The sequence below is a fragment of the Compostimonas suwonensis genome (assembly GCF_002797855.1).
GTDB classification, from domain to species: Bacteria; Actinomycetota; Actinomycetes; order Actinomycetales; family Microbacteriaceae; genus Compostimonas; species Compostimonas suwonensis.
The window spans coordinates 624,390-681,779 of record NZ_PGFB01000002.1; the positions used below are offsets into that span (position 1 = coordinate 624,390).

A 57,390-nucleotide genomic window follows, 5' to 3' on the forward strand; every position below is an offset into this window, starting at 1 on the left:
ACGACGGGCTGGTCGCCGCCCTGTCCGATCTGGGACGACTGCGCCCCGATATCATCGAGCTGCACGTCCACGCCGGCGAACTTCCCGACGAGATCGCCACGACCGCCTACTACGTCGCGAGCGAGGCGATCACCAACGCGCTCAAGCACGCCGACGCGACACGCATCCGCGTCGACGTTCGACAGACATCGCACGAGTTGGCCGTGCAGATCGGCGACGATGGACGCGGCGGCGCCGACATCCGCCCCGCCACCGGGCTCGCGGGGCTCCAGGACCGCGTCGCGGGGATCGGCGGGCGACTAACCGTCACCTCGCCGCCGGCCGGCGGCACGATCGTGGAAGCCCTGTTGCCATGCCCGTCATGACCGCGCTGCGGATCGTCATCGGCGAGGACTCCGCGTTGTTCCGCGAGGGCCTCGCCGCCCTCCTCGCCACCGCCGGACACGAGATCGTAGGCCGCGCGAACAGCGCGACGACCGCCGTCGCGCAGACCAGGGCCCACCGCCCGGATGTCGTCGTGCTCGACATCCGGATGCCCGCGGCCGCCGAAGGCATCGACGCGGCGCTCGAGATCCGCGCGTGGGATCCGCCGACACCGGTGCTGCTGCTCTCTCAGCACATCGAGGGTCGCCGCTCTGTCGAGCTCGTGACCGGCGGCGGCTTCGGCTACCTGCTCAAGGACCGGGTGCTCGATGTCGATGACTTCCTCGTGTCCCTGGAGCGCGTCGCCCGAGGCGGCACCGCCCTCGACCCGGAGGTCGTCGCGCGCCTGCTCGGCGCCGCCCGCGCCGTCACCGCCCTCGACGCACTCACCCAGCGCGAACTGGACGTCCTCCAGCTCATGGCCGAGGGCCGCTCGAACGCGGCGATCGGGACTCGACTCTTCCTCTCCGAGCGCACCGTCGAGAGCCACGTGCGCAGCATCCTCGCGAAGCTCATGATCCCGGACTCCGCCGACGACCACCGACGCGTCCTCGCGATCCTCGCCTACCTCGACACCAGGAGCGGATAGCCGGTGCGAGTTCTCTTCCTGCCCGCCGCCCTCGGTGGGAACGTTCCGCCGACGATCGCGATGACGCGTCGGGAGCCGTCCGATGACGATCTGAACAGCGTTGCCACGGCGCTCCACCCGGCCAGGATGCGAGGGGGATGGGAACCCGCGTTACCGCCGTGAGAGGGGGTTCGACTCCCGCGGAACTGCGTTGCGGGCCTCTCGCTGGCCTGTGTTTCCGGGGTTTTCGAGTGTGTCCAGTGCGTCCGACAAGTTCCTGTCGTCAGCGTTCGTTGCCAAGATGTTGCCACGTTGCCGCCGTCGCGAGGCGGCTGTCCGAGGGCGAACTGTGCGTGCCTGGCACGAGGCCGGACCATGCGGCGACTCCCTCGTGCTCCTACCCTAGCGCCCGGCGCGCATGGCCCTCCTAGTCTGTGAGCATGGCCCGCCCGACCGCTGATCGCCTCCGCATCGTGATCCTGGTCGTCTGGATCGCGGGCTTCCTCATCGGCATGGCCAGCCACGTCCTCGACCTGATCGCCGGTGGAGCCGACACCTACGCAGGGTTCCCGCCTGCGCTGCGCGTGTTCTGGCTCTCGCTGACCGTCCTCGATCCGCTGACGGTGCTGCTCCTCCTGCTTCGGAAGCGAGCGGGCATCATCCTGGGCCTCGTCGTCATCCTCGCCGACATCGCCGTGAACTGGACCGTCTACTTCAGCATCGGCGGCAACCCCCTGTTCGGCGTAGTGAACCAGACCGTGTTCGCCATCTTCCTGCTCGCCACCGCTCCCGCGCTGTGGCGGTGGTTCCGCTCCGCTCAGGAGCAGAGGCGCCGGCCGCCACAGGCGTAGGCCGCATCCGATCCAGTCCTCAGCGGGGTATCCATGCGACCTTGCGACCCTGGATGCCATGACAGTATCGTTTTACGATAGTTGAGTATCGAAAAACGATAGGAGCTGGGATGCAGCAGGCAGCGGTAGTCGGAGCGAAAGTAGTGATCGCCATCATCCTGGCCGTCTCGCTCGCGGGTCAGGTGTTCGTCGTCCCGTTCATGGCCGACGAGATGGTGAGGATGTACCCGGAGTTCGAGGGGTTGCGGATACCGGGGATCGTTGGGTGCATCGCGCTCGTCGTCTGCGCACAGGTCGCCCTGCTGTGCGTCTGGCGGCTGCTGTCGATGGTCGCGGGTGCGAGCATCTTCAGCATCACGGCCTTCAGGTGGGTGAAGGTGCTGATCGGCTGCTGCGCCGCGTTCACTGGACTGATCGCTGCCGCTTTCATCGTCCTGTACGCGGCGAACGCGATGCAGGGCGGTGTCATGGTGATGCTGCTCGCCGCCTTCATCGGCGGCATCGGGGCGACGCTACTGCTGGTCGTGATGAAGGGGCTGCTGCGCAAGGCGAGCCAGTTGGAGCAGGACATGGCGGAGGTCGTGTGATGCCGATCGTCATCAACCTCGATGTCGAGCTGGCGAAGAAGAAGATGAGCGTCGCCGACCTCGCCGCCGCGATCGGCATCACCCCGGCCAACGTGTTCGTGCTCAAGAGCGGCCGAGCCAAAGCGGTGCGGTTCACCACGCTCGACGCGATCTGCCGGGTGCTCGGCTGTCAGCCGGGCGATGTTCTCGCATATGAGGAGGCGCACGCCGATCACACCACGGAGGGCGCATCGTGAGCCGGGCGACCGAGTCATCTACACCGTCAGCCGGAAACCGGGTCGAGCGTCCGCGAGGACATGAAGAAGCCGACGACGGCGGGAATACTGATGCCATGCGTGTGCTCTTTGACGGCCTGGTGTTCACGTCGTATGCGCAGATGACGCTGACGACCGGGATGGTCGAGCCGCCGATCCCAGATGTCGCGTTCATCGGTCAGGAGAACGGGCTGTGCGGGGCGACGGTCAGCGGGGCGCTGTTCCTCATCACCGGGACGCACACCGGCTGGGTTCCCGTGCGGGTCAGCCTGTGGGACGAGGCGCCGGGCCTCGGCGAGTGGGAGGAGGTGGTCGAGGCGAGCCTTGTTCCTGCGGGCGAGGCCGGGTTCGCTGGCTGGGCGGACGACCCGGTGGTGCGCTTCGATCTGCCCGCCCCCAGCTACCGGGCGCGGTGGAACGCGAGGGGCATGGACGTCGGCCACGCGCAGTCCAACGCCGATGCCGAGCATCCCGCGCCCGACTCCTACGAGCTGATGCTGTGGCCGGCGCCGCACTCCGCCGACGCGATCCTGCGGCGCACCGCGGCGCAGGCCGCGTACTGGCACGACGAGGGATTCACCCGCCGCTGACGGACCCCGCCCGCTGCGGGGTCAGAGGCTCGGGGCGTCGCGCTCCGGCCCGGTCCTGCCGTGGTCGGTGGACGGCCGGTAGCGGCCGAGCTGGGCGGCGCGCTTCTCGCGTGCGGCTTGGACGCGCTCGGCCTCGGCTCGGGCGGCGAGGTCGCGGACGTACTGTGCGGCCTCGGTGACGGGCAGCGCCTCGATCTGCGCGAGGTCGAGCCGTGCCTGCTCCGCCCGAGCGCGCCACCCGCTCGCGCGGGTGATCGCGGCGCTCGGGGCCGCGGACCCGAGCACCTTCCGGCGCAGGCCAGTCGACTCCCGCAGGTGCCGCTCGGCGAGGCGGCTCTGCTCGCGGTGGGCCTGCTCCGCCTCCTGCCGTGTCTCGGTCACGCGCGGGTCGGCGTCGGCCTGAGCCCCGGCGACCCTCTCGGCCCACGGCTCCAGGCCGCCCGCGCCGGTTGGTAGGCCGCCCCAGCGTCGCCGCACCGCGTCCTCCGTCGCGCGGTGCGTGTCCGCGGCCTCCGTCGCCGCGCGGCCGGCAGTGCGCCTCCGCAGCCGCCCGGCCCGGCCGTGCGCGGTCTGTGCCTCCCACATGCGCTCTCGGCCGGTGAGGTAGGCGGTGCCGTCGATGGTGGCCTGCTCGATCAGCGGGGCCGCGGCCTCGGCGCGCACCTCGGCTGCTCGGGCGTCCGCGGCGGCGGCAACCTCCCGCTGTTCGTCGGACTCGGCCCGGTGCGCCTCGCGCTGCCTGGTGAGGGCTGCGACGACCTGCTCCCACTTGCTCGCCTCGCGGTCGGCGCGCTCGATCCGCTGGGCGAGTCGGGCGCGCTCGGCGTTCACGAGGCGCACCGGCCCATCGGCGGCGAGTCCGGCGACGGCTTCGCGTGCGGCCTGGGTCGCGGCGACCAGGCCGCGGTCGGCGCGGTCGCGCTCGAGCGCGGCCACGAACTGCTCCCGTGCATTCTCCACGTCGGCGGCGACGACGTGGAGCCGGTTCGTCTCCTGGCCGCGGGTCATGCCGACGTAGACGCCCGAGGCGTCGAGCGCGTCGGACAGGACCGTGTGCGAGCCGGGCACGGTCGCGCCCTGCACGCCGTAGGCGGTCGAGGCGTAGGCGAGGTGCGTGTGCTCGGCGACGTACTCGGGCAGCAGGCGCACGGTGCGCTGCCGCTTCCGGCCGGTGCCGTTCTCCTTCGCCCACACGGTCCCGTCCTGCCCGACCGCTTGCACGGTCCAGGTCTGACGGTTCGCCACTTGCACATCGGAGTCGTTCTGGCGGGTCTGGATCACGTCACCCGCGCCGATGCTCAGACCGTCACTACCCGAGGCTGTGCGGGCGTCGTCGACCAGGCCGGCACACACGCGCGTCTCTCGGATGCGCTCGTTCAGCTCGCGCGCCTCGTCGTTGGTCGCCGTGGTGATCGCGTCGCCGTCACGCGCGTCGCGGGCGATCGCCTCCCGCACCGCCTCGGAGTCCTCGTGCAGCACCACGAGCCCGAGGGCGTGCAGCCGGTCGAACAGCAGCGCCGGATGCTCACCGCGACGCATCTGCACGGTCAGCTCCGCGTACTCCGGGTCCGCGAAGCGATGCACGGTCGTCATGTCGTAGGTGCGTCCTGCAAGTTGCGCCGCCATGTCGAGCACACCGCCGCGACCGACGGCGGGGAGCTGCGCCCGGTCGCCCACGAGCGCGAGGGTTGCGCCGTGCTCGTCCGCAACCGTCAGCAGCGCGAGGGCGGTGTCCTGGTCGAGCATCCCCGCCTCATCGACCACGATCCGCTCGCCCCGGACGAGCTGCGCGGCCGCCGAGGGGCCGGTGTAGCTCGCGCCCGTCTCCGGGTCCGAGTCGCCCACGGCCAGGCGGGTCCATACGCCGTCGCGGTTCCATCGCCAGCCGTGCTCGTGGACGAGCTTCGCCACGCTGTCGGTCGGCACGCCGAGTTCCTGCGCGGCCACGTCTGCCGCCTTCTTCGTCGGCGTCACCACGCGGGTCGCGCGGCGCTGGCCGGTGGCCGCTTCGATCGCCGCGCCGAGCATGGTGGTCTTGCCCGCGCCAGCCGCGCCCTCGACCACCACGAGCGGATCGGTCCCGGCGACCGCGGCGGCGGCCTGCGCCTGCTCCGGGTCCAGCCCCGCCGCGTCCGCCAGGTGCGCCATGTCAGGCACCTGGCGCGCGCCGGGGGTTGCGCGGGCGGTCAGCCGGTCGCGCAGGTTCGTCTCGACCGCGACGACGTGCAGCGTCGTGAGGTGCGCGACGTGCTCAGGCTGCACACTGTCGGGCGGCAGCACGGACAGGCAATCCTCCACGGCCAGTCGGGTCGTGATCGCAACGATGTCGCGCAGCGCCTCCGGGGTTGCACGCACGCCGGCCTCGGTGATGATGCGCGTGACGTGCTCCTGAACGTCATGCACCGTCCACGTCGATGCAGCGGCCGCGCAACGGTCCAGCGCCCGCGATGCGACCTGTTGCACGCTCAGGTCGTCCAGCGCCACCGGCGCGCGCCGGCGCACCCTCGGGAGGTCCGGCATGTAGCCGGCCGCGTCGAGCTCGATGCGCCAGGCCGCCTCGTCCTTGAGGGTGGCCGGCTTCTTGGCCGGCCGCTCGTGATCCCAGGCCATCGCCTCCAGCCGGCCACGCACGACCGGGCCGGGCTCCTCGCCGGGATGCGCCGCCTCCCATTCCGCGCGGAAGCGGTCGAGGTTGCGCTGCACCTGCGCCGACCGCTTCGACATGAGCGCGTTGTAGGGCTCCAGCTCCGCAACCTCCCCAGTCACCGGATCGAGCGTGAGGCCGTGCGCGTCGAGCACGGCCGCGAGGTGCGGGTGCGCAGCGATGACGGCCGTTCCGAGCGCGCGGATCGCGCCCTGCTGCCGGAACAGCGCCGCCGTGTCCAGACCGCGCCAGCCGCCAGCCGCCCACACGCGGGCGCCGATCTGGAAGTGGACGTGCCGGTGCGGGTCACCGGCGCGCGAGGTGTGATGCACGATGGAGACGGTTTCGAGCTGCTGGACCGGCACCACCTCCTGGCGCCCGCGTGGGCCGATCCGGGTGACGCTGTGCTCCCCGAGCCAGCGCCGGATCTCGGCCACCGCGTCCTGCTGCGCCACATCCAACGCCGCCGACACCTCCGGGTGCAGGGCGGCCGCGATCGACAGGGACTTCGGCGCGTTCACCACCATCTCCAGGAACCGCGGGCTGCCCTGCCTGCCCTCGCCCGCCTGCCGGGGCTTTCCCATCGACTCGCCGGTGAGCGGGTTGATCCAGTCCACCCAGGCGGCGTACTCCTCCGGGTTCAGCGCGCCCTCCCCGATCACGGTCCCCGTGCCGTCGACCACGGCGAACTCCGCGATCGCCGTGCCGCCCTCCAGGTAGTAGTCGTCAGCGCGGGAGCGGTCGGACTCCAGATAGCGCAGCGCGGCCGCGCCGGTGCCCCGGAACGGGATCACACCGCCCTTCATGGCCGCCTCACTCTCATCTAAGATTCTTGCAACTACCTACGGTAGCATCCGTGCATTCCTGTTGGGCTGGAGAATCCTGTGAAGTCGAGAGAGGTAGGCGGCTGCGTGGTCGGAGAGCGGATCAGATGGACGGTGAGTGCGAAGGCGAGCACGAAGGTGAGGACGACGGGGTAGACGGCTGGGCGCGGTTCGTAGACTGGCTTCATGAACACGTACACGTCGCTCGGCGCATCTTCGCGCCGAGCGCGCGCGTGGCGTTGGCTGAAGTACGGCAACACGATTCGCGGCGGGGCCACCTACCTGGAGGCGTCCAAACCACGGCCCTGGGCCGTGCCCTGGCGGGCTTGGCGCGCGCTGGCCCGCCATCGCCGGATCATCCCGTCGCCGCTGCTGTATCTCGTCGTCGCCGGCATCGGCCTCGCGATCGGTGTCGTCGTGCAGCTCACGCTCGGCCTCTGGTGGTGGCTGCCGCCCGTCGTGTTGCTGGTCGTCGCGTGGCTGGTGGCGTTCACCTCGATCTGGTGGCCTCCCCGAATCCGAACCGGGAGTGTACGCGCGGCGATCCTGTCCGCAACTAACCCACAGCGGGTGTTCGAGGAGCGCCGTCGTGAACAGCACGCGCGGCTGCTGGCCTCTGAGCTGCCGCTGTTCGAGCTCGAGTCCTGGTCGGGCACCGTGCGACTCGCCGGCTGGGGCGGTTCCTCGGGCAAGATCACGCACGTCAGCGTCGGCTTCTGCGATGCGCCTGACCTCACGCCGGTCGTCTCGGTCACGACCGTCGCGGACCAGGCCGGGAACGAGGAACGGATGCGGGAGCGGCTGCTGAACGAACTTAGCGGCCGCGACCTGGGCGAACTCATTGGCGCGTCCGCATCACCCGAGGCGATCCGCAATGCCTTCGATCAGGCGCGTGACGACCTACGGGGCCTGAGTTGGGCGCCCACCACAATCCGCATCAACGGCCTCGACCATGAAGGGGCCGCATTCCGGGGACCGCAGGGTTCAGCAGCCTACTGCGCAATGGGCGACCTGTGGGTGACGATCGAGGGGTCGTCCGACGTGGACTACCGGCTACGCACGGTCGCTGATCGCGCCCGACTGATCCCCGCGGCCTGACGCGCTCGCACCGCCACCACGACAAGGCGTGACGCCGACCTCAGCGCCCCAGGGCGGGCGGGTCATGGCGCGGCGGATCGGTAGAGGCCGGCCGGAAGGGTCGGATTCGGGTCGCGCGGTCGCGCAGGCTTCGGAGGATGCCCTGTCGCGGCGGCGGGGCGAGCGTGTCGAGGGTCACCTGGCGGCGCCGTTGCTCGTCGGCCAGCGCCGTCGCGTCGGCGCTCGGATGATCGGCGGCGACCTCGATCATGCGGGCCGCGTCGTCCTGCAAGCGCCGGTAGCCGGGAGCCGTGGCTGGGCCGAGATAGCCGGGCCGGGCGCGCGCCGCGTCGAACGCGGCCAGGTAGCGGGCGAGCCATTCGACGGCCTCAGCTGCATCCAGCGGTCGGGTCTGCTCGGCGCGCAGCGTCTCGGCGGCGGCCGGCTCGTGCCGCCAGGTGCCGTCCGGGGTCCGGTCGTTGTCGTAGAGGAGTCGGTCGCGGGAGTAGACGCGGACACGGCCGATCGTGGGGAGGGCTTCGAGGGCGGCGACGACCTCGGGCGATCCGGCCAGGGCTGTCTCGTGCGCCTCGGGTGGGGTCCAGCGGGCCGACAGTGGGTTCTTCGCGGCGAGGAAGCGTTGCTCGGCGGCCAGCCGCGACACCGGCGCGGGCGTGGCGACGGTGACGACCTCGACCCGGTAGCCGGCCTCGGCGAACCGGGTTGCGGTGCCGGTGACCATCGCCGGGTCGCGGAAGGTGCCCTCCAGCAGCACCGGGTAGCGGTGCTCGATCGCGTGGTCGAGGGCGAGGCGGATCAGCCCTGCCGAGGTGGGCGCGGTCGCCGCGGGCATCCTCAGCGGGTCGTCAGCGACCAGGCTCCGGTAGCCGGGATGGTAGCGGCGCAGGTCGTCGCCGGTGATCGAGACGAGTTCGGGGTGCTCGGCGCGGATCGCGGCCTGCGCGCGGGTCTTGCCCGCCGCCGGCTGCCCGCCCAGGAGCACCAGCAACGGTGCGCCGGTCGGGATGGGCGGGAAGATCGCCGCGCGCACGGCGAGGTCGAACACCTGCCGCAGCCGCGCTTCGGACGCGGCTTCCGGCTCGGTCACGCGATCCGGGCTTCGTCCTGCCCGGTAAGGACGTGCGCCTCGTCCAGCCATGCCTGCTGCTGCGCGATCAGGCCGGCGCGGTCATCGGGGTTCAGGGCGGCCTGCTGCTGGTCGACCAGGCGGACCCGCGCGGCCCAATGCTCGCGCTCGGCCTCGTCCGTGGCGGCGAGCTGGCGTTCGATCAGGACGGCCGACAGGCTCGTGGCGGTCTGTGCGGTGATGTCGTACAGCACCACGTCATCGACGTGCCGCTCGTCGTACCAGGCGCGCAGGGACTCGGCCGGGATGGTTCCGGGGACCGTCACGCTCATCAGGTCACCTCCGCTTCGTCTTGTCTCATCCTACCGTGGACCCCCTCGCCCGGACCCGCTCCCTGCGGTTTGCGGGGTCGGGACGGAGGCCGCAATGCCCGAGCGCAGCGAGCGGCTTGCGGCAGCCGGCACGACCCCGCACGCTGAAAGAGCGGGTGTGGGCTGTGCGTCGTCACCGCGAGCTGAGGCTGGGGTCGGCGGATAGAGACGTTTGTGCCGGAGTCTTGCCAGAACCGAATGCAGCCTGCTATTTTGGTATTTACCGAAATAAGGAATGAGTGATGGCTGGCGATGGTGTGTTCCACGCTCTCGCGCATCCGACGCGACGGGACATCCTGCGGGTGCTGCGCGAGAACGAGTCACTGCTGGCCGGGGAGCTGGCCGAGCGGTTGGGCGTTCCCGCGCCGACGCTCTCGGGACACCTGAACATCCTCAAAAACGCCGACCTGATCGCCGGCGAGCGTCGGGGCACGAGCATCCGCTACCGGGTGAACACGACCGTCGTGGAGGACGCGCTGACCTCGTTCCTGACCATGCTGAACCTCGGAACCGGCGGGGACGAGAAGGGAGAACGATCATGAGCACGCAAGAATCGGCGGGACGCGGGAGCGTGCCGTGGCTGGGCGGGGCCGTCGCGCTGGTGTCGGTGCTGCTCATGGTCGCCGCGAGCGTGTGGGCGTGGCCGCTGCTGGCCGAAGGTGTGGGAGCGACCCAGCGTGACGGCTCCACGCTCGTCGTACCCGGCTGGCCGTTCGCGGTGTTCATGCCCGCCCTGCTGACACTCCTGACCGTGATCGTGCTGGTGGCCCAGCCGATCCGCCGGCGGGTGGCGAGCGCGGCGAGCGTCCCGCTGTGGAAGACGGATCAGACCAACAGGTGGGCCTCCACGATGTCGCTGATCGGCGTCTCGGTCACGTTCGTCGGGCTGCACGCCCTGGGGCTGTCTCTCGCCGCGGACATCGGGCTCACGCTCGGGATCGGCGTGCTCGCATTCTGCCTGGGCCTGCTGCTGATCGTGCTCGGCAACTACCTGGGCAAGTTCGCGCCGCTGACCGACGAACAGCGGTCGTTCTTCCCCGCGAGCACCCGCGGGTTCATCGACGGCTACCGCGAGGGGTTCCGCCGCTCCGCTCGCAAGCTCGTGTGGCCGTTCATCGGCGTGGGCGTACTTACCTGCGTCCTGGCGTTCTTCGCCCCCTGGGTCGCGCTCTTCACGCCGCTGCTGGCCCCCTTCGCCATGTTCATCCCGATCGGCTACGGACTCGCCACAGGCATCGCCCACCGCGGCGACACCGAGGCCAACTGAGGACCGATCCAGCACGGGTGTCCGCGCGCGCCCTTCACCGTCCACACCGCACCGACTACTGAACCGGAAGGAATCTCACCATGACCACTACCGCACCCGCTCGCCGGTCCCGCACCGGAAGCATCGTGCTTCTCGTCCTCGGCGCGGTGCTCGTCCTCGCCGGCCCCGTCCTCGGCGTCATCGCCGGAACCCTCTCCATGATCCCCACCAGTCTCAGCGTCGCCGGAAGCGCCGCCGACGTGCGGCCCGAGGCGACCATCGCGCTCGATGCCGGGAAGAAGGTCTATCTCGTCGCCCCCGTGCCCCAGCTCGGGCAGATCAGCCACGAGGACTGCACCGCCACCGCGCCCGATGCCGAAGCAGCCGTCGTGTTCGAACCGGCCAGCGCCCTGAACACCCTTGTGAACGGCACCACCTACGAGTCCTTCGCCAGCATCACCCCGACCGCTGCGGGCGACTACACCATCGCGTGCGACACCACCGTCCCGGTCGTCACCGCGCCCGCGTTCGATCTGGCAGGGCTCTTCGGCCCCTTCCTCTGGCTCACCGTCGCCGGAATCCTCGTCGGCATCGCCGGGCTCGTCATGGTCATCGTCGGAATCGTGCGCGTCGCGCGAGCCTAAGCACACCGCGCGCCCGACAGGAGCACATCTCTCGGCCCCATCCGATAGGCGCACAGTCTCGAACCGGATGCGCTGGCCACCCACGAGGCGATGGCTATCCGGCTCTGCCCTGTCGTCCGGGAGGGAGCAGCCCACGGGCGCGGGCTCGGGTGACCCAACCCTGCACGGTCTTGAGCGGAACGCCGCTGATCTCGGCTATCGTCGCCGAGGGGTTTGGGTCACCCTGGCCGGCCAGCCGGCCGTGCTGGAGAGCGACCAGTTCGTAGAAGTCCGGGGTCCGCTTCGGATCGCCCAACGGCTTGAGTAGGTCGCGCTCGGATACCTTGCGGCCGGAGGGCAGGACGATCTTGCCGCCGGTGATCGTCTCGGTGCGTGTCATGGCGAACAGCCGCTTGTTGATCGCCGCCTCGATCCTCGCCGTCGGCAACTCGCGCAAGAGTTGGCTGGTGATCGGGTCGCCCGGTCGCCACGGCAGGTAGATGACGCCGGTGATCCGGACCTCCTCCGGGACGGCGAAGGTCTGCCGCTGGAGGCGGATCAGCACGCGGGTCGCCGTGGCGGTGTGTTCGATGTAGCGCCAGCGCCCGTCGATCGTCTCGTTCGCCTCCGAGTCGAGTTGCGCCTGCCGCTGGCCTTCGGTCACCGCCTGGTCGTTGTAGCCCAGGATCGCGTCGATCTGCTCGCTCGCGTCGTCGTCCCGCTCACCGGGAAACCGGGACGGCAGGTACCAACCGTCGGGCAGATCGGCCGAGATGATCAGGCCGTCGTAGGACTGATCGCCGGGGCGTCGAGGTGATGCGGGCATATCCCGAGTGTAGCGAGTCTGGGAGTTATCTAAGGTACTTGCCGTTATCCCTGTTTTGTGGTCTAATCTGAGACACTAGCGATTATCTCAGTGAGTGTTGCGTCGGAAGGAGGTCGCGATGGGCGAGGATGCCGAGGCCGCCGTGCGAACCGGGCCGACGCCGCTGTTCTACTCCGAGGAGGAGACGGCCGCGCTGCTCGGCATCCACCGCACGACCCTTCGCACCCTCGCCCTGGACGGCCGTGCCCCGGTGGAGCCGATTCGGCTCACCCAGCACAAGCGCGTCTACCGCCGCGTCGACGTCGAGCGCCTTGCCGGGCTGCGGCAGTAGGACGGGGCGGACATGGGAAGCATCGAGTCCTACGAGACGGCCAAGGGCCGCCGCTATCGGGCGCTGTACCGGCGGCCCGACAAGAAGCAGACGCAGAAGCGCGGGTTCACCACGAAGAAGGCGGCAGAGCTGTTCTTGGCGACCACGGAGGTCGACATCGCCCAGGGCCGCTACCTCGACCCGTCGCTGGCGCGGGTGACCGTGGCCGACTGGCTCCAGACCTGGCTGGCGGCGCGCGGCGATCTGCGGGCGACGACCCGCAGCCGCGTCGAGAACATCATCGAGAAGCACATCGTCCCCGAACTCGGCACCATCCCGATCGGCAACCTCGCGCGGCTCCGCGTGCAGGAGTGGGCCTCGGCGCTGCCCGGCGCGCCGGCGACGGTGCGCAAGATCGTGAACGTGCTGTCGGGTGCGCTGCGGTTCGCGGTCGAGGACGGGCGGCTGCCGTCCAACCCGGCTCAGCGGCTCAAGCTCCCGAAGCCAACGAAGTCGCGCAAGCGATACCTGTCCCACGATCAGGTCGCCGCGCTCGCCAAGGCCATTGACGAGAAGAAGGATGGCCGCGAGCACGGCTACGGCCTCGTCGTCCTCGTGCTCGCTTACTGCGGCCTCCGCTGGGGCGAGCTGTCCGGGCTCCGCATCCGCGACCTCGACCTCGACGCGAAGAACCCGCGGCTGACGGTCGAGCAGACCGTCGTGGCCGACAAGGGCTATCAGCGGATCGAGCCGCCGAAGGACTACGAGCACCGGAGCATCCCGATCCCGGCCTTCCTCGTCGGGCTGCTCCGCGCGCAGATCGCCGGTCGCCCGGCCGACGCCCCGGTGTTCTACGGCATCCGCACGGGCACCTGGCTTCGGAACCACGTCTTCCGGGTCGGCTGGTTCGATGACGCGGCGGCGACGGTCGGGATCAAGGGCCTCACGCCGCACGAGCTGCGGCACACGGCCGCGTCGCTGGCGGTGAGCGCGGGGGCGAACGTCAAGGCAGTGCAGCGGATGCTGGGGCACGCCTCGGCCGCAGTGACGCTCGACGTGTACGCCGACCTGTTCGATGACGACCTGGACGGTGTTGCCACGGCGCTCAACGCGGCCGCGATGCAATCAGATGTTGCCAATCTGTTGCCAAAGGCCGCGTAGGGCTTCCGCGAAGCACTCCGACAGGAACGCAAAAACCCCCGGATGACCGGGGGTTTTCTTGTTGGTGACCCCAGCGGGATTCGAACCCGCGTTACCGCCGTGAGAGGGCGACGTCCTAGGCCGCTAAACGATGGGGCCGTTTTTGCAACTCATCGAGTATGCCACACTCCCGAGGGTCATCCAAACCACGGCGGCGTCTCGCGCGCGTGCGACGTCAGGCGAGCACGCGCAGCGCCCCAGCGACGACCTCGATCGTCACCGGCAGGGGGCCGATCCGTTCCCCGTCGGCGTAGGCGACGACCCCGGGCGCGTCGAGGGCGACCGATCGGACCCGCTCGAGCGAGACCTGCGGAAGGCTCGTGTGAGTACCGCGGAAGACCCGGGGGAAGACCCGCATGAGACCGATCCGCGAGAGCGGTGCGACGACGAAGAGATCGAGCGCCCCGTCGTCGAGGCGCGCGTCGGGCGCGATCCTCATGCCGCCCCCGATCGATCCGTTGTTCGCGACCGAGATCAGCAGCGCGTCGAGCTCGCGGGCCTGCCCGTCGACGACGAGCGAATAGCGGATGGCGCGCAGCCCGATCAGCTCGCGCACCATGGCGATCGTGTAGCGGCTCGCGCCCCGCGGCCTCCGCATGCCGTTGGCGCGCTCGTTCACCCGGGCGTCGAACCCCGCCGACACCACGGAGGCGAACCAGGTCGTGCCGTCGGCGTGGTGCACCCGGCCGGCGTCGATCGTGCGGGTGATGATCGGCCCCGGGACCACGACGGGGCTGCCCGGGATGCCGCAACCGAGCGCCCGCGTGAGCACGGCGATCGCGGCATCCGTGTCGTCGAGGGGTATCCCGAGCCCGCGGGCCATGTCGTTGCCCGTGCCCGAGGGCACGATGCCGAGCGGGATGCCCGTCTGCGCGACCAGGTTGGCGCCGAGGCTCACCATGCCGTCTCCGCCGACGACCACGAGGGCGTCTGCGCAGCCGCCGTCGGGCCGGGCGAGGGCGGAGGCCGCCGCGCTCCGCAACGTCGCGTAGTCGGGCTCCAGGAGCGCCGTGACCCCGTATCCCCCACCCCGCAGGGCGGCGACGACACGGGGCCCGACGTCGCGGTGCCGCCCGAACGCCGCACGGGGGTTGACGGCCACGACGACGTGGCCCGTTCGAGCTCGGGTCATTGCTCGATTATGGCCTGTCTGGGAGTGCGCAATGCACGGGCCGAGAACCCTCGCGTCGTGTTGCACGGAGGCTCGATTGGGTATTTGCTGAGAGGATGCGCATCACGAAACTGGAGCACGCCTGCCTCGTGCTCGAAGAGTCAGGCAAGAAGCTCATCATCGACCCGGGTATGTTCACCACGGCGATCACGGAGGCCGCGAACACGGTCGCGATCGTCATCACGCACGAGCATGCCGACCATTGGACCCCCGAGCAGCTCAAACGCATCGTCGACAAGAACCCGGATGCCCGGATCTTCGCCCCGGCGGGCGTCGCCGCGGTCGTCGAGGGCTTCGACGTCACGGTCGTCTCGGCGGGCGAGACGGTCGAGGTCGAGCCCTACACGCTGCGCTTCTTCGGCGGCCAGCACGCCGTCATCCACTCCTCGATCCCCCTCGTGCAGAACCTCGGGGTGCTCGTCAACGACACGCTCTACTACGCCGGCGACTCGTTCACGATCCCGGAGGGCGTCGAGGTCGACACGCTCGCCGTGCCGGCCGGCGCCCCGTGGCTCAAGATCGGCGAGGTCATCGACTTCGTGACCGCCGTGAAGCCGCGCCACAGCTTCCCGACCCACGAGATGGTGCTCTCGGTCGCCGGCAAGCAGATGGCGAACGACCGCATCGCGGCCGCGACCGAGCAGGGCGGCGGAGAGTTCCACGCGCTCGCGCCGAACGAGTCGCTCGACGTCTGACACCCTCCCCTGCCCGTCCCCACTCAAAACGACGGAGATTCGGCATCCTGACGGCCTTTTCGGGCACTCAGGGCACTTTTCGGCCAGAATCTCCGTCGTTTTGAGCACGCAGAGAAGAAAGGCGAGGAAGACGGCCCTCAGTGGGTGAAGCCGGGATGCTGGCCCTCGACGGGCATGGGGCTCTCGAGCTTGTCGAGGTAGGCCGTCTCCTCCTGGATCGCGTCGAGCAGCTTGCTGGCGAGGTCGAGGCTGAGGCCGTTGCGCACGACGATGCGCTGCACGATCACGTCGGACATGTCGTCGGGCATCGGGTACGCGGGAACGAGCCAGCCTCGCGAGCGCAGCCGGTCGGAGAGGTGGAAGAGGTTCCAGTTGTCGGTGTGGCCGTCTTTCAGCCGCCAGGCGAACACGGGGATGTCGGAGCCGTCGCCGAGCAGCTCGAACGGCCCGATCTCCTCGATGCCGTGGGCGAGGTAGTGCGCGACATCCTGCGACGCCTGCTGCACGGCGCGGTAGCCGTCGTGGCCTAGGCGCAGGAACAGGTAGTACTGCAGCAGCACCTGCGCGCCGGGCCGCGAGAAGTTGAGCGCGAGGGTCGGCATGCTGCCGCCGAGGTAGCTGACGGTGAAGATCAGGTCTTCCGGCAGCATCTGCGGGCTGCGCCAGACCACCCATCCGAGCCCCGGGTAGACGAGGCCGTACTTGTGCGCCGAGGTGCTGATCGAGTGCACCCGCTCGACGCGGAAGTCCCACGCGAGGTCGGGCTGCAGGAACGGCGCGACCATTCCGCCCGAGGCCGCGTCGACGTGGATCGGGATGTCGTATCCGCTCGCCTCCTGGATCGCGTCGAGCGCAGCGGCGATCTCGGCGACCGGCTCGTAGGCTCCCGTGTACGTGACGCCCATGATCGCGACGACGCCGATCGTGTTCTCGTCGACGTACTTCCCGAGCTCGTGGCCGTCGAAGAAGGGGTGCTCCTCGGTCACGGGCACGTAGCGCGGCTCGACCTCCCAGTAGTTGCAGAACTTCTCCCAGCACACCTGCACGGCCGAGCTCATGACGAGATTCGGCTTCTCGGTGGAGAGACCAGCGGCACGGCGCGCATGCTGCCACCGCCGCTTGAACGCGAGGCCTCCGAGCATGCAGGCCTCCGACGAGCCGATCGTCGACGTGCCGATCGTCGTCTCCGGTGAGGGCGCGTGCCAGAGGTCGGCGATGATCTTCCAGCAGTACTCTTCGATGGCCGCGGTCTGCGGGTACTCGTCCTTGTCGATCATGTTCTTGTCGAACGACTCGCTGTAGAGCCTCGACGCCTGGTCGTCCATCCAGGTGCCGACGAAGGTCGCGAGGTTGAGCCGTGCGTTGCCGTCGAGCATGGTCTCGTCGTGCACGACCTGGTAGGCGGTCTCGGGCAGCATCTGGCCCGCCCCGAGCGTGTACCGGGGCGCCAGGGTGTCCTCCCCCGGGCGGGCGAAGAGCGGGTTGACGTGGATGAACTCTGACTTCTTCGGCATGGCCCTGGTCCCCTCGGTTCGGTGCTTGCAGCACAGCGTAGCGGCCTGCGGTGTACCGGGCGGGACCGGCTGAGAAAGCGGATGCCGCACGCCCTCCTCGAACGTGCGGCATCCTGTGGGCGAGGGGCTACCTCAGAGTCGAGCCTCCGTCACCCGTGCTGTCCTCGCGTACGCGTCGTCGGCGAACCACCAAGACCGCGACTCCCGCTACGAGGATCAGCAACGCCAGGCTCAGGCCGGTCGTGAGGTCGACGCCGGTGGCCGCGATCGCGCTGCCGCCGCCCGTTCCCGGGTTCGCCGTGCCGTCCGTGAGCGTTATCCATTTCCATCCGATGACCGCGCCGTCGGCGTCGAGGACGACGAGACGGTGCGCTCCGGTCACATCGAGCGGCAGGGTGACGCCGATGTAGCCGTTGGCGTCGACCTGGTGCCAGCCCAGGTGCGCCGGGTCCGAGTGCAGCCAGACCGAGACCCACTGGCCGGCGCGCTCGGCTCCGACCACGACGACGATCTGGGAGCCCGCCGGCGCGTTGTCGGGTGCGTCGATGCCGCCTTCCGTCGCACTCGTCAGCTCGTCGTCACCGACGGGGCTTCCCGGCTCGCTCGGCTGACCGGGGTCGGTCGGGTCCGTGGGATCCGTCGGGTCCGTGGGATCCGTCGGGTCCGTGGGATCCGTCGGGTCGGTCGGGTCGGTCGGATCCGTCGGGTCCGCCTCGTAGAGGAACGAGACGGGCTCCGAGTCGCCCTCCGGGTGCAGCACCACGAGTTCCACCTGCCCGGCGGCGTGCGCGGGGCTCGCCACCGTGATCCGGGTGTCGCTCACGACAGTGAACGCCGTGCCGGCCGTTCCGTCGAACTCGACGCCCGTGGCGCCCTCGAAGCCCGTGCCCGTGACGGTGACGACCGTGCCGCCGTCGACCGAGCCCTTCTCGGGCGCGATGCCCGAGACGACCGCCGGTACGAGCGGGTTCGCCTCGTAGGTGTACGAGACGGGCTCGGAGTCGCCCTCCGGGTGGTGCACGACGAACTCGACTTCGCCTGCGGCGTGCGCGGGGCTCGTCACCGTGATCCGGGTGTCGCTCACGACCGTGAACGCGGTGCCGGTCGCGGTTCCGAAGCTCGCGGTCGTCGCGCCCTCGAAGCCGGTGCCCGTGACCGTCACGACAGTACCGCCGTCGACCGTGCCCGTCGCGGGCTCGATGCCCGAGACGACCGCGGGCTCCGGCTCCACCGGGTTGGCCTCGTAGTTGTACGAGACCGGGTCGGAGTCGCCCTCGGGGTGCAGCACCACGAGCTCGACGTCGCCCACCGCGTGCGGCGGGCTCGCGACGGTGATCTGCGTGTCGCTCACGACCGTGAAGGACGTGCCCGGAGCGGTTCCGAACAGCGCGCCGGTCGCGCCCTCGAAGCCGGTGCCCGTGATCGTGACGGCCGTGCCGCCGTCGACCGTGCCGCTGTCGGGCGTGATGCTCGTGACCTCGGCCGGCTGGGGCTCCGGCTCCTCGCCGAACGCCAGGGTCTGCCAGTCGGCGGCCTGTTCGGCGGTGAGCGCCGTCGGGAAGATGGCGATGCGGTCGACCGCGCCGCGCTGGCGCTGGTTGCCGCCCTGGTCTGCCGCGAAGCGGATCGGACGCTCGTTGCAGCCGTCGATCGCCTCGTAGTCCGGGATCGTGCCCGCCTCGTGGGCGACGCCGTCGACGTAGGCGGTCATCGCACCGGTCTCGGCGATCACGAGCACGAGGTCGACCCAGGTGTCGGTCGGCAGGATGACGCCCGTGTGCACGGGCTCCGCGCCGGCCGTGATGACCCGCAGCTCGTTGTTCGGCCGCGTGTCGATCAGGATGCCGTCCCAGTTCGTCGAATCCGGCTGGAAGTCGAAGAGCCGTCGGTGCGAGTCCTGACCCGAGGCGATCGTGACCTCGGCCGCGAAGGACGCGGAGGGCAGCAGCCCCAGATGCGTGACCGGGCTCGAGATGTACGTCGAGCCGTCGAGCGCCTGCGAGGAGCCGGTCGGCCCCTCGGCGAGCACTGCGCCCGCACCCGTCACCGTGGGCGTGAGGTCACGACCCGATGCATCCGTGAGGGGGCTCTCTCCGAGATCCCAGGCGAGAAGCGTTCCCTCGGGGGCCGGGGTCTCGCAGCGGGGCGTCTCGCCGAAGGCGATGCCCTGCCAGTCGGCGATCTCCTGTGCGCTGAGCGCCTTCGGGAAGACGGCGACCCGGTCGACGAGTCCCTTCTGGCGTTCTCCGCCACCACGATTCGCACCGACGTGGAAGGTGCGCTCGGCGCAGGCGTTGATCGCCTTGTAGCTCGAGATCGTGTTGCCCGCGTTCGCGACGCCGTTGACGTAGACCGTGATGAGCCCTGCCGTGTCGATGGTCACCGCGAGGTTCACCCACTGCCCGGTCGGCAGCACGACGTTGGTCGTCGTGCCGACGCCCGAGGTGATGATGCGCACGTTGTTCGACGGTGTGAGGTCGATCAGGATGCCCTCGGAGTCGTTGCCCACCGGTTGCGTGTCGAAGAGACGACGGTAGCTGTTCTGCCCCGCGTCGATCGTGAACTCGCCGGCGAAGGTCGCCTCCTCGAGGTAGCCGAGCGCCTCGGGGTCGGTGCTCGTGACGTATCCGCTGTCGCCGAGCTGCTGCGCGGAGCCGGTCGGCCCCTCGGCCACGACGCCCGCCGTGCCCTGCACCCGCGGGATGACGCCGTTGCCGGAGGCGTCCGTCAGCGGGTCCTCGCCGAGATCCCAGGCCAGCAGTGTGCCGTCGGGGTCGGGGACGGCGCAGGGGGTCGGCGGCTTGACGCTGACGACCGCCGTGCTGCTCACGCTCGCCTCACCCGCGGTGAGGGTCGCCGTGATGGGCGATTGCCGTGCCTCGTTGCCGGCGCCGACGTGGATCGAGATCGTCTCGGTGCGCGATTGCCCGGCCGCGATGGTGGGCAGGTCGATGGTCGCCGGGGTGGCGCTCCAGCCTTCGACGCCGGGTGCGACATCCGTGGGAAGGGTGATCGCGAGCTCACCGCCCTCGATCGCGCTCGTGCCGATGGCCGACACCTGCACCTGGGCCTCGATCGTGTCGCCGGATGTCGCGGCAGCGGGTGCCGTGATGCTCACCGCGAGCTCGGCCGTGGCCGAATAGGTCTCGCCGGCCGTGGCCTCGAAGGTCACGACGTTGTCGTCGAGCGTGTACTCGACGGACTCGCCGTCGCCGTCGACCAGGTCGAAGAAGCCGGGCGTGAAGATCGCGCTGCTGACCTTGAGCTCACCGTCGGAGGCCGGGGTGATCGAGATCTCGCGGGCGGAGCCGCCCTGCCAGGTCGCACCGACCTCGACGTCGCCACGGGCCTTGAGCCCCTGGTACGAGCCGTCGGGCCAGGCCGAGGGCAGTGCGGGCAGCACGTCGATCGTGCCAGCGTGGCTCTGCAGCAGCATCTCGGCGATGCCGGAGGTGGCGCCGAAGTTGCCGTCGATCTGGAACGGCGGGTGGTCGTCCCACAGATTGTCGAGCGTGGAGCCCTTGAGCTGCTCGCTCAGCATCTTGTGCGAGCGGTCGCCGTCGAGCAGGCGCGCCCAGAAGTTGATCTTCCAGGCCTTGCTCCAGCCTGTTCCGCCGTCGCCGCGGTCGTTGAGCGAGATCTCGGCCGCAGCCGCGAACTCGGGCGTCTCGGCGGGCGAGATCTGGTTGCCCGGGAAGAGGCCCACGAGGTGGCTGACGTGGCGGTGCTGGTTGCCCTGCTGGTCCCAGTCCTCTTTCCACTCCTGCAGCTGGCCCCACTCGCCGATGCGCAGGCCCGGGTCGAGGTCGTCGAAGGTCGACGACAGCTCGTCGAGGAACTCCTCGTCGTCCTCCCCGAGGATCTGCGCAGCCTCAGTGGTCTGGTTCAGCAGCATCCAGACGATCTCCTGGGAGATGGATGCCCCGGCCGAGAACTCTCCCTGCTCGGGCGAGTAGCTCGGCGAGACGACGAGCTTGCCGTCGCGCGGGTCGACGACGAGGAAGTCGAACCAGAACTGGGCGATCGACTTCATCATCGGGTAGGCGCGCTCACGCAGGAACTCCTCGTCCTGGGTGAAGAGGTAGTGCTCGTAGTAGTGCTGCGCCAGCCAGGCGGCGGCGTCCGGCTGCCAGAACGACTGCGGGTACTCGTGCAGGCCGGTGAAGCCGTAGGGGTTGGTCTCGTTGCCGGTGACCCAGCCGCGGGCGCCGTACATCTCGCTCGCGGTCACGGTTCCGGGGTCGACCATCGAGTCGACGTAGTCGAAGTACGGCGCCGTCGTCTCACTGAGGTTGGTGGTCTCGGCCGGCCAGTAGTTCATCTGGAGGTTGATGTTGACGTGGTAGTCGGCATCCCACGGCGGGTTGTTGACGCGGTTCCAGACGCCCTGGAGGTTGGCGGGAAGCGAGCCGTCGCGCGAGGAGGAGATGAGCAGGTAGCGGCCGTACTGGAAATAGAGGGACTCGAGGGCGCGTGCGCTCACCGGGTCGATCGTTCCGCGGTACTGCGCGAGCAGCTCGTCGGTGGGGATGTTCGGCAGCTCGGCGCCGCCGAGGTCGAGCGATGCGCGGTCGAAGAGGCCCTTGTAGTCGGCCTCGTGGCGCTCCAGCAGGCTCGTGTAGCCCTTCGCCGCCGCGCCGTCCACCGCCGCGGTCACGGGGGTGTGCGGGTCGATGCCGTTGCGGTAGCCATTGTCGTAGTCCATCGCGAAGTCGGTCGCGGCGCTGAAGATCACGACTGCGGAGTCGGCGTTCGCGACGCTCACCCGGCCCTGCGGGCCCTGTTCGGTGCGGGTGCCGCCCTGGTTGAGCACCTGCACCTGCGATTCGAAGCGCAGGCCGTTGTTGAGCGTGCCCTTCGTCGTGATGCGGCCGGCCGCCGAGGTGTTGCTGACGCCGTTGCGGCCGTTCGGCAGGTCGAGGCGGGCGGTGAAGCCGACCTTGCCCGGCTGGTCGGCGGTGATGCGCATGACGATGACGTCGTCGGCCGCGCTCGCGAAGTACTCGCGGGTGTAGTGCACGCCGTCGCTCGTGAAGCTCGTCGTGACGAGCGACTCGCCGATGTCGAGGCCGCGGCGGTAGTCGGTGGCCGTGCCGAGGCCCGCCATGTCGACGTTGAGCTCGCCGAAGGTCTGGTACGAGCCGAAGTTGAGCTTGGGCGAGCCGAGCTTGTCGGCGACGACCTCCGCCGGGATGCCTTGAGTCGGGGAGCTGTTGATGAGGTCGCGGACCTCCTGCATGTCCTCCGGGCCGCGGTCGTCGGTCCAGTTGCCGTAGTTGTAGCCGCCGGGAGAGCCCGGGCCGCCCGTCCAGAGCGTCTTCTCGTTGAGCTGCAGCTTCTCGTTGACGACTCCGCCGTAGACGACGGCGCCGAGTGCGCCGTTGCCGATCGGCAGCGCACGCTTCTCCCACTCGCGCTGGGCGTCGCCCGCGGTGGTGAGCGGCTCGTCGAACCACACCGTGTCGGGCTGGCCGGGGATGCGCTCGATGGCGTCGGCGGGTGCCGGCTCAGCGGCGGATGCCGTCTGCTGAACGACGATCGCGGGGAAGAGCATTGCGAGGCTCACCCCCACGGCCACTGCGGCGCGTCGGGCGCCGGCGAGCCGGCGACGCGGTGGAGCCGGCGGAGAGAGTCTATGAAAAGCATTGCGCTGCTCGGGACGGGTCATCGTTGGCCTCCAGGGCATCAGGACGTCGTTGTTACCTGACTTCCGAGGTCGGAGCGGATGAGCGCAGACCTCGGATGTTTGAAGCCATGTAATCATCAATTGTTTCGCTAGTCAACATATCGACCGAATCGTCCCGCAGCGAGGTCGAGGCCAGGTCGACGGCGGGCCCGACGCGAGAGGGCGGACGCCGTCGGAATCCTCCGAGGGGTGCGGAACGTCAGGACGAGTGCGTGACGAGCGTGACGAGACGCAGGGGGTCGCCGCCCCAGTAGCACGTCTGCAGGATGACGTCGGCGACGAGGCCGGCGGTCGCCGTGTCCGCCCGGTCGCCCGCGTGGGCGTCGCGGCTGCCCGTGACGAGGTACTCGCCGTCGAGGTCCGTGCCCGCGAGGTGCACCAGATCGCCCGGCTGCATGTCGAGCACGATCGCCCCGTCGCAATAGTTGTGCGCGCCGACGATCGGCGCGACCGCTCCGACGTCCATCCGCACCCACTGGCAGCGGTCGAGCTCGGTCTGATAGCCGCGGGTCGCGATCCGGATGTTCCACTCCCCCGTGCGCGGAAGCTGGTTCGGCGCCGTCGCGGGTGGCGTGGCCGGCGCCTGGGGGTCCTGGCCGGCGAAGACCTGCGCGGGGTCGTGCGCGGGATCCTGCGCCTGGCCCTGCCCTTCGTCGGGTGCTGCCGGGGCCTGATCCGAGGGGGCCGGCGCGTCGGCGGGTGGTGCGGCGGGGTCGGCCGGCGCGGCGGGTGCCGCCGCGGCATCCTGGGCCGGAACCGGCAGCGGTGGTTGCGAGATGAGAGGAAGGGCTGCGGCCGCTTCGGGCTGCGGCGCGGTGACGGCCGACCAGACGATGCCGGTCACGGCGAGGATCACGAGGAGGCTCAGCGAGACCCGTCGCGCCAGCCGGCCAGCACGACCTTGGCGGTGGTATGCGGCGAAGACATCCGTTGTCTCTGGGGTACGGCGCACGATCGTCACCCCCTCCGGGCGGGATTCAGTCGACGAGGCGCAGGTGCGGAGGCGGCGGGCGTCGTCGTCGCGGACTCGGCGGGGAGTCGAGCTGCCACATGATCTCGAGCGGCGTCACGAACGATCCGAAGATCGCGCTCGTCTCCGTCTTGCGCTCCGCTATCCGACGGAACAGGCCGCTCACCCTCGAGCGTCTCACGTACGGTATGCGCTTGGACGGCCTGCCGTCCGAACGCCTGTCTCTTCGCATGACCATGGTGCGCCCGCCCCCGCGTTCTCGTGTTCGTCATGAAATGTCATCCCTGAGCGAGCCGTGCGTACTCGTTCGCCATGGCGGCGATCGAGTCCACATAGCTGTCGAGGTGGTTGTAGCTGAAGACGGCCCCCCGCCATCCGTCAGCCGTGGACATGTCTCCGCCGTGACAGAGGTAACGCCCGGCGGCGAGCGCCGCGTCGTCGATCTGGTGCGGGTCGTCGACCCCGTCGCCGTTGCCGTCGGCGCCCCATTGCGCCCACGTCGACGGGATGAACTGCAGGGGGCCGACCGCGCGATCCCAAGCGGTGTCGCCGTCCCAGCTGCCGCCGTCGCTGTCGGCGATCGCCGCCGTGTCGCCGCCGTCGAGCACGGGGCCGAGGATCTCCGGCACCGCGCGCCCCGAGGCGTCGATGCTCGCGCCGTCGTGGGTCCCGTGCCCCGACTCGATGTCGCCGATGCCCGCGAGCGTCGTCCAGCCGATCCGGCAGTCCGGCTGCTCTGTGGCGAGCTGCAGCGACGCCCCCGCGTAGGCCTGCACGGCGCGCTGCGGGATGCCGGTCGCCGCGGACACTCGGGCGACCCACTCGGGCGCGGCGAGCTGTGCGATCGCGGGGCCGAGAGTGCGCACGCCGCCTTCGGCCGCGGCCGCGGCATCCGATGCCGGCTGGAGTTGCGGCTGCAGCAGGGGCTGCTGGAGGCCCACGCTGCCGTCCGGGTTCGGCACGCTCTGCGCCGCGCCGGGCACCATGAAGCCCGGGGCGTCTCGGCCGGAGTCGAGCCAGAGATTCCCGAGCCAGACGAGCAGGCCCGCGCCGAGCACGAACGCGGCGATCACGAGGCTGCGACGGGTGGCGCTCACCGGGCTCCTCCGCCGCCGCCGTCGTCCGGATCGGGCGCGTCCGATGGGCCCGTCGTGGGCACCGGGGTCGGCGTCGAGGTGCTCGGAAGCGGCTCGACGAGCACGGCGTAGACCGTCGTGCCGAGTCGCAGCACCGCTCCGGCGCTCGGCTGGGTGTTCGAGACCGCCGGGCTCGTCGCATCCGCCCGCTTCCAGACCTCGAAGCTCGCCGTGAAGCCCTCCGACTCGAGCAGCGCGGTCGCCGCCGCCCGATCGAGGCCGACGACGTCGGGCACGGCATTGGCTCCGGATGCGACGGTGAGGTGCACAAAAGCCCCCGGCTCGAGCGAGGCGCCCGCTGCCGGCTCGCTCCACAGGATCGTGTCGGCGGGCTGCGGGGATTCGAGACGGTCGATCGAGCCGACCGTGAACCCCGCATCGCTCAGGGCGCGACGCGCTTCGTCGAGTGTGCTGCCGAGCTCGGGAACCGTCGCGACGGCCGGTGCGGGTGGGGCGGTCGGGGTGGGCGTCGCGGTCGGCTGCGGAGTGGGCGGCGAGCTGTCGACGACGGGCTCGACGATCGGCGCGCTCGTGGCGGGCGGATCGGCGACGGCGGGATTCTGGGAGGCGCCCCAGCCCCACAGCAGTGCCGCTCCGACTCCGATCGCGAGCACGAAGACGAGAACGGCGACCCCGGCCTGCCGCGGCGCCGCGCTCGCCGCCGGAACCTCGGCGGGTGCCTGCGGCACGAGATAGTCGGGAGGCCGAGTGCTCGCGCGGCCCGACATCACCTGGGTGCGCGACTCGCTCGACGGTGAGTAGATGGCGGTGCCCGCCTCGCGCAGCCCGGCGTCATCCGCCTCGGCATCCCGTTCGAGGTCTCTCTCGATGAAGGCCTCCGGCAGCGCCTGGTGCAGCGCCGTGCGGAACGATTCGGCATGGGGATACCGTGCGGCGGGTTCTTTGCGCATCGCCCGGGTGACGACGCGGTCGAGCGACCGCGGGAGGCCGATACGGCGGGCGGAGGGCACGGGCGGCGGGGCCGAGACGTGCGCCTGCATGACCTGGCGGGTGGTCTCCCGCAGGTAGGGCGTGCGAGCGGTGAGCAGGAAGTAGAGCAGCGCACCGACCTGGTAGATGTCTCCGCGTTCGTCCACGGTGTCGCCCATGGCCTGCTCGGGCGACATGTAGTGCGCGTTGCCGATGACCCCTGCGGCCGGCGCTGCGCCGTCGGCAGGGGTCGCGGTGCCGGAGAGCAGCACGTCGGATCCGAGTGTGCTGCGGCCCGCGGCATCCGCGAGACCGAAGTCGACGAGTCGCACGTTCGCGACGGCGACGCCGCTCTCCACCCCGTCGAGCAGCACGTTGCTCGGCGACACGTCGCGGTGCACGATGCCGAGCGCGTGGGCCGCCGACAGCGCTCGCAGCACCCCGTCGATGACGACCACTGCGTCGTTCGGCGAGAACGCCCCGCGTTCGTCGACGATCTCGGAGAGGCTCGACCCCCGGGCGAGGTCGAAGGCGATCCAGGCCATCGTCATGCCGCCGCCGTCGTGCACCCCCATACCCCGCACGGCGGCCACGTTCTCGTGATGCAGCGGTTGCGCGGCACGAGCCTCGCGGAAGAACGCCTCACGCGCCGCCTCGTCGAGCGAGAGGTGCGGGTGCAGCACTTTCACGGCGACCGCGCGATCGTGCTCCGCCTCCGCCTTCAGATCGTCGGCCACGAACACCGATGCCGAACCGCCGACGCCCAGAAGGTCGCCCAGGCGGTATCGCCCACCCAGCAGGTCTGCCGGGGGTTCGGGGTTCGGGGTGTCTGACATGGGCTGTGGTTATCCGAAGCGGCCGTTGACGTAGTCGAAGGTGCGCTCGTCCTGTGGCTCGCTGAACATCGCCTCGGTCTCGCCGTGCTCGACGATGACTCCGGGGGTGCCTTGCGAGGCGAGGAAGAACGCGCAGTTCTGAGAGACCCGCTGGGCCTGCTGCATGTTGTGGGTGACGATGACGATCGTCACCTCCTTCTGCAGTTCGATCATGGTCTCTTCGATGACACGAGTGGAGGTCGGGTCGAGTGCCGAACAGGGCTCGTCCATCAATAGCACCCGCGGTTGTACAGCAAGCGAACGGGCGATGCACAAACGTTGCTGCTGCCCGCCGGAGAGGCCGCCGCCGGGGTTGCGCAGACGGTCCTTGACCTCTTTCCAGAGCCCGGCTCGAATGAGGCTCGACTCGACGAGCATGTCCTTCTCATCGCGTGACGCGCGGATGCCGGTGAGCTTGAGCCCCGCGATGACGTTGTCGTAGATCGACATCGCCGGGAAGGGGTTGGGCTTCTGGAAGACCATGCCGATGGCGCGTCGGGCGTCGGTGAGCTTCTTGCTCGCGTCGTAGATGTCCTGCCCGTCGATGAGCACCTCTCCGGCGAGGGAGGCGGTGGGCACGAGCTCGTGCATGCGGTTGAGGATGCGCAGGAAGGTCGACTTGCCGCAGCCGGAGGGCCCGATGAGGGCCGTGACCTGCCCGGCCTCCATGGTGAGGGAGACGTGGTCGAGCACCTTGTGGTCGCCGAACCACGCCGAGATGTTATGGGCTTCGAGCATGGCGAGCTGCCCGGCCGCGGCGACCGCTGCGGGAGCGGCGACCCGTGCGGCGGCGATCTCGGCCTCGGCGTCGGCCGAGCTCGTGGCGTCGGGTTTCTCGGCCCCCTCGGCCTTCTCCGAGGCGGCGATGGGAGCCTCGACGGTCGTGATGTCGCTGCCGGCGGGTGTCTCGACGGCTGACGGTTCGGCCTCGATGGGCGTCTCCACCGTCGTGATGTCGCTCGCGTCGACGGGTGTCTCGGCGGGTGTCTCGACAGTCGTGATGTCGGCGGGGAACGCGGCCGGACCGTGCACGATCGTGATGTCGCTGTCTCGCGCCGTGGCGTCGGATGTCGTTGTCATGGGTTCCGTTCGGTCTGTGCTGGAAGTGCGGAGGCGTCCGTGGGGCGGGCGCGGGTCAGAGGAGGTTGGGCAGTGCGTTCATCACGGCGTCTGCGCTGGTCACACCGAGCACGAGCATCAGGGGGATGCCGACGAGCCAGGTCTGCCATCGACCCCATGCGGTCCACAGCCACCAGAGCGTGATTCCGGCGGCGATGAACAGCAGCAGGGCGAAGAACGCGGCGAGCCAGGCATCCGAGTCCTGGCCCATGGCTTTCTCATCGGGGGGAAGGGCTTGGTAGGCCATGACCGAGCTCGGCGTCTGCTGCACCGTGCTGATGAGCTCTGCGTCGACGTGCAGCGCGCCGTCGGGGAAGAGCGCGAGGCCTGCGGCGGTCACGAGCTCGAGGCGGCCCGACCCGGAGCGCAGCGGCTCGGGCAGGGGGTCCCCCGCACGGCGCAGGCCGAAGACCGCGTAGGTCTGCTGGCCTTGGCCGGTGACGACGGTGATCTGGTCGCCGGGTTGGAGTTTGGTGAGGTCGCCGAAGGGGCCGCCGTATGTGGTCTGCCGCCCGAAGATGACGCTCGTCCCTGCCTGGCCGGGCATAACGCTGTCGCGTCGGTGGCCCGGTCCCGATCGAAGGGCGCTCGCCGTCGTTCCCTGCGAGACGACCTCGTCGAGCCCGATCGCCGGGATGCTCAGCAGCGCGACGGGGGTGCCGATGGGCACCATCTCCTCGTCGACGTTGAGCTGGCCGACGGGCGCTTCGGCTTTGGCGAGCGCGGTGCGCAGCTCCTGGTAGGCGAGGTCTTGCGCGCGGTGGTGCTGGAACGCGCTCAGCACGGCCACGTGCGCGACGAAGCCGAGCAGCAACAGCGAGACGGTGAGGATGCCGGCACCGATCCACCACCGGGCATCCCGGGGTGCGAGCTGCCTGGGCGCCGTCGGCAGCACGGGCAGCGAGGGAACGCGCGGCGTCTTCGGCGGCCGAGCGCCACCGGCGGGCGGAGTGCCGTTCGGGGCTCCGCCCGGCCTGCCGGGCGCCTTGGGGCGTTTGGGTGCCTTCGGAAGAACCTCGGTCACGCCGTCGGGCGCCGATTGCGGGCGCTTCGGCAACCCGAATCGGCGTGTCGTGCCGGGCGTCTCGGGTTGCGCGGGCGTGCCCGTCTGCTCGATCTCGGGGGCCTCGGGGGTGACGGTCGTGTTCACAGGCATCACACTCCCGCTGCCTGGGCCGCGGGTTCGCCGCTGCGCACGAGTCGCACCACGACGTAGGTCACGAGACCGGCGACGACGAGAACGGCGAGGATGCCGAGTGCCCAGAAGAACCACGACGGCAGCGAGCCGCCCGGGCCGGCGGAGGCATCGACGGGTCCTCCCGCGATGAGGAAGTTCTTGACGGAAATCGTGTCGCTCGCCCATCCAGTGAACTGCACGGTGTGCGTGCCGGGGAGCAGTTCTTGGGGCAGGGCGAAGGTCGTCGAGACGGCTCCGCTCGCGTCGGCGGTGAAGTTGCCGATGAGGATCGGATCGCTGTAGAGCACGACCTGCACCTGCTCCCCCGGCGTGTAGCCGGTGGCGCTCGCCGTCATGTTCTCGCCGACGGTGTAGATGTCCTTGTCTGTGACGGCGAGTGCGCCCGTGCCCGGCTTGGGTGTGATGGTCGGCTCGGTCGGCGGGATGACCGTGCCGCTGCCGCCACCGCCGGCATTCCCTCCGCCGCCGGCGCCTCCTCCGCTGCCCGATCCTCCTCCGGATCCACCTCCGCCTGCTGGGGGTGGCACCTGGTCGTCCGGCGCATCGGTGGGCTCATCAGTTGGCTCGTCTGTCGGAACGGGGGTGTCTGACGGGATGGGCGAGCTCGAGGGAATCGTGACCGTGATGCCGGCATCCTGTGGTGGGATCTCGTCGGCGGCCTGCGCAGTGAGGGCGGGCACGACGGCGAGGGCCAGCGCGACGAGGGCGGCCGCAAGGGCGTTCACGGTGTAGGGACGATTCATGGTGATGGCGGTTCTCATCTCTGGCTGAGGGTGACGGGTTCGTGGTCGGCATCGGGGGCGTCGCCTGCTGAGTCGAGAGCTTCTCGACGCACTTGCTCGGCGTAGACACCGATGGCGACGGCGAGCCGTTCGCGGGTTCGTCGGCGATACCAGACGATCCCGACGATGATGGCGGCGATGAGCGCGAGCAGCCCGACGAGAGCCCAGGGCACGGCCCAGGCTGTGGTGTTGCCGGCGACGGCGGCCGGCAGGGGGTCGCCGCTCGCCTTTCCGTCGCTCGGCACGGGAGCGACGGTGACGTCGGCGAACAGCAGGAGCAACGGTGGGATGCCGGATGCCTCGGCGACGACGTGCGCGGCTTGCCCGGGCAGCAGGTTCCGCACCTCCGGCGCTGTCAGCGTGCCGAGGGGAATGCCGAACGGGCCGGTGAGGGTCGCTGTCGGTGTCGCGCTCAGCCGGGTGTTGCCGGAGTTGGTGAGGTCGAATCCGACGCTTGCGGTGCCGGCCCCGAAAGGATTCCAGCCGCTGTCATAGCCCGACACGAGGCCTGCGACGGTGAGGCCCGGTTCGAGCGGTCCGTCGACCCGGAGGTAGATCCGAGTGCCGACGCGCTGCGAGACGTTGACGGCCGAGCCGTCGGTTGCGGCATCCGTCTTCTGGTAGGCCGCGACGATGCCGGCGGAATGGTCCCCAGGGGTCGCGTCGGCCGGCACGGTGATGGTGAACGGCAGGTCGGCTCTGCTGTTGGGCTCCAGGGTCACGGAGACGCCGAGGCCTGCGGCGCAGGCTGCTTCGAGCTGTTCGGTGCTCGTGTCTGCGCAGCTCGCGGCGCCGTTGTCGATGCTCGTCCACGAGCCCGTGTCGCTGGATGCCTGGTCGGCGCCGATGAGCGTGAACGAGCCCGTGTCGTAGTCGGTGATCGCATCGGCCGCATACACCCGGAAGGTGATGGGGGTTGCGCTGAAGTTTGTGACGGACACGTAGTCCGTGATGGTGGAACCCGGGGCAACGGTGTAGTCGAATTCGTTGCGCCCGTCGGGGCCGGTCGGGCTGGAGGGCTGCACACTCCAGGTGATCTCGCCGTCGGCCGCCAGGGCGGGGGTGGCCGCGAGTCCGCTGAGGGCCGCAGCCAGGGCTGCGACTGCGGTCATACGGCCGATCATGCTTCGCTGTGTCATCTCGTCTTTCGGGTGACTGGTGCGGTACTGGTCATGGAGGTCGATGCCCGGATGCCGAGAGCTGGTGCGTCTCGGCACCCGGGCGTTCGTGGTGCGACTTCTAGATGAGGGTGAGCGTCAGCGTCGCCTTGTACGCGCCCGCGGCGGTGCCGCCGGGAGCCTTGAGGCTGATGCCGGCCTTCACCGTGGTGTCGACGACACTCGCGCCGGCCGGAGCCGATGCGAGGGGGCTCGACGTCTTCAGACCGTTGCCCGCACCCGCCACGACGGCTGCACCGGCGGTGCCGCCGTTGCTCGCGCCGACGAGGGCCGGAGCCCAGCCCAGGTACTTGCCGTCGATCGTCTTCGTGGCGTCGGTGGTGTTCTCGAAGTCGCTCGAGACGCCCGCGAGGGTCCAGGCGGTCTTGACGTCACGATTGTCCGAGACCTTGACCTGGCCGAGCTCACCGGCGGCGACATACGAGCCGGCGTCGAGCGTTGCAGCGCTGAGCGCCACATCACCTTCGGTGATCGTGAACTTGAGCCCCGTCTGCACGGCCTCCGGGATCACGACGGTCACGTCGGTATCCTGCGGCAGTGCCGGCTCCGCTACGGTGGTGACGGTTACCGGAGCCGAGAGAGCCGATTCGAGATACTTGGTCTCACCGACCCCAGGCACGTACTTGGCGGTGAAGTTGTATACCTGACCGGCAACAAGTCTTCCCGACGTCCACGCTGCAGAACCGTCGGCGCCCACCGCAGTTTCTCCGCTAACGTCCGTGGCAGCGAAGACGACCTTGCCCGTCGCATCGCTTACGGCCGCGCTGTCCGCCGTGACTGACGCCGACAAGGTCACCGTTCCGTCGTTGTTCGCAGTCGCGCTAGCAATCGCGACAGTCGGTGCCACAGCTTCCTCGGGCTCCTCGCTGGCCGGAAGGCTCAAATTGCCTGCAGCATCCACATGGATGACAGCTCTGAAATACGCGGATTGCACGCCTGCCGGGGCGCCACACACATAGATCACGTCGTAGTCACCTGCTGTGAGCGGATCATCCCACGACGCTGTGATGGGACTCGAGCTCAGGTGGAGACGATCAGTGATCACCACCGGTCCGGGCTCATCTGTGAACGTGGTCCTGGCACGTCCCCCCATCCCGACGAAAGTCGTGGTGCTGCCGTAACGGTTGAATTGAAGGAGGGCAGACGTGCGATTGGTCGCAGGGCACTCGGACGGAAGTGTGATCGACTGCGCCCAAGGCGCCGTCGTGTCTTTCGCCGCTAAGCCGTTGATCGTGAAATCGCCCAGGTATGTACGCCCCGGATATCCGGGGTCTGCAGCCTGCGCGGGAACCGCGGTCATGATGCTGCCCACGACGAGCGCAAGCGCGCCCGCCGCGATCCATCGGGTTCTTCTCATTGTGTTGCCTCTCTGCCGGTTTTTCGGCGGGTTGTTTGGGTGGGGGAACCGATGCGACAGACCTGGCTGGCTGAGGCTCCGGACGATTAGTTGCGGCTCAGTGGACACGAGTCGACGGCTGCTGTCATACGAGAGCTTTTCCACGACGGTCCTTTCCGGGAGAGATGCGTAGTGAGCAGTGGGAGCCGGGGTGCCGGCAGAGCCGACACCCCGGCGAATTACTTTTTTTGAGGAGGGTTCAGCACCTACGGGAGCGTCGGAAGCGCAGCCGTACCAGCGATGACACCGCAGTTGACACCGATCGGGATGAAGCCGTACTGCACGATCGTCGGGGTCTGCTGGCAGACGCTCGGCGGCGTGGTGGAGGTGCGTACGAAGATCGACGTAAGGGTCGCGTCGTACTTCACGTTGCCGGGCGTGATGCGCGCCGACTCAACCACGTTGTAGACATCGCGCGTCACCGGGAAGTCCGCGTTCGTGGTGAGATCCGGAACCACTCCCTCGGTCGGCTCGACTCCATCGATCTCCTTGACGACCGCGGCACCCAGACGGCTCGCAACGACACCGTTGGACTGGGCGACGTACTGAGCGATCGAGAACGGAACGATGTTGGCGTTCTTGGTGAGCGCCGTGCCATCGTGCTCCTGAACTCCGTTGCTGCGCGAGGACACGCAAGCGCCGAGCGTCGCTTCAGTCAGGCCGATCTGACCGATGAAGTAGGACCGGGTACCCGAACCACTCTGCGGGATGAGCGGCTGGATCGCAGCCGTGTTCACCGAGTCGGATCCGACCGAGTACGAGATCGACGTGGCAGCGTCCAGAAGCGGAGTCCGGCAGCTGTAGATGTTCTCGAGCGTAAGTGACGAGGTGTCACTCGGGCTGCTGTTGCGAAGCGGGATGTTGTCTGGAATCGTGCTCAGCGTGCGCGTCGCATACGTCACGGCATCCTTCGCGAACGGCAGGTACGTGAGCGCGGCGCCGTTGTTGGCGGGGCCGCTCGACGAACGAGCGAAGTCCACCTGACCAGCGATGTTGCCCGTTGTAGGCACTCCGCCGACCAGCACCGAGTTGTACGAGTTGCCGCCGACGATCGATGCTGCGAGCGCCTTCACGCCATTGCCCGAACCGTTCGGACGTGTGAACTCCGGACCACCCGAGCGGGTCTGGATGTACGGGGTTCCCGTGGCGTTGTACGAGCCGACGAGCGGCGCGAGTACATCCGAGATGCCGTTCATGACGTCCTGCGTGGTGTCGCTGCCGACGCCCACGTAGGTCGGGAAGGGCAGCGGGTCAGCAACAGCAGCCTGGCCGCCGAAGGCGAGAACGCCGACAGTGCCCATCGCTGCCGCAGCGACTGCGACCTTACGGAATACGTTGTTCATGACATATTCTCCTTTGATCTTTTTTCAACTGCGCGGAGTGACGATCGCCACTCCGGCCGCCGTTCGGCACTGGCATGCTCAAACGGTGGTTTCGTGTCGGCTCATGGGCCGAGGCTTCTTCGTCTCAGAAGAAGAGGGGCCACAGCGAGGCCGAAGACTCCGGCGATGAGCGACCCTCCGAGGGCGACCGCTCCTGTCACGCTCGCTGTAGCTTGGGCTGTTGCCTCCGGAGTGACACTGACTACGGGGGTATTTGGACTCACCGGGCCGAGCGATAGAGGCGAGTCGGCCATCGATAGGGGGGCCCCATTCCCGCTGGTCCCGTCTGCACCGCCGCTACCGCCGGCGAGGGGCGGCGAGTCGGCGACTGGGGGACGAGCTGCTTCGCTGTCAGCTGCGGCACGGAGCTCCAACACGGCTTCGTGCGCCTCGGCTGTTTGCTCCGCATCGAGAGGGAGATACCCACGTGGAAGCTGACCCGGCCCGCTGCCTGGCTCTTGCCCGGCAGTGGTCGCCCATTCGATGAACTTCGCATAGTCACGGAGAATCGCTGGGTCAGCGCCATCCAATCGCACGGCTGCATACGTCGTGACCGTCAACGGGTATGCCTCCGCAGACAGCGACGCGGGATCGACTTGTCTCACGACTGTTCCAGAGAGCGGGGCCGCCTCGTCCCGAGCATGAGAGAGGCTCTCATCACTGGGCTCGACGAATACAACAGGGTCGGATTCTGAGGCGCGAGGCACCTGCAAGCGTGCGAGTACCAATCCGAAAAGATCGGCCGAGGCGGTGTCGGTCACTCCCGCGATGAAACGCCCAGTGGGCAGCATGCGCCCACCCGAAACCCAATCCCCACTGTCCCCACGCGGATTCGCCTTGTACGGATCCCACACCGTGGCGCTACCGGTGTCGGCACGGAATACCTGGCGCGCGACACGCTCCGGGGTGTCCTGATACGGAGACCACTGCTGAGAGTCGGCTCGTGATGTCGGGTTGACGTTTGCAACCCCTCCAACCGAGGGATACACCTTCAGAGGCCTGAGCGATTCGTCTGCCTTCGGAAAGGTGTCGATCGCTTCGGTTGCAAGAGACTGGGGCGAACCATCTTCATGGGCCAGACCCACGGGTCGGTAGATCACCTCGCCAGACGGGTCCGTCTTGACGACCGCAGCTTCATAGTCGATGTCAGGAACCTTCGCGTCGGGATGGCCTTTCGGAAGGTAGTAGGGATTAACCGTCATGCCCCATGGATCAGCCTGACCGTTTAGGAATGCGCGCGCGTCCACATCGGCCTGGATCCACTGCCACAAGAGACGGTTGGCGTCGACACCCGCCGGCCCACTCACAACCAGCCGGAAGGCTCTGGTGGACACTCCCGACGGAGGATTCCCCGCGAGCGCGAAGTCAGGGTCGTCGAGCATCGAGATATACGACCGGGCTACCGTTGAGAGGTGACTCAGATCTTCGCCAGGAGACAAATCTGCATAGCTTTGAGTCAGCATCTTCGCCATGATCCGCGGCGTGAGACTATATGTGTCACGTCGACCGAATCCATCGATGAGCTGCATTCCAACCGTCAAGCCCGAAACCGCAAGCGGCGCGTAGACAATGCGCATGCTGTCGAGTTGCTCACTGATATCCTCGCCAGGGAATTCCTCAGGGGTCAGCGGGCGGGAAGTGAATGCCAGACCTGCTTGCCCCGAAACAAGCTGCTCACGCGCCACACCATCTGGATTCGCGGAGAAGGTATAAGTGGTTCCGAGAGTCGGGCAGAGCACGCGTTGCCAACTGGACATCGCACCGACGAGTAGTGGAGATCCCACAACTCGACGCTCTTCCTCCCCCGCTTCGCATCGGGTACCCACTGGAGAGAAGTCGAGCGGTACAACAATTCGGTTGTCCCAGAAACCGCAGCTCGGATTGATCGGCGAGCCGACCTGCACACGGGGGTCAATGCCCGCTCGATCATACGAGCCCCCGACAATACTCCCTACGCAGTCAGCAAGACGGAGGTCAGGATCACGATGTGACCCCCTGGGTACGACGACGAGCCAACAACGTGTGCCGTCCGCACGCTCCGGATTTCCGCAATCGAGTTGCGGTGCCGCCGCAGATGATTGAGTTTCGATATCGAACCATCCACTCCCATCCTGGCCGACGCGTGCGACGGATACCTCGTTCGAGGTGTTCGAGTCGAACATCGGCTGAAGTGGGTTGCCATCACCAATGGGAATGCTCGAAAAGAGGTTGTCTTGCGCTGAGCGGAAGGGCACGTCGAGGTCAAAGGATCCGCCGCGCCAGAGAGTTGCGCCACCTGCTTTCCCGGGCATCTCCGAGTACGCCGGCGTCCGCGGCCACGCTCCAACAGACCAGCCGCCCCACTGACACGTCTCGTAGAACGCAGGGTCGTTTGGATTGCCCCAGCATTGCATCGCCTGAAGGTAGTTGTATCCAAAATCGCTTGTCTCGTTGAGAACGCTCGCCCTTTCGGTTCCCGCAAAGTTCTTCACCGATACGCGAACGGTCTGATCACCAAGGTCCTTGGTCTGCGAGACAGTCAGTTCCAGATTCTTGAAGTCCTCGAAATGCACACTGCTCGAATCCCGTTCGGGCTGGAACTGCGCTGCCGGTCCAGCATCACCATTCCATTTCACGGTCATCTCCGACGCTGTGCCTCCGTCTGCTGCGGAGGCGCTGGGTGCAGCGCTCAACGGTTGAAGAGCAATGAGACCCGCGAGCGACGCCACGACGATGGACGCGCTGGCAACGCGTACACGGCGAACTCGGTTTCGGAAGCTCGGGGTTCTACTCACGGTGTTCGTTTCCATTCAAGTTGCTCAACTGCGCGGCGAACCACGAGTTGGTAAGGACAAAGCGAGTTTGCGACGACGCTTTCCCAAGACGGGAGGCAGCACCGCGAAAGCGATCAGGATTAGGCCCGCGAGAACCATGCCGATAGTGGGCAACACACCATTGACGGCCTGCGGAATCAACTGAGGAGAAGCATTCACTAAGACGGGCGCGGCGTCGCTGTCGATGATCGAGGTATCTCCCGACCCGCCACCACCAGCGCCTCCCGCACCACCAGCAGACCCAGCGCCTCCAGAGTTTCCTCCACCGCCGGCACCGGCGTTGTCAGAACCCGAGCCCTTTTCCGCTCCATCGCCGCCATCACCCGTTCCACCGCCGCCAGAGTTCTGCGTCTCTTCATCCCTTGCACCACCTGTGCCGCGTGTGCACTGCGTGGGGCCGACCTTGTCGCAGTCCTGCGGGTACGGTGCCTCGTTGGCGAGCTTGTTCGAGCCGTCGGGAGAGAATGTCGGGTTGTTACAGGCCTCGATGCCGCCGATCTGCGGATTACCGCCGGGAATCTTCTTGACCTGAGATTGACCGGCCTGCACGAGGTTGATCGGGAGCGGCGAGTATCCGAGCACTTCGGCCTGCTGCTGTCCTTCGCACAGGAAGTAGGAGGCGAAGTCAGCGAGCGTCAGTCCCTTGTCCTCTGTAAAACCGCTCTCGAGCGCTGTCGGGATGATCATGTAGGAATAGCTCGACAACGGATAGCTACGCGTATCGGTTGAGTTGTAGACACCCACGAGATCCTGCGTGAGGTAGTCGGGTGATGCTTGGTCCTCATTGATTCGAGCCCCGAGGAGCGCTACTGCGACATTTGACGCAGTGGGCTCGGTGTAATAGCCACCCTCATTGAGCAGCTTGGCTACCGGGAAACGTGAATTGAGCGCGTAGGAGTACTCGACATAGGTGATCGCGCCGACAGCGTGCGACTGGGCCACATAGCCCGCGACGGAGTTCGATCCCGAACGCGCCACGAACCGAGAACCAGGAATCGACGGGTAGTTGGAGGTGATTCCGCAAGTGCTTCCACGACCGACAGCAGCGCAATATCCATTCCACAGATCGGGAAACTCACTCCTCATCCACGACGAGAACTGGGCGCTCGTTCCGGATCCATCGGAGCGGACCACCGGTACGATCGGGATCGCTGGAAGATCGAGTCCGGGGTTATCGGCTTTGATCGCCGGGTCGTCCCATGTGGTGATGACGTTCGTGAAGATCTTGGTGACGTTCTCACCCGAAAGCCGCAGGTTCGTTACCCGCTTGCCGCCGATCACGAGGTTGTACATAAAAGCGGTTCCGCCAGCGACGATCGGCATGTAAGCCAGCTGCCGCGCGGGCCGCGGGTCGACCGCGTCACCGCCCGAGAGGTTGTAGGGGATCTCCGAGACACCGAAGTCCACAGTTCCTTGCGCGAAGAGCTGACGGCCAGCGGATGAGCCGGAAGGATCGAAGGTCACCCTCCACTGGTAGTTCGACCAGACGTTGCGGATCCATTGCTCGAGGGCGTTCGACGACCAGGTCGAGCCTGCGCCGGAGATCGGCCAGTGGGTCGTGCCGACAGCCTCCGCTTTGGGCGCGGGTGCGACGTTGAGGATGCTCGCGACGATGATCAGGACGCCGAGGAGGCCGACGGCCGGCCGGAAGGAACGACGCGTCATGCGCTCTGCCCCTTTCCGGCGGCAGCCGCTCCGGTCTTCTGGAACCCCATACCCGCGTAGCCGCTGGTCTCCACGAGGTTCGCGCGATCGAGGGCCTCGAAGCGCGCGGCATCCGAACGGCTCTGCGCGAGACGTGCTTGCTGCTGACGCCGGGTCAACTGCCCGGGACCTCGCCCGCCGATGACACGCGCGACGAGGAAGAGCACGAGAACCAGGAGCATGAGCACCGCTGCGGCGCCGAACCCACGGGCGATCTGTGAGGGCTCCGGCGACTTCACGAGGTTGAAGGTCGCAAGCGGAAGGGACACCATCGGGCCCGAGAACGGGTTCAACGACAGATAGGTCGTGTAGCCGGCGGTCAGCAGCACAGGGCTCGTCTCGCCGATGCCGCGGGCGGTGCCGAGGATGATCGCCGTGGTCAGCCCCGACCGGGTCGTGGGCAGGACCACGTGCCAAACCGTGCGCCACTGACCGGCACCGAGTGCGAGTGACGCCTCTTTGAGATTGCCGGGCACGAGCCGCAGCACCACATCGGCGGCTCGGATGATGATGGGCAGCATCATGACCGTGATGGCGAGAGCCGCGGCGAATCCCGAGCGGTCGAAGCCGAGGAAGACGATGACCGTCGCGTAGATGAAGAGGCCGGCGACGATCGAGGGCAGAGCCGTCATCGCCTCGACGATCGTGCGCACGAAGCTCGAGAAACGACCCGGGATCTCGCTCAAGAAGACCGCGCACAGGATGCCCAGGGGAATCGAGATCACCAGGGCGATCGAGATCATGATGAGTGTGCCGACCGCCGCGTGGAAGATGCCGCCGACGTCGAGCGGGTCGAGCGGGCCGGCGTTCGAGAAGTCCTGCACGAAGAAGTTCCAGTGCACGAGCGCTTCGGCGCCGCGGGCGAAGGTGAAGAACACGACGACCGCGAGAGCGAGGATCAGCAGGATCGCGATCGAGTGGGCGAAGACGGTGGAGAGCCGATCTTTCACGGCGACACGGGAGTCGTCAAAGCTGATCAGCACGGTGTAGAAGCCGAGGAAGAGCACGTAGCTCAGGGCGACGAAGCCGAGCTCGCCTTCGAGCGGCATGACCTGGGTGAAGAGCCAGGTCGCTGTGGCCACGGCCGCCGCGAACGCGCCGAGGATCTTGAAGACGTCGCTACGGCGGATGGTGGCGAGGTTGCGCTTGGTCTCGGGCTTCTGCTGGTACTGCCGCGACATCCGCTCGCGCGCAGGCAGCGAGGTGCGGGCGCGACGCGAGCTTCGCTGGTCGGCGCGCGTCGCCGGGCGGTCGCCGGGCTCCTGCTCGTCGGCGCGCCGAGTACGGGGTTCGTCGAGGATCGTCATGGTCTATCCCTCGCTCGAAGCGCCGGAGCGGGAACGGGAGATGATGATCGACGCGCCGAAGTTGACGACGAGCGTGATCAGGAAGAGCGCGAGACCGGCGGCCATGAGGGCCGAGAGCTCGAAGGGGCTGGACTCGCTGTAGCGGAGGGCGATCAGGGAGGAGATGGAGTTCGTTCCTGTCTGCAGAATGTGCGGCTGGATGATGAAGACGGGCGAGATCACGAGGAAGACGGCGATCGTCTCCCCCAGCGCTCGACCGAGACCGAGCATCGTGCCGCCGATGATTCCCCCACGGCCGAACGGCAGCACGACGCTCGTGATCATTCCCCACCGGGTGGAGCCGAGCGCGAGAGCACCCTCGCGCTCGCCCAGCGGAGCTTGGCTGAAGACCTCACGCATGATCGACGACGCGATTGGCGCGACCATAAGAGCAACAACCAAGCCTGCGATGAAAGCGGACGCCGTGAACACCGTCGGGGTCGACAGAGGGTTCCCGGGCTCGAAGTCCGTCACCTGAAGAAAGGGGATCCAGCCGAAATAGGTGGCGATCCATTGTGCGAAGGGGAGGATGGCCGGCTCGAGCCAGAACATTCCCCAGAGTCCGTAGACGACACTCGGCACGGCGGCCATGAGATCGACGACGCTGATGAGCGTCTGCTTGATCTGGCGCGGCGCGTACTCGCTGATGTAGAGCGCGGTGCCGAGGGCGAGCGGCACTGCGACCACGATCGCGATGAGGGCGATGGTCACGGTGCCGAACAGCACGGCCGCGATGCCGAAGTTGCCTTCGTTCGGCTCCCAGGCCTCGGTCGTGAAGAAGTTGATGCCGGCGGACTGGATGGCCGTGTAGCCCTGGAAGAGCAGGAACACGCCGACCAGCAGCATGATCATCATGACCGTGAAGCCGCCGGTGCGGGCGGTCGCCCGGAAGAGGATGTCCTGCCAGCCGCGAACGGTCGACAGGGTTCTCGGCTTCTCGGTGACGACCTTCGTCTCGGGGGTCTCGGGCGCCTGCTCGTCGAAGAGCTCGGTCAGCGTATCGGTGTCCTCGCGAATGGGCATCAGGCGCCCTTGCCCTGCGGACGGCGGCGCAGCACGCTGGTGGTCGCCGTGGCATCGGGAAGGTCGGCGACCGGGATGGACACCGGCAGCAGCGCCGTCTCGGCCTGGTCGATGAGACCGAGCGGGCCGGAGCGTGCGACGGGAAGCGGTTTGACGACGTTCGAGACGAGGGCCCGGTCGAGAGCCGCACGGGCTTCGTTCATCTCGGCTATCGCGAGCTCCTCGTTCGGCTGCCAGTGGCCGCAGACCAGAAGCGGCACGTCGAAGAGGCTCAGGAACCAGCCGCTCACCTCGGCGGTCTTCGAGGTCACGATGTGGGAGTCGAGCCGCTCGGCGCCTGCGACGACGGCCTGCGCCGCCCGCTGAGCGGACACGAAGGTGTCGTAGCCGCGGGGGCAGCGGCCCAGCTCGCGGCGGGGAGAGGCCATCAGACGCCACACGATCAGGTCGCGCTTGCCACCCCGAGTCCACTTCGCCGCCAGCTCGCCGGGAACGGCCGGAGACCGACGGGCGGCCCGCTCGACGGCGCCGATGTGCGTGGCGAACGTCGCGAACATCCGCTGCGTCGGATCGCTGAACTCAGCGAAACTCACTCGGGCGGCAGTGGCTGAAGGCATGACGAAAGAACTCTCCTGGGAGACGATGAGGTCAGCGAAGCGGGCACGTCATGTGCCCTGCGAGCTGAAACTGGACTCTGCGGTTGATCACCGGCTTACGAGACAAGACTGCCTTGCGTTGCGGGTCCCCGGAATACCTATTTCGGTAACAAACCGTGAATCTCAAGTAACGGATGCCCAATAGATGGCGAACAATTGGTGAATCCGAATTGGAGGGGGGAACGATTCGTCAGATGCGGAAAGCAGGTTTTCGCGTGCGATTGTGCCGCGATTGGGGGGGGTCACACGAAAGCGACGAATGGAGACCCGGACGCGAATCGGACGTCGTATGAGCCATCGCTCGAGTGCGCCGGAGGGCAGCGGCGTCGGGACGAGGATCCCGCACCTCAGGCGCGGACGGGGCGCAGCATCCTCGCCGTCGTGCGGCCGTGGCGCGAGCCCGGCGAACCCGGCGAGATCAGGAGGCGGGGTCGGTCGCGAGACCGAGGGCGGAGCAGAACGTCGCGGTATCGGTGCCGGGATCCGTGGGGAAGACCGCGAGGGTGTTGTCAGGGCGCACGCAGAGCGTGAGATTCGGCAGGGGGAAGTCCATGGTCGGCGTCGACGAGACCGGAGTGCCGTCGCCGCCGAGGATGCCGGCCTTCCAGAGGGTGCCGCACATGTCGAGCGCGTTGGCGACTCGATCTCCACCCGGCTCGTCGCGGATGCCCTCGGAGTGGTGCGCGTCGAGACTGGGCTCCTCGTAGCAGAACACCCACTGCTCCTGCACGACAGGCGGGGCCAGCACGATCCAGGCGGCCGCCGTGAGCGCGCCGGCGCTCACGAGCGAGATGCCGGCGATCGTGAAACGCCTGCGGCGGCGCTTGCGCGTCTCGACGTAGTCCATGACCCACTCGCGCATCGCAGCGCGACGCTCGGGGCTCAGCTCGGGAGGTGTGCTCATCGTTCCTCCCCGAATTTGGCGCGCAACCGGGTTCGAACCCGGTTGAGTCGTTTGCGCACGGACGAGGACGATATCGACAACGCCTCGGCGGCCTCATCGTACGACAAGCCGTCGTGAAAAACTGACCGGTAGACCTGTTGGTCGAGAAATGACATCGTCGCCACCTCCCCTTCCACGCGGCTCACCAGATGTTGAGAGTCAACAGCTTTTTCGAACGGCTCCGTGTCGGCCATAGTAGGGCCAACATCGTCGAGGTTCTCCGTCACAGGTCGGCGCTGGTTCGACCGCAGCCTGTTCGCCGTCACGTTCCGGCAGGTCGTGAGCAGCCAGGGAAGCGCGGAACCGCTGACGAGGCGGATCTTCCCGAGCTTGCGCCAGGCGATCGCGAAGACCTCCTGGGCGACATCCTGAGCGTCGTCTTCACTGCCCAGTTCCGCGAGAGCCTGCAGATAAACGGCCTCGATGTGCTGGTCGTAGAGCATGCCGAAGGCGCGCTCGTCACCCCGGGAAGCGGATGCGATGAGTCCCTGATCTCTCGCTGCGTTCATCACAGCGGACTGTACCCTAAGCGGACAAGGGGGTCGCATCGGGGCCGTTTCGGCACGGTTGCGGCACAAAAACGGCTCGTTTTCGAGGGCAATCTATACCTCTTATATATATGTGTGACATTTTCGGATCGTTACCCTCGCCGAGAAAGAGTTCTCCCAGTGGTCATTCTCCGGCGTCGGAGATGTCTCCCACACAAACGAGACACGCTCACTATTCACTCAACGGATGCCGCATGCTTCTGCCCTGCACGACCGCGGAACGGTTGAATGACCGCATGAATACTCGAAAAGCACAGCCCAACCGCGCCCTGCGCGGAGTCCTCAGCGCCACCGTCCTCCTCGGAGCACTGGCCGTTCCCCTCCTGGCGGCAACGCCGGCCAACGCAGAAGAGCTCTCGCAGTCCTGCTGGACGAACGTCGACACCGGAGAGACCGGATGCTTCGACAGCTCGCTCGACATCGTCGAGCAGATCGAGCTCGCTACGGGCGTCCCCCTGGTCGCGACCAAGACCGATTCCCCGAACGCACCCCTCGCTGCCCGGGCGTCGAAGCTCGCGGATCCTCCACTCAACTTTCTGCTCATGACCGGCTGGGACGGCACCAATCAGAGTGGGCCTAGTGTAAGTTTCTTCACCTCCGCCGTCGGCGTGTGCAGCGGTATTACCTACTCGCTTCAGAGCCTGAATGAGTGGAATGACCGAATCGAGTCCTTCCAAGCATTCAACGGTTGTGACGCGATTCTCTATGAGGACGAGTTCTGGGGAGGCGACTCGTTCGGGCCCGCCGCGTCGAGCAACAACCTCGGCACCTTCAACAACAAAGCGTCAGCCCTCGACCTCGAATAGAGCTTCGTTCGCACAAGGTTCAGTGCGGAGGCAGATCGCCCGGTCTGATCTGGCGGATGATCCGGCCGACCTGAAACTGAATCCACGCATCGCTCGGGGCAACGGCCCACTCGGTACGACAGCCCATCTCGGCACCCAACGAGGCTCCGCTCGTTCCGGAGAAGCTCCCGCAGCGGAAGCGAGCAACGGCGGATCCGTTGTGAGGCAGCGCAGTCCATGTCCACTCGCCGGTCTCGGCCGCATAGCTGAGGCCGGCGAGTTCGAAAGTGATCGAAGCCGCGGGGGCCTTCTGCGCCGCCCACGGCCCGCACGCCGCGAAGTCGCCCCAGACGTTGCAGGCGCGCAGCTGATAGCCGTAGACCTCGCCGAAGGGGCCGCCCGTGAGGGCACGGGGCACGGTGCTGCCGCTGAACGTGGCGACCTCGCCGACGGGTGCGCCCGCGGCATCCACTCGCTGCACCTCGTAGCGCGGTGCGACGGGCGCGACGCTGTCGATGCGGTAGTCGTAGTCGGTGCCGACGTCGGCCATGACCCCGGTCACGCTCGTGACGGGCCCGGGCGCGGGGCGCGGTGTGACGGTGACGATCTCGCTCGAGACGCATCCGGCCTGGTTGTAGCCCCAGACGACGAAACGGTAGTCCGCGCCGCCCTGCGTGATGCCGTCGAAGGTCGCCGTCGTGGCGCGCCCGATCTCGCGCACCTCGCCGCCCGTCGGCACGCGCACCTGCGTCGAGGGCGGTGACACGACCCCGCACGCCTGGCCGACGGTGCCGCCGGGGCCGAGGCTCTGCACGAAGTAGCCGCGGATCGAGTCCCCGTTGCCGCCGAACGGAGCCCAGCTGAGCGTCGCGGTGCCGAGGCCGTCGTCGCCGTTCGCCGTGACGGCCGTCGCCGCGGGCGCCCCGAACGGCTTCGCGGTGATGGTCGCCTCGGGCCACACGGCCAAAGAGCGGAAGGCGTCGTTCTGGGCCACGACCACGATGGAGACGGGAACGCCGTTCTGCAGGCCGGCGACCGTCGTCGAGCACACATCCGCAGCACAGGATGCCGGAGCCACCGTCGCGGCATCGCGCCCGTCGACGCGCACGAGGTACGCCCTCACCGCGCTCGCGCCCGCGGGCAGCCGGGCGACGTTCCAGCTGAGCTGCAGGCGGCCGTCGCCGGGTCGCGCCGTGAGCGCGGTCACGGCCTCGGGCAGCACGTCGGACCAGACCGCCTGCCCGAGCGACACGGGGTCGGAGAGGCCGACCCGGTTGCGGGCGGCGACGCTCACGAGAACGCGATTGCCGACGCCGTTGCCCAGGGTCGTCACGGCGCAGGAGGTCGAGCGGCACTCGGTCGTGCTCAGCACGGCGCCGTCCTCGCTCGCCACCGACACCTCGTAGGCAGCGATGGGCGAGTTGTTCGCGGGGCCCGGGGAGAACGCGACCATCAGCTGCCGGTCGGCGGTTCCCGTCAGGCGCAGGCCCGTGATCGGGCCGGGCCGATCCTGCACAGAGATGCGCACGGTCCCCCAGACGACGCGGGCCGGGTCACCCGTCGCATCCATGACCCCGTACCGCAGGCCGGCGTCGGCCACCCGGGCGTCCGCGGCCACCTCGACCCGCAGCTGCGAACGGTCGGCGCTCGGCGTCACGACGACCCCCGGCGGCAACGACGCGGCATCCGCCCCGCGCACCTCGGTGACCGTGAGCGGCGCTCCCGGGAACGGGTTGCTCGCGGTGTCGTTCGCGAGCAGGTCGATCGTGGCGCTCGAGCCGCGCTCGACGACGACCGTGTCGCCCACCGGCGCGGCGAGAGGCCGGGACGAGCCGACCGCCACGAGCTCGATCGTGCCGCTCGCAGCACCCCCGTCTGCGTCTCGTACCTCGACCGCGATCGACCCGCGGCCTCCCCTCGGCACGGCCGTGTCTGCGCTCACCGTGAGGACGCCGTCGCTGAGCGAGGCCCCGAAACCGGGCGGCGGAGCCGCGATCGTGAAGGTCGGCGCCGCCTCGTCTCCGACGGGCAGCACCGTGAAGGCACGCAGGTCCACGGTCTTCCGCTGCCCGGGCTCGAGCTCCACCGTGCCGCCCGCGAACGCCGGGGGCTGAGGGACGGCAGGGGTCACGACGACGGGGATCACGAGCGTCGCGGTGCGGGCCGGGTCGGCGGCATCCGCCACACCGACCGAGATCGAGGCCGGGCCTGTGTAGCCCGGGGCGCTCGTGAAGGCGAGGGTTCGCTCGTCGACGACGAGCGGCTCGCCGTTCGCGTTCGTCGCCACCACGACCCCGGGGTCCACGATGCGCACGGCGCCCCCGCTCGCGGTCATCACGACGTCGGCGAGCGGGATGACGAGACGGCTGCCGCTCACGACGGCGAGGGGCTGCAGATCGCCGCGCAGCTGGGGAAGAGCCTCGTCGAGGCCGGGCACCCAGATGAAGCCGTAGGCGACGACGGACGCGTCATCGGGGTGCGCGACGGCGAACGGGATGATCTGGCGCTGCGCCTTCACCTGCACCCGCACGCTCTTGTCGGCGCGCACGGTCGCGTCGCCATCACCCACGATGCTCACGACGAGCGCGTTGCGCGGCCCGTCGCCACGGAAGACGTTGTCGAGCACGGCGACGTCGAGCTGCTCGCGCCCGAGCACATCGGCGAGCCCGAGCACGGTGTCGTCGACCTGAGGCCTCGCGAGCGCGGCATCCGGGTCGACCACGACGGTCAGGAACGCCGTGGCACTGCCCCCGCGGGCGTTGGCGATCTCGTAGACGAAACCATAGCGCCCGGGCTCGTCCGGGGCGACGACCGCGACGGCGCCGTCGCGCACGGTGGCCGCCCCCGGCAGATCGCCCGAGTCGACCGAGACGAGCCGCAGCTCGCCACCCGACGGGTCGGAGTCGTTGTCGAGCACCCGGGCCAGGATCGTCGTCCCCGGCCGCACGGTCACCTCGTCCGGTGCTGCGGATGGCGCGCCCTCCGCCGTCTCGCGCGGGCTCACGCCCACCGTCACCGTGCCCGTGCCCCGGGCGCCGAAACCGTCGACGACCTGGTACTCGAAGGTGTCGGTGCCCACGCTCGACGGACCGGCCGTGTACTCGAGCCAGGTCGCGCCGGTGTGCACGACGCCCTTCGACGGCGCCGAGGACTGCCCGAGGAGCTTCACGGAGTCGCCGTCGGGGTCGATGCCGTCGAGCGGCACGGGAATGCGCACCGTCTCGCCCGCGACCACACGAGCGGTGACCGGGCGCGGGGTCGGCTGCGTGTTCGCGGCGGGGTCGGCGGCCCGGACCGTGAGCGTCACCTCCGCGGTGGCCCACTGCCCGTCGGGGGCGACGACCCGGTAGCCCGCCGTGAAGGTCCCCGGCTCGGAGGGGGCGAGATACCGGAGGCTGCTGCCGCGCACGAACAGCAGGCCGCCCGAGACGTCGCGATCGAGCTCGGGGGCGAGAGTCAGGCGGTCGCCGTCGGGGTGGGAGTCGTTGGCCAGCACCGCGATGTCGACGGCGTCGCCCGCACGCACGGTCGCGGCATCCGCTCGGGCGATCGGCGGCTGGCGTGTCGGCGGCTCGGGGATCTCCACCACGGTGACGGTGCCGACCGTCTCGGCGACGCCGTTGCTCACGCGATAGGGCACGTCGACGGAGCCGTCGGGCAGCGGTTGCACGAGCGTGATCCTGATGACGCTGCGATCGAGGACGTCGGCGCGCAGGCTCTCGGCCACCGCACCCGCGAAGCCGAGCACGGAGAGCACCCCGCCGGCCGGGTCGCGGTCGCCTGCGAGCACGTCGACCTCGACCGTGGAGCCGGGACGTGCGAAGACGGTGTGCTGGACGGTCACCGGCGGGGACCCGGTCTCGGGCGGGGCGAGAACCGTGACACGCACGACACCCGTCGTGGACTGATCGCCGTCGGAGACCGTGTAGCCCAGCTGCAGCTCGCCCGCGGCCTCCGGCACGATGCGGAAGGCGCCTGTGCCGAGCTCGGGCACGATCTGCACCCCGGCCTGCGCCGCGACCTCGGTGAGCCGGATCGTGCCCGTGCCGCCGCGCACGTGCGACAGCGGTTCGATCGTCGTCTCGCGCCCGGCGATCGCCTCGACGGCGAACGGCTCGGCCGTGAGGGGGACGTCACCGGGGTCGCGCACCGTGAGCTCCACCGAGCCCTGCCCGGTCGCGGTTCCGTCGCTGACGGTCGTCGAGATCGATCGGGCACCCGTCGTCGCGTCGGCGTCGGTGTAGACCAGGGTGCCGTCGGACTCGTGGGTCACGGTGTCGGGGGCTGCGACATCCGCCGAGCTCAGGTAGAACGCGTCGCCGTCCGGGTCGAACCAGTCGCCGAGCACGTTCGTCGTCAGCCGGGCGCCGAGGGCGAGCTGCGCCCGCGTCGGCCGCAGCTGGGCCGGGGGCGAGTTCTGCTCGGGAGGACGCACGGCCACGACCACCTGCGCCGTCGCGGTGCCGCCGTGCCCGTCGGAGATCGTGTACGAGAAGGCCAGCTCACCCGTCGCGGTGGCGGGGAGGGTGACGCGCACCCGCTGCCGGCCCGGCACGATCTCGACGACGACGTCGGAGGCATCCGGCGCCCCGACCTCGTCGACGAGCAGCACGTCGCCGTTGGGATCGAAGTCGTTGGCGAGCACGGGCAGCACCGTCGTGCGGCCCGGCCGCGCACCGAAGCCGTCGTCGACGGCCACGGGCGCCTGCTCCACGGCCTGCGGTTCGGGCGGTGTGCTCGTGTCGCCGAGCTCCGGCGCGGACTCGTCGCTCGGCAGCAGCTCGTCCCAGTTCTCGACGAGACGGTTGCCGCTCTGCACGACCCAGGCGTCACCCGTCGCCGGGTCGTTGAGCACAACGCGGTCGGCGTTGGCCCGGAACACGAGCCCCGCAGCCGACCCGAGCCCCTGCAGGATGCCGCTCTCCCCCGCCTGCTCGCCGCACTGCCGCCACGAGCCGCCGTCGCCCCACGCGGCGAAGGTGCACCCCGACAGGGTGATGGGCGCGACCGGCTCACCCGCGTGGCCGTCGCTCACGATGCTCGCCTCGCTCGTCGCGAGGTCGACCCGCAGCAGTCGGGTCGAGCTCGCGAGATACGCGTGGGCGGAGTCGTCGGAGGACGCCTGCAGGAGCACGGCGCCCTCGTCCGGCAGGGCGTCGCCGATCTCGACCCGGCGCTCGGCGGTGATGAGCGCGCCCGTGGTGCGGTCGAAGACCACCCAGCCGTCGCCGGCCTCGGCCAGCTGGAGCTCGTGGAGGGGATCGATCGCGACGCGCTGCCGCTCGGCGGCTGCACCGGCCTCCCCCGCGCCGACCCGCAGCACCTCGGACAGGCCGGGTGCCAGCGCGATCACGCTCCCGCCCGAGACCACGACCTCGGCCCCCGGGCCGAGCCGCAGCTCGGGCGCCGAGCCGGCGTCGTAGCGCCCGAACTCGTCGAAGGGCACGAACCAGACGTCGCCGCTGTCGCGCTCGTGCACGACGACTCGGTCGCCGGCCAGGAGCACGACGGGATCGCCCGCGGGCAGCGCCACGGGATCGGAGTCGGCGGATGTCGCGGGGTCGATGAGCCGGGCGGTGGCGGCGGCCGGGTCGACGGCGACCACACGGTTCTCGTGCTGCGCGACATCCACCGCCCCCTGCGTCGAGGCGATGACCGTGTTGAGCTCGGGGATCTGCGTGTTGACCCGCCCCACGGCGTGGCGCGAGGTGTTCGTGACCCAGACCGAGGCGTCGCCCAGGTTCAGGGTCTTCGTGTCGTAGCCCGACGACACGATCGCGACGGCGGCCACGAGGGCTGCGACGAGCGAGCCGCTCGTCGCCGTGATGACGGCCGACCTGTGCGCGGCGATCCAGAGGGAGAAACTGCTCACCACCCGACGCCCTTCCACGCGAACCGCATTCCGCCCCCGCGAAACAACCATTCCCCGGGGAGAGTCATACACGCCCGAAGTGAACGGCAGGTGGTCTGTGACCCGCTCTGGGGGTGATCCGCAGCCGGGGCTCCGATCGATCGGTCAGCCGCGCACGGCGAGCTGCGCGCGCAAGAACTCGACGACCCGCTCGCGGGCTTCGAGAGCCGGATGACCCGGTGCCTCGCGCACCTCGCGCGTGAGCACCGAGTGGGCGCTCGCCGAGAAGCCGCCCGCATTGCCCGGCGAGGAGTCGAGCTCGATGACCTCGAACGCCTCGCCCAGTCGCGCCTTGATCGTGGCGAAACGCTCTCGCGGCACCGTCCTGTCCTCGCTGAACCGCAGGCCCAGCACGCACAGCTCGGAGCTCGCGGCCCGCTCGGCGATCCGGTCGAAGTCGGCATCGGTCACCCCGGCATCGGCCCGACGGGCGGCGCCCAGCGGGAACGGCACCGCGGGCTGGCTCATCACGGGCGCGACCACCTCGTCGTCGACGGCCATGGCGAGCGCGAAACCGCCCGTGAAGCACATGCCGATCACCCCGACGCCGCGACCGGGAGTGCGCGCGGCGAGCTCTGCGGCGACCGCACGGAGGTAGTCGGTGATGGGGCGGCGTGCTGCGACGCTGAACGCCCGGAATTCGGATGAGACGCACAGCCGCGAGAGCACACGCGCCGTGTATCCCCCGCTCGCCGCTCGGCCCGGCTCCCCGAATGGCGAGGGAACGACGACCGTGAAGCCCTCGTCGACGAGATGCTGCGCGAGGCCGAGAACCTGCGGGGTGATCCCCGGCACCTCCGGTATGAGAACGACCCCTGGTCCGGCGCCCTTCTCGTAGCAGTCGTAGCTCAAGCCCGCACCCGTGAACGGGGAACGGGTCCATCCGTCGAGGTCGCCGAGCGGCGCGGAGTCGGTCATGTGTGAAAGGCTAACGAATGTCCATGATTACGGGCGCAACATCGTTGTCTGCGCGCGCCCGCGACACGCATTCGGTACCATGCAGTGAAGTGTCGTCGGATCCCAAGAAAAACACCACCGATTTTGCGACATGAGGCCATCACTTTCGTTGTCATGAGCGACGCACCAGTAAAGTTGAATGTGCTGATAAGTGAGGAGTTTCATGCTCAAGCAGGCCCGTGCATTCGAGACGCGCGAGACGATCGTCCGAGCAGCTGGACTCGTGTTCTCGCAACTGAGTTATTCGACCGCGAAACTCTCGGACATCATCCAAGAGTCGGGGGTGACTCAGGGAGCTCTGTACTTTCATTTCGAGTCGAAGCGTGACCTCGCACTCGAGGTGATCCGACGCCAGCACGAGATCTCTCTCGGCAGCGGCGAGGAGTTCCTGCGGAGCGACGTGCCCGGCATCGAGGGGCTCGTGCTGCTCTCCCGAGAGCTCGCGACGCAACTGACGACGAACCCGATCGTGCGGGCCGGACTGCGCCTGGGCACCGAGTCGTCGAACTTCTTCCCGGAGTTCGCGCGCGGCCCCTACGTCGACTGGATCAACACGAGCGAGAAGTTCCTGCACAAAGCCGTCGCCGAGGGCGACGTGCTGCCGGCGACCAACGTGCCCGACGTGGCGAACTTCGTCATCGAGGCCTTCACGGGCGCCCAGATGGTCTCGCAGGTGATCTCGGAGTGGGCCGACCTCTCCGACCGCCTGGTGCGGATGTGGGAGCTCGTGCTCAACGGGATCGTCGTGCCCGAGCGCCGCGAGAAATACGCTGCACTGCCCGAGCGCGTGCGTCTCGACGTCGTCACAGCGCGCTAGCGCCACCCGCGCCGAGAACCGCCCCTACCGAGAACCGGCCCGAGGGCTGGGCGACGGTGACGTGCTGGGCGACCGGTCAGCACCGACCGATCGCCCAGCACCGTGAGGTGCGCATCACAACGCACCACTACTGTCGTACCCCCACGGATACCTCGGCGCCGCACGGCCGCCTCGGTGTGGGTCTCCGCGCGTCATCGTACGCCGCCAGCGACGACCGTATACCGCTCCTCGGGTTTCGGCAATGAGCATCACGCTGCTCGCGGCCTGCCAACGAGCGGATGCCGTGTGCCAGGGTAGTGCCATGACCACTCATGACTCGTTCCTCGGGTGGGCGCGCAACATCCTCGCCCACCGTCACGGCGGCTCCGGCATCCATCACGATGCCGAACGCGCCCACACGGTCTACCAGACGTCGACCATGAGCGCCCTCGTCGACGGCATCTACGACGGCGACGTGAGCGTCGCGGAGCTTCTCGGCCACGGCGACTTCGGCGTCGGCACCTTCAACCATCTCGACGGCGAGATGGTCGTGCTCGACGGCGTCTGCCACCACCTGCGCTCCGACGGCAGCGCTCACGTCGCGGATGACACCGAGCTCACCCCCTTCGCGGTCGTGACCTGGTTCGGGGCGGAGCAGACCTTCGCCGTGACGGAGCCCACCTCGAAGGCGCAGCTCGTGGAGTGGATCGACAGGACGATCGTGAGCGAGAACCTCTTCTACGCGGTGCGGGTGACCGGCAGCTTCGCGCGTGTGCACACCCGCACGGCCGTCGAGCAGCACCGGCCGTATCCGCGGCTGAGCGAGGCGGCCGCGGGGCAGGAGGAGATGGTCTTCACCGAGGTCACCGGCACTCTCGCCGGCTTCCGCACCCCCGACTACGAGCAGGGCATCTCGGTGGCCGGCTATCACCTGCACTTCCTCGACTCCGGTCGTCACCGCGGCGGCCACATGCTCGACTTCGTGCTCGATCACGGCGAGGTCGCCATCTGCGCCTCGAGCGATCTGCACCTGAGCCTGCCCCGCTCGGGCGCCTTCCTGCACGGCGATCTCGCGCCGCACGACCTCGACGCCCAGATCGAGCGCAGCGAGGGCTGAGTCAGGTCGTCACGGCGCGGAAAGCCCCGTCAGCACGGGATGCCGCGCCCGCGGAGGATGCCGCGCCCGCGGAGGATGCCGCGTCAGCGCCCGACTCGGGCGGTGCTCGCCACGAGACGGGTGGGCAGCACGCGCGACAGCGCGACGATGACCTTGTAGCGCGCCGTCGGGATCGAGACCGCCTTGCCTCTCGCGACGTCCCTCAGCGCGATGCGCACGAGCTGCTCCGCCTGCAGCCACAGGAGATCGGGGATGCCCTCGGTGCCGACATCCATCCGCTGGTGGAACTCGGTGCGCACGAAGCCGGGCGCGACCGCCGTGACGGAGACCCCGCGGGGCTTGTAGCTCGCGTTCGCCCAGCGGCTGAAGCTGATCAGCCACGCCTTCGCCGCGCCGTAGGTGCCGCGCGGGGTGAACCCGCGACGCTCGCGATGTTGACGATCGTTCCGCGGCGACGCGGCAGCATCTGGCCGAGAGCCGCATGGGTCAGCCGCAGCGGCACGGCGACGAGGAGCCCCGTGCCGCGGGCTGCCGGGCGAACTCGGCGCCGATGCCCGCGGTGGCGCCCGTGATCACTGCGAGGGGCCGTGTGCTCATAGCCCAAAACTAGCGGATGAGCCCGTTCTCGTAGGCGTGCGCCACGAGCTGCACCCTCGAGTGCATGCCGAGCTTGCCGAGGATGCTGGAGATGTGGCTCTTCACCGTGGTCTCGCTGATGAAGGCGGTCGCCGCGATCTCGGCGTTGCTCAGGCCGCGGGCCGCGAAGAGGAACACCTCCTTCTCCCTCGCCGAGAGCACCTCGATGGAGGTGTCGGCGGGCGGCAGCTCTCGCTGCGGCGCCAGATCGCGGATGAGCCCGACCGTGCTGCTCGGCGCGATGACGGACTGCCCGGCGTGCACCGCCCGGATCGAGGCGAGCAGGAACTCGGGTGTCGCGTCTTTCATGATGAAGCCGCTCGCGCCCGCGGTGATCGCGCTGAGCACGGCGACGTCGCGCTGATAGGTCGTGAGCACGATGATGTTCGGCGGCTTCGCGAGGCCCGCGGCCAGGATGCGCTCGGTCGCGGTCACGCCGTCGGCCTTCGGCATCCGGATGTCCATGAGGATGACGTCGGGCTGTTCCCGGAGCGCGAGCTCCACGATCTGCTCGCCGTCGTACGCGACGCCGGCGAAGGCGAGGTCGTCCTGCGACTCGACGAGCATGCGGATGCCGGAGCAGAAGAGCGTCTGGTCGTCGGCGATCGCCACCCGGATGGCGGGCGCGGCGAAGCTCGCGGGAGTCGTGGCTGTCACCGGGCCACGCTCCCCTCGACGGCGCCGGAGCGGAGGGCCTCGGCCGTGGGGATGAAGGCCGTGACGAGGAAGCAGCGCGGATCGTCGTCGTCCGTTCCCACCGTGAGCCATCCCCCGGCGAGCCGCGCGCGCTCACGCATCCCGCGCACCCCGCGCGTCGGGGCTCCGGATGCCGCAGGCACCCCGGCCGTCGCCGTCGACTCGCCCCTCGACGTCACGGTGAGCGCCAGCCCGGGCCCGCGCCAGTCGAAGGCGATCCGGGCCCGGGCCTGCGATCCCGCGTGCTTGAGGGCGTTCGTGAGGCTCTCCTGCACGATCCGGTAGACCGCGAGCTGCTGGCCGGTCGTGAGGGAGGCCTGCCCGCCGAACACGTCGAGCTCGACGGCCAGGCCGGCAGCGCGCATCCGCTCCAGCAGCGCCTCGAGATCGTCGAGGGTCGGATGCGAATGGCCTTCCGGCTCGGAGACCAGCGAGTCGATGAGCATCCGCACCTCGACGAGCGACTCCCTCGCCGACTGCGCGATCGCGATGAGGGAGGTCGTGGTCGACTCCGGGCGCTTCTCGGCGAGGTAGCGCGCACCGTCGGCCTGGGCGAGGATGACCGACAGCGAATGCGCCATGATGTCGTGCACGTCCTGTGCGATGCGGTCGCGTTCCGACGACAGCACGAGCTCGGCCTCGCTCACGGCGAGCTCGGCCTGCGCCTCCCGGCGCAGGGCCTCGCTCGTGTTGCGGTCCGAGCGGGCGCGGAGACCGAAGCCGATGAACCAGCAGGCGAGCGCGAGCGTCAGGATCACGATCGACCAGATCACGAAACTCGACCAGAGCTGCGGATCGTGCGGGCCCCACCCGTTCAGCACACCCGAGTCGTCGAACCAGGAGAGCCACGGCAGGGTGAGCAGAGCCGCGATCGCCACGGCGTAGACGCAGAAGAGCGGCAGCGACATCCTGCGCAGTGCGGCCGGGGCGACCCTCGACACCACGACTCCCACGACGAGCAGGCCGAGGTACGCGGGCCACGCGGTCTGCCCGAAGCGCATGAAGACCCCGAGCAGCTGGCCGAGCAGGAGGATGCCGATGAGCCCGACGGCGAGCCACGGCAGCAGCTTGCTCACCGCGATGGCCAGGCCGATCATCGCGAACGGCAGCCAGCCCCAGGTCGCCCAGCCCGAGTAGCCGTCCTCGAACCGACCGACCTCGGCGAACAGCCAGAACACCACGAATCCCAGGCCGACCACCGGTTCGACGGCCGGCCGCACCATTCTCTGCACAGACTTCACCCTTGCAACCGTACGAGCACGGGGCGGGATCTCGGCACGATCCGGCGCTTTTTCGTCCCCGAGGAGGAGGTGGCCCCTCCTCCGGGCCCGCGTCACGCGCACCCGGGTGCCCGATGTCGGGTGCCGGATGCCGGATGCCGGATGCGGATGCCGGAGTGTCGAGTGGCGGAGTGTCGAGAAGGGCCGCCTGCGAAGCCAGCACGCGGCCCTTCTCTTTCATCCCCCACTGTCGCCGACGCCTCGGAAGCAGAGCGGAATCCGCGCGCACGGCGACAACTGTGAAGTCACCTTTCAGCGCCCCACACCCACTGAATGTCCGCGCACCGCCGAAAGGTTCCATCCGCTCGCACAATCGTCGAAAAGAATCAGCTCGCCCGCGCACAGGCGCCGGCCGAGACGCCTCGCCGGTCGTCCCGCTCACGACGCGGAGAGGGAAAACGTGCGAGTGTGGAACCTTTCCGGGGTATGCGGACACTTCTGAGGTGTGCGGATGACATTCGAGCCGATGAGCGACGCGGCTTTGCTCACCCTCGCCGAGAACGGCGACGAGGGTGCCTTCGCCACGCTCTTCGACCGCTACCGCGACCGCGTCTACTATGCGGCACGACGTCTCATCGACAACTCGACCGACGCCGAGGACGTGACCGCGATGGTCTTCCTGGAGGCCTGGCGCGGCCGTCGGAAGATGATCGTGATCAACGGCTCGCTGCTGCCCTGGCTGCTCACCACGACGCTCAACGTGGCCCGGAACGCACGGCGGTCGAAGGCCCGCTACCGGGTGTTCCTCGACTCGCTGCCCGACCCGGGCCACGCCCCCGACCATGCCGACGACGTCGCGGCGTCCGTCGACAGGGTTCGCGGCGCCGATCCCCTGGCTCAGGCTTTCCGGTCCCTCAGCAAGAACGACCAGCTGATCCTGCTGCTCTGCGTCGTCGAGGAGCTGAGAGTGCAGGATGCCGCGGCCTACCTCGGCGTGCCCGAGGGCACGGTGAAGTCACGGCTCTCCCGCGCCAAGAACCGTCTGCGGCTCGCCGTGCTGCAGAGGCGCGGCGCGAGCGCCGCCCCTGCAGACGCCTCCGCCATCACCACTGCCGCCACTGAGGAAGCCGAGGGGAGCGTGACATCATGACCGATTACCTGAACGATGAGCGCGACTTCGCGCCGTTCGACGAGGCCCGGGGCGACGCCATCCGCACCGCGCTCATGGCGCACGTGGCCGAGGGCGCGAAGAAGCCCGCCCGCAAGCGCCGGCGCATCATCACGATCGTCGTGCCCTCCGTGCTCCTCGCGATCGCCGTGACGGGTGCGACCCTCTGGCTCGTGAAGCCCGTGACCGACCAGGGCGCCGTGCACTGCTTCGCGCGGGCGGAGATCGACTGGTTCGGCGGGTTCCCGGGAGCCACGGTCTCCGCCGCCGCCCCGAACGCCGAGCAGGTGCCCGTCGACGATGCCATCGCCCTGTGCACCCAGGTGTGGAAAGACGGGCTCCTCGACCCGGAGGTCGCCGACGGCACCCCACAGGGCCCCGACGGGCGGCCGATCGTGAACGAGCGGCGCGACAGCCCTGTTCCCGACCCGTTGACCGTGTGCGTCATGCGCGACGGCACGGCGGCCGTGCTGCCGGGGCCGGCGACGATCTGCAGCCGGGCGGGACTGGCCTCGAGGCAGGAGCGATGACGAGGGGGCGGCGATCCGGCCGCGGCCCCCTCGCCACCGGGCGGTCAGCTCTGACGGAACACGATCGAGCTCGTCGCGTCGTTCAGTCCGCCCATGCCGGAGCAGTACTGGTTGCAGCTGACGGACGAGCCGGTGTAGCTCGTGCCCTCGTAGTGCTGGCTGCGGCATCCCGCGTAGGCGTCGGCGGAGCTGACGCGGTTGTCCCACCCCGACAGCATCGACGGGAACCCGTAGGTGGTTCCGCCGCCGCACCCCGAGCCCGAGCTGCCGTACAGGTACCAGCTCGCACCGCCTCGGGCGGCATCGGCGTACTCGATGCCGAGGAGCACGCTCGCAGCCGGGGCGACGAGCGCACGAGCCCGAGAGCCGGTGCCCACCGCATCCGAGCCGTCGTTGAACGCGTCGATCTGGGCGCGGGTGAGCGGGCCGTCGACGACGAGCCCGGTGACGAACTCGATCGCGGCCTCTTCGCTCGAGAAGCAGTCGATGTCGACCGGACGGACGGACGCGGCGCGCGCCTCGGACGCGGGCACCCCCGCCGCGCAGACGGCGGAGTCCGCCGCAGCCGTGATGCTGCCGGCGGGCATCGTGCCGGCCTGCTCCGCGGCGTTCGCCGGCGCGGTGCCGCCAAGGGACATGACGACGATCGCGGCGGCTACGGCCGCGGGCGTGAGGGATCTTCTGAACCTGAACATGGTGTGCTCTGCCTTTCGTTGACGCGTGACACGACGGCCGCAGATGCGGCCGTCACTCTGTGAGTGTCCGAAAGCCGCGGAATCGTTCCCTTTTTCAGCCGGCACTCAGGTCGCCGGCTCGGAGGGACCCGCGCCGGGCTTCCCCGAACGGCGCGCGGCGGAGACGAACGACATAGGTGAACGGCCGGTTAACCGACCGACGATTTTCTTTGCGAGAAGGGGAACCTTTTCCGGCACTGCGGACATTCATCGATATGGAGCACACATACGAAGCCACGTCCGAAGCAGAACCCACCCATGCGCCCCGAGGCGCGGAGCCCGATGAGGCCCGCA

At 68.9% G+C, this 57,390-nt stretch carries 49 protein-coding genes, 1 tRNA gene and 1 pseudogene (2 of these 51 running past the window's edge); 19 read left to right on the top strand and 32 right to left on the bottom strand.

Annotated features, from left to right (window positions below):
• From CLV54_RS06720 to CLV54_RS06745, 6 genes are all read left to right on the top strand, one after another.
• Positions 1-365: the final stretch of a sensor histidine kinase gene (locus tag CLV54_RS06720; RefSeq protein WP_100344153.1), read on the top strand. It extends 1,495 nt beyond the left edge of the window; only the last 365 of its 1,860 coding nucleotides appear in the window; its start codon lies beyond the left edge, outside the window; its stop codon occupies positions 363-365.
• Positions 353-1,012 (top strand): response regulator transcription factor, encoded by a 660-nt coding sequence (locus CLV54_RS06725; protein WP_245861447.1) that lies wholly within the window; start codon positions 353-355, stop codon positions 1,010-1,012. The genes CLV54_RS06720 and CLV54_RS06725 overlap by 13 nt, the downstream gene beginning before the upstream one ends.
• 419 nt (positions 1,013-1,431) lie before the next feature.
• Positions 1,432-1,842, top strand: coding sequence for a hypothetical protein (locus tag CLV54_RS06730; RefSeq protein ID WP_100344154.1), 411 nt, complete (start codon positions 1,432-1,434; stop codon positions 1,840-1,842).
• A gap of 110 nt (positions 1,843-1,952) precedes the next feature.
• Entirely contained in the window at positions 1,953-2,429 is a 477-nt protein-coding gene (locus CLV54_RS06735) for a DUF2975 domain-containing protein (RefSeq protein WP_100344155.1), read from the top strand.
• Positions 2,429-2,665: a helix-turn-helix domain-containing protein gene (locus CLV54_RS06740; protein WP_100344156.1), complete on the top strand. Its 237-nt coding sequence runs from the start codon at positions 2,429-2,431 to the stop codon at positions 2,663-2,665. Before CLV54_RS06735 ends, CLV54_RS06740 begins: the two co-directional genes overlap by 1 nt.
• Before the next feature lie 95 nt (positions 2,666-2,760).
• A complete protein-coding gene (locus CLV54_RS06745) occupies positions 2,761-3,273 on the top strand; it encodes a hypothetical protein (protein WP_100344157.1) in 513 nt (170 codons plus the stop codon).
• A gap of 21 nt (positions 3,274-3,294) precedes the next feature.
• Here CLV54_RS06745 and mobF read toward each other — a convergent pair whose 3' ends face one another.
• Positions 3,295-6,723, bottom strand: a complete 3,429-nt coding sequence (gene mobF / locus CLV54_RS06750; protein ID WP_100344158.1) for a MobF family relaxase — start codon at positions 6,721-6,723, stop codon at positions 3,295-3,297.
• A 204-nt stretch (positions 6,724-6,927) separates the two neighbouring features.
• Between mobF and CLV54_RS06755 the strand changes: the two genes are divergently transcribed.
• Positions 6,928-7,839 (top strand): hypothetical protein, encoded by a 912-nt coding sequence (locus CLV54_RS06755; RefSeq protein ID WP_157802846.1) that lies wholly within the window; start codon positions 6,928-6,930, stop codon positions 7,837-7,839.
• A gap of 40 nt (positions 7,840-7,879) precedes the next feature.
• Here CLV54_RS06755 and CLV54_RS06760 read toward each other — a convergent pair whose 3' ends face one another.
• Both CLV54_RS06760 and CLV54_RS06765 read right to left on the bottom strand, forming a co-directional pair.
• Positions 7,880-8,926, bottom strand: a complete 1,047-nt coding sequence (locus tag CLV54_RS06760; protein WP_157802847.1) for a zeta toxin family protein — start codon at positions 8,924-8,926, stop codon at positions 7,880-7,882.
• A complete protein-coding gene (locus tag CLV54_RS06765; RefSeq protein WP_100344161.1) occupies positions 8,923-9,237 on the bottom strand; it encodes a hypothetical protein in 315 nt (104 codons plus the stop codon). The genes CLV54_RS06760 and CLV54_RS06765 overlap by 4 nt, the downstream gene beginning before the upstream one ends.
• A gap of 281 nt (positions 9,238-9,518) precedes the next feature.
• On the opposite strand from CLV54_RS06765, the gene CLV54_RS06770 reads away from it, so the two are divergent.
• The 3 genes from CLV54_RS06770 (at position 9,519) to CLV54_RS06780 (ending at position 11,166) form a co-directional block, all read left to right on the top strand.
• Positions 9,519-9,818, top strand: a complete 300-nt coding sequence (locus CLV54_RS06770) for a metalloregulator ArsR/SmtB family transcription factor (RefSeq protein WP_100344162.1) — start codon at positions 9,519-9,521, stop codon at positions 9,816-9,818.
• On the top strand, positions 9,815-10,543 hold the full coding sequence (locus tag CLV54_RS06775) for a hypothetical protein (protein ID WP_100344163.1): 729 nt from the start codon (positions 9,815-9,817) through the stop codon (positions 10,541-10,543). Before CLV54_RS06770 ends, CLV54_RS06775 begins: the two co-directional genes overlap by 4 nt.
• A gap of 80 nt (positions 10,544-10,623) precedes the next feature.
• Positions 10,624-11,166, top strand: coding sequence for a hypothetical protein (locus tag CLV54_RS06780; RefSeq protein WP_100344164.1), 543 nt, complete (start codon positions 10,624-10,626; stop codon positions 11,164-11,166).
• 94 nt (positions 11,167-11,260) lie between these two features.
• Here the strand turns inward: CLV54_RS06780 and CLV54_RS06785 are convergent, their stop codons facing one another.
• A complete protein-coding gene (locus tag CLV54_RS06785) occupies positions 11,261-11,971 on the bottom strand; it encodes a hypothetical protein (RefSeq protein ID WP_100344165.1) in 711 nt (236 codons plus the stop codon).
• A gap of 118 nt (positions 11,972-12,089) precedes the next feature.
• On the opposite strand from CLV54_RS06785, the gene CLV54_RS06790 reads away from it, so the two are divergent.
• Positions 12,090-12,302 (top strand): helix-turn-helix transcriptional regulator, encoded by a 213-nt coding sequence (locus tag CLV54_RS06790; RefSeq protein ID WP_100344166.1) that lies wholly within the window; start codon positions 12,090-12,092, stop codon positions 12,300-12,302.
• A 12-nt stretch (positions 12,303-12,314) separates the two neighbouring features.
• Positions 12,315-13,442, top strand: a complete 1,128-nt coding sequence (locus CLV54_RS06795; protein WP_100344167.1) for a site-specific integrase — start codon at positions 12,315-12,317, stop codon at positions 13,440-13,442.
• Positions 13,443-13,504: 62 nt separating this feature from the next.
• On the opposite strand, the gene CLV54_RS06800 is transcribed toward CLV54_RS06795, so the two are convergent.
• Positions 13,505-13,580 (bottom strand) — tRNA-Glu (locus tag CLV54_RS06800).
• A 76-nt stretch (positions 13,581-13,656) separates the two neighbouring features.
• Complete coding sequence (locus CLV54_RS06805; protein ID WP_100344168.1) at positions 13,657-14,613, bottom strand: diacylglycerol kinase family protein; 957 nt, start codon at positions 14,611-14,613, stop codon at positions 13,657-13,659.
• Positions 14,614-14,708: 95 nt separating this feature from the next.
• Between CLV54_RS06805 and CLV54_RS06810 the strand changes: the two genes are divergently transcribed.
• Positions 14,709-15,347 carry an MBL fold metallo-hydrolase gene (locus CLV54_RS06810; protein ID WP_100344169.1) on the top strand — a complete coding sequence of 213 codons (639 nt, stop codon included), beginning with the start codon at positions 14,709-14,711 and terminating at the stop codon, positions 15,345-15,347.
• A 137-nt stretch (positions 15,348-15,484) separates the two neighbouring features.
• Here CLV54_RS06810 and gad read toward each other — a convergent pair whose 3' ends face one another.
• The 19 genes from gad to CLV54_RS06895 form a co-directional block, all read right to left on the bottom strand.
• On the bottom strand, positions 15,485-16,861 hold the full coding sequence (gad, locus tag CLV54_RS06815) for a glutamate decarboxylase (RefSeq protein WP_100344170.1): 1,377 nt from the start codon (positions 16,859-16,861) through the stop codon (positions 15,485-15,487).
• A gap of 127 nt (positions 16,862-16,988) precedes the next feature.
• Positions 16,989-22,427, bottom strand: coding sequence for a glycosyl hydrolase family 95 catalytic domain-containing protein (locus tag CLV54_RS06820; RefSeq protein ID WP_157802848.1), 5,439 nt, complete (start codon positions 22,425-22,427; stop codon positions 16,989-16,991).
• 319 nt (positions 22,428-22,746) lie between these two features.
• Positions 22,747-23,499 carry a hypothetical protein gene (locus tag CLV54_RS06825; RefSeq protein ID WP_157802849.1) on the bottom strand — a complete coding sequence of 251 codons (753 nt, stop codon included), beginning with the start codon at positions 23,497-23,499 and terminating at the stop codon, positions 22,747-22,749.
• A 25-nt stretch (positions 23,500-23,524) separates the two neighbouring features.
• Positions 23,525-23,698, bottom strand: a complete 174-nt coding sequence (locus CLV54_RS17445) for a hypothetical protein (protein ID WP_157802850.1) — start codon at positions 23,696-23,698, stop codon at positions 23,525-23,527.
• Positions 23,699-23,795: 97 nt separating this feature from the next.
• Complete coding sequence (locus CLV54_RS06830; RefSeq protein WP_245861450.1) at positions 23,796-24,614, bottom strand: lytic transglycosylase domain-containing protein; 819 nt, start codon at positions 24,612-24,614, stop codon at positions 23,796-23,798.
• Positions 24,611-26,419: a protein kinase domain-containing protein gene (locus CLV54_RS06835; protein ID WP_100344173.1), complete on the bottom strand. Its 1,809-nt coding sequence runs from the start codon at positions 26,417-26,419 to the stop codon at positions 24,611-24,613. Before CLV54_RS06835 ends, CLV54_RS06830 begins: the two co-directional genes overlap by 4 nt.
• 9 nt (positions 26,420-26,428) lie before the next feature.
• Positions 26,429-27,196, bottom strand: a complete 768-nt coding sequence (locus tag CLV54_RS06840) for a phosphate ABC transporter ATP-binding protein (RefSeq protein WP_211294485.1) — start codon at positions 27,194-27,196, stop codon at positions 26,429-26,431.
• 397 nt (positions 27,197-27,593) lie between these two features.
• Positions 27,594-28,727 (bottom strand): sortase, encoded by a 1,134-nt coding sequence (locus CLV54_RS06845; RefSeq protein ID WP_157802851.1) that lies wholly within the window; start codon positions 28,725-28,727, stop codon positions 27,594-27,596.
• Between the two features lie 5 nt (positions 28,728-28,732).
• A complete protein-coding gene (locus CLV54_RS17450; RefSeq protein WP_157802852.1) occupies positions 28,733-29,518 on the bottom strand; it encodes a hypothetical protein in 786 nt (261 codons plus the stop codon).
• Between the two features lie 14 nt (positions 29,519-29,532).
• The gene (locus tag CLV54_RS06855; RefSeq protein ID WP_157802853.1) at positions 29,533-30,669 is read right to left on the bottom strand and encodes a WxL protein peptidoglycan domain-containing protein; all 1,137 of its coding nucleotides are present in this window, start codon (positions 30,667-30,669) and stop codon (positions 29,533-29,535) included.
• A 127-nt stretch (positions 30,670-30,796) separates the two neighbouring features.
• A complete protein-coding gene (locus CLV54_RS17455; RefSeq protein WP_157802854.1) occupies positions 30,797-32,092 on the bottom strand; it encodes a WxL domain-containing protein in 1,296 nt (431 codons plus the stop codon).
• Positions 32,093-32,337: 245 nt separating this feature from the next.
• Positions 32,338-33,474, bottom strand: coding sequence for a hypothetical protein (locus tag CLV54_RS06865; RefSeq protein ID WP_157802855.1), 1,137 nt, complete (start codon positions 33,472-33,474; stop codon positions 32,338-32,340).
• A gap of 101 nt (positions 33,475-33,575) precedes the next feature.
• Complete coding sequence (locus CLV54_RS17460; protein ID WP_157802856.1) at positions 33,576-36,134, bottom strand: hypothetical protein; 2,559 nt, start codon at positions 36,132-36,134, stop codon at positions 33,576-33,578.
• 177 nt (positions 36,135-36,311) lie between these two features.
• Positions 36,312-37,991 (bottom strand): phosphate ABC transporter substrate-binding protein PstS, encoded by a 1,680-nt coding sequence (locus tag CLV54_RS06870; RefSeq protein ID WP_100344178.1) that lies wholly within the window; start codon positions 37,989-37,991, stop codon positions 36,312-36,314.
• Positions 37,988-39,337, bottom strand: coding sequence for a phosphate ABC transporter permease PstA (gene pstA, locus CLV54_RS06875; RefSeq protein ID WP_100344179.1), 1,350 nt, complete (start codon positions 39,335-39,337; stop codon positions 37,988-37,990). Before pstA ends, CLV54_RS06870 begins: the two co-directional genes overlap by 4 nt.
• A 3-nt stretch (positions 39,338-39,340) precedes the next feature.
• Positions 39,341-40,399, bottom strand: coding sequence for a phosphate ABC transporter permease subunit PstC (pstC, locus tag CLV54_RS06880; protein ID WP_100344180.1), 1,059 nt, complete (start codon positions 40,397-40,399; stop codon positions 39,341-39,343).
• On the bottom strand, positions 40,399-40,992 hold the full coding sequence (locus CLV54_RS06885) for a hypothetical protein (RefSeq protein WP_157802857.1): 594 nt from the start codon (positions 40,990-40,992) through the stop codon (positions 40,399-40,401). The genes pstC and CLV54_RS06885 overlap by 1 nt, the downstream gene beginning before the upstream one ends.
• A gap of 481 nt (positions 40,993-41,473) precedes the next feature.
• Positions 41,474-41,959 carry a hypothetical protein gene (locus CLV54_RS06890; RefSeq protein ID WP_100344182.1) on the bottom strand — a complete coding sequence of 162 codons (486 nt, stop codon included), beginning with the start codon at positions 41,957-41,959 and terminating at the stop codon, positions 41,474-41,476.
• Positions 41,956-42,507 carry an RNA polymerase sigma factor gene (locus tag CLV54_RS06895; RefSeq protein WP_157802858.1) on the bottom strand — a complete coding sequence of 184 codons (552 nt, stop codon included), beginning with the start codon at positions 42,505-42,507 and terminating at the stop codon, positions 41,956-41,958. Before CLV54_RS06895 ends, CLV54_RS06890 begins: the two co-directional genes overlap by 4 nt.
• 233 nt (positions 42,508-42,740) lie before the next feature.
• On the opposite strand from CLV54_RS06895, the gene CLV54_RS06900 reads away from it, so the two are divergent.
• Positions 42,741-43,352, top strand: a complete 612-nt coding sequence (locus CLV54_RS06900; RefSeq protein WP_157802859.1) for a hypothetical protein — start codon at positions 42,741-42,743, stop codon at positions 43,350-43,352.
• A 19-nt stretch (positions 43,353-43,371) separates the two neighbouring features.
• Here the strand turns inward: CLV54_RS06900 and CLV54_RS06905 are convergent, their stop codons facing one another.
• Complete coding sequence (locus CLV54_RS06905; protein ID WP_157802860.1) at positions 43,372-49,203, bottom strand: Ig-like domain-containing protein; 5,832 nt, start codon at positions 49,201-49,203, stop codon at positions 43,372-43,374.
• 144 nt (positions 49,204-49,347) lie between these two features.
• Positions 49,348-50,160, bottom strand: coding sequence for a dienelactone hydrolase family protein (locus CLV54_RS06910; protein ID WP_100344186.1), 813 nt, complete (start codon positions 50,158-50,160; stop codon positions 49,348-49,350).
• A gap of 202 nt (positions 50,161-50,362) precedes the next feature.
• Here CLV54_RS06910 and CLV54_RS06915 point away from each other — a divergent pair, with 202 nt between their 5' ends.
• A complete protein-coding gene (locus tag CLV54_RS06915) occupies positions 50,363-51,016 on the top strand; it encodes a ScbR family autoregulator-binding transcription factor (RefSeq protein ID WP_100344187.1) in 654 nt (217 codons plus the stop codon).
• Between the two features lie 301 nt (positions 51,017-51,317).
• Positions 51,318-52,112 (top strand): acetolactate decarboxylase, encoded by a 795-nt coding sequence (gene budA, locus CLV54_RS06920; RefSeq protein WP_100344188.1) that lies wholly within the window; start codon positions 51,318-51,320, stop codon positions 52,110-52,112.
• 83 nt (positions 52,113-52,195) lie between these two features.
• On the opposite strand, the gene CLV54_RS18175 is transcribed toward budA, so the two are convergent.
• From CLV54_RS18175 to CLV54_RS06940, 4 genes and pseudogenes are all read right to left on the bottom strand, one after another.
• Positions 52,196-52,411: an SDR family oxidoreductase gene (locus CLV54_RS18175; protein ID WP_342745262.1), complete on the bottom strand. Its 216-nt coding sequence runs from the start codon at positions 52,409-52,411 to the stop codon at positions 52,196-52,198.
• Between the two features lie 33 nt (positions 52,412-52,444).
• Positions 52,445-52,489: pseudogene (locus CLV54_RS18180) on the bottom strand (hypothetical protein); the annotation flags it as partial.
• Positions 52,490-52,718: 229 nt separating this feature from the next.
• Complete coding sequence (locus tag CLV54_RS06935; protein ID WP_281258160.1) at positions 52,719-53,405, bottom strand: response regulator; 687 nt, start codon at positions 53,403-53,405, stop codon at positions 52,719-52,721.
• On the bottom strand, positions 53,402-54,685 hold the full coding sequence (locus CLV54_RS06940; protein WP_157802861.1) for a sensor histidine kinase: 1,284 nt from the start codon (positions 54,683-54,685) through the stop codon (positions 53,402-53,404). Before CLV54_RS06940 ends, CLV54_RS06935 begins: the two co-directional genes overlap by 4 nt.
• A 490-nt stretch (positions 54,686-55,175) precedes the next feature.
• Here CLV54_RS06940 and CLV54_RS06945 point away from each other — a divergent pair, with 490 nt between their 5' ends.
• Both CLV54_RS06945 and CLV54_RS06950 read left to right on the top strand, forming a co-directional pair.
• Positions 55,176-55,814: an RNA polymerase sigma factor gene (locus CLV54_RS06945; RefSeq protein WP_100344418.1), complete on the top strand. Its 639-nt coding sequence runs from the start codon at positions 55,176-55,178 to the stop codon at positions 55,812-55,814.
• On the top strand, positions 55,811-56,362 hold the full coding sequence (locus tag CLV54_RS06950) for a hypothetical protein (protein WP_100344191.1): 552 nt from the start codon (positions 55,811-55,813) through the stop codon (positions 56,360-56,362). Before CLV54_RS06945 ends, CLV54_RS06950 begins: the two co-directional genes overlap by 4 nt.
• 44 nt (positions 56,363-56,406) lie before the next feature.
• Here the strand turns inward: CLV54_RS06950 and CLV54_RS06955 are convergent, their stop codons facing one another.
• On the bottom strand, positions 56,407-57,057 hold the full coding sequence (locus CLV54_RS06955) for a hypothetical protein (RefSeq protein WP_100344192.1): 651 nt from the start codon (positions 57,055-57,057) through the stop codon (positions 56,407-56,409).
• A gap of 254 nt (positions 57,058-57,311) precedes the next feature.
• Here CLV54_RS06955 and CLV54_RS06960 point away from each other — a divergent pair, with 254 nt between their 5' ends.
• A protein-coding gene (locus CLV54_RS06960; RefSeq protein ID WP_100344193.1) for a sensor histidine kinase crosses the window boundary here: on the top strand, positions 57,312-57,390 show its 5' end (the start). Its footprint extends 191 nt past the window's final position; the window shows 79 of its 270 coding nt (coding positions 1-79); it begins with the start codon at positions 57,312-57,314; its stop codon lies off the right edge, out of view.

What these genes read in the sequence shown, in the direction of transcription:
- CLV54_RS06770 (WP_100344162.1), top strand. Translation starts at nt 9,519, where the DNA reads ATGGCTGGCGATGGTGTGTTCCACGCTCTCGCGCATCCGACGCGACGG.
- CLV54_RS06915 (WP_100344187.1), top strand. Translation starts at nt 50,363, where the DNA reads ATGCTCAAGCAGGCCCGTGCATTCGAGACGCGCGAGACGATCGTCCGA.
- CLV54_RS06910 (WP_100344186.1), bottom strand. Translation starts at nt 50,160, where the DNA reads ATGACCGACTCCGCGCCGCTCGGCGACCTCGACGGATGGACCCGTTCC.
- CLV54_RS17450 (WP_157802852.1), bottom strand. Translation starts at nt 29,518, where the DNA reads ATGAATCGTCCCTACACCGTGAACGCCCTTGCGGCCGCCCTCGTCGCG.
- CLV54_RS06780 (WP_100344164.1), top strand. Translation starts at nt 10,624, where the DNA reads ATGACCACTACCGCACCCGCTCGCCGGTCCCGCACCGGAAGCATCGTG.
- CLV54_RS06955 (WP_100344192.1), bottom strand. Translation starts at nt 57,057, where the DNA reads ATGTTCAGGTTCAGAAGATCCCTCACGCCCGCGGCCGTAGCCGCCGCG.
- CLV54_RS06945 (WP_100344418.1), top strand. Translation starts at nt 55,176, where the DNA reads ATGACATTCGAGCCGATGAGCGACGCGGCTTTGCTCACCCTCGCCGAG.
- CLV54_RS06840 (WP_211294485.1), bottom strand. Translation starts at nt 27,196, where the DNA reads ATGCTCGAAGCCCATAACATCTCGGCGTGGTTCGGCGACCACAAGGTG.
- CLV54_RS06785 (WP_100344165.1), bottom strand. Translation starts at nt 11,971, where the DNA reads ATGCCCGCATCACCTCGACGCCCCGGCGATCAGTCCTACGACGGCCTG.
- CLV54_RS06730 (WP_100344154.1), top strand. Translation starts at nt 1,432, where the DNA reads ATGGCCCGCCCGACCGCTGATCGCCTCCGCATCGTGATCCTGGTCGTC.
- CLV54_RS06725 (WP_245861447.1), top strand. Translation starts at nt 353, where the DNA reads ATGCCCGTCATGACCGCGCTGCGGATCGTCATCGGCGAGGACTCCGCG.
- CLV54_RS17460 (WP_157802856.1), bottom strand. Translation starts at nt 36,134, where the DNA reads ATGACCGTGAAATGGAATGGTGATGCTGGACCGGCAGCGCAGTTCCAG.
- CLV54_RS06950 (WP_100344191.1), top strand. Translation starts at nt 55,811, where the DNA reads ATGACCGATTACCTGAACGATGAGCGCGACTTCGCGCCGTTCGACGAG.
- pstA (WP_100344179.1), bottom strand. Translation starts at nt 39,337, where the DNA reads ATGACGATCCTCGACGAACCCCGTACTCGGCGCGCCGACGAGCAGGAG.
- CLV54_RS06870 (WP_100344178.1), bottom strand. Translation starts at nt 37,991, where the DNA reads ATGACGCGTCGTTCCTTCCGGCCGGCCGTCGGCCTCCTCGGCGTCCTG.
- CLV54_RS06865 (WP_157802855.1), bottom strand. Translation starts at nt 33,474, where the DNA reads ATGAACAACGTATTCCGTAAGGTCGCAGTCGCTGCGGCAGCGATGGGC.
- CLV54_RS06810 (WP_100344169.1), top strand. Translation starts at nt 14,709, where the DNA reads ATGCGCATCACGAAACTGGAGCACGCCTGCCTCGTGCTCGAAGAGTCA.
- pstC (WP_100344180.1), bottom strand. Translation starts at nt 40,399, where the DNA reads ATGCCCATTCGCGAGGACACCGATACGCTGACCGAGCTCTTCGACGAG.
- CLV54_RS06895 (WP_157802858.1), bottom strand. Translation starts at nt 42,507, where the DNA reads ATGAACGCAGCGAGAGATCAGGGACTCATCGCATCCGCTTCCCGGGGT.
- CLV54_RS06775 (WP_100344163.1), top strand. Translation starts at nt 9,815, where the DNA reads ATGAGCACGCAAGAATCGGCGGGACGCGGGAGCGTGCCGTGGCTGGGC.
- CLV54_RS06835 (WP_100344173.1), bottom strand. Translation starts at nt 26,419, where the DNA reads ATGTCAGACACCCCGAACCCCGAACCCCCGGCAGACCTGCTGGGTGGG.
- CLV54_RS06790 (WP_100344166.1), top strand. Translation starts at nt 12,090, where the DNA reads ATGGGCGAGGATGCCGAGGCCGCCGTGCGAACCGGGCCGACGCCGCTG.
- CLV54_RS06805 (WP_100344168.1), bottom strand. Translation starts at nt 14,613, where the DNA reads ATGACCCGAGCTCGAACGGGCCACGTCGTCGTGGCCGTCAACCCCCGT.
- CLV54_RS17455 (WP_157802854.1), bottom strand. Translation starts at nt 32,092, where the DNA reads ATGAGAAGAACCCGATGGATCGCGGCGGGCGCGCTTGCGCTCGTCGTG.
- CLV54_RS06765 (WP_100344161.1), bottom strand. Translation starts at nt 9,237, where the DNA reads ATGAGCGTGACGGTCCCCGGAACCATCCCGGCCGAGTCCCTGCGCGCC.
- CLV54_RS06890 (WP_100344182.1), bottom strand. Translation starts at nt 41,959, where the DNA reads ATGAGCACACCTCCCGAGCTGAGCCCCGAGCGTCGCGCTGCGATGCGC.
- mobF (WP_100344158.1), bottom strand. Translation starts at nt 6,723, where the DNA reads ATGAAGGGCGGTGTGATCCCGTTCCGGGGCACCGGCGCGGCCGCGCTG.
- CLV54_RS06740 (WP_100344156.1), top strand. Translation starts at nt 2,429, where the DNA reads ATGCCGATCGTCATCAACCTCGATGTCGAGCTGGCGAAGAAGAAGATG.
- CLV54_RS06755 (WP_157802846.1), top strand. Translation starts at nt 6,928, where the DNA reads ATGAACACGTACACGTCGCTCGGCGCATCTTCGCGCCGAGCGCGCGCG.
- gad (WP_100344170.1), bottom strand. Translation starts at nt 16,861, where the DNA reads ATGCCGAAGAAGTCAGAGTTCATCCACGTCAACCCGCTCTTCGCCCGC.
- CLV54_RS06735 (WP_100344155.1), top strand. Translation starts at nt 1,953, where the DNA reads ATGCAGCAGGCAGCGGTAGTCGGAGCGAAAGTAGTGATCGCCATCATC.
- CLV54_RS06900 (WP_157802859.1), top strand. Translation starts at nt 42,741, where the DNA reads ATGCTTCTGCCCTGCACGACCGCGGAACGGTTGAATGACCGCATGAAT.
- CLV54_RS06795 (WP_100344167.1), top strand. Translation starts at nt 12,315, where the DNA reads ATGGGAAGCATCGAGTCCTACGAGACGGCCAAGGGCCGCCGCTATCGG.
- budA (WP_100344188.1), top strand. Translation starts at nt 51,318, where the DNA reads ATGACCACTCATGACTCGTTCCTCGGGTGGGCGCGCAACATCCTCGCC.
- CLV54_RS06745 (WP_100344157.1), top strand. Translation starts at nt 2,761, where the DNA reads ATGCGTGTGCTCTTTGACGGCCTGGTGTTCACGTCGTATGCGCAGATG.
- CLV54_RS06855 (WP_157802853.1), bottom strand. Translation starts at nt 30,669, where the DNA reads ATGACCGCAGTCGCAGCCCTGGCTGCGGCCCTCAGCGGACTCGCGGCC.